Source organism: Laribacter hongkongensis DSM 14985 (assembly GCF_000423285.1).
GTDB lineage: Bacteria > Pseudomonadota > Gammaproteobacteria > Burkholderiales > Aquaspirillaceae > Laribacter > Laribacter hongkongensis.
The window spans coordinates 1-56,255 of sequence record NZ_AUHR01000006.1 but is presented as its reverse complement, the minus strand read 5'-3'; the positions used below and the strand labels follow the sequence as shown (position 1 = coordinate 56,255).

Below are 56,255 nucleotides of genomic sequence, written 5' to 3'. Positions count from 1 at the left end.
GGGTAGGCCGGTGCCGGGTTGGCCAGATAATCGGCAGTAAAAGAAGGCGGTGCTTCATGTGCGCTGCCGTCAGTAGTGCCACGCTGGCTGCCCGGTGCTGCCGGTGCGGAAGAGGTGGCCGGCGCGGATGTGTGGGGGCTGCTGCTGCTTTCGGCCGGTACCGGTGAAGCTGCGGTGTCTTGTGCCGCATGGCTGCGTGGACGGTTTTCCGGACGGGATGGGGTGGCCGCTGCCTGCGTGCGGCTGGTAGCCGGTTTTTGCGGTGTGGCAGGTGCCGGAGCCGGCACACTCGCTGCGGGTGCCGGCTCCGGCGTATCCAGGGACAGCAGTTCGACCTGGGTTGCCTGCGGCATGGCCGGTGCTGCCGTGATGCGGCTGGTGGCGGTTTGCCACAGGGCCAACAACAGCGCGCCGTGCAAAAGCAGGGTGCCGGCGGTGGCGGCAGGGGATGACTTGATATCCATTCTCAAATGCTATCAAGAATGAATGTCATCTGCAACAAGTCAAGTTTGCCGGAATCCGGGCTTGACGAACAAAAAAAGCCGCACGACAGGGCGTGCGGCGCGTGTGCGGAAGGCGCGGAGGGTCAGACGTCCTGGCCTTCGGCAATGCCGTCATGGTGTTTGCCTTGCGGCAGGATCCAGTTGAGCACGATGGCGAGGATCGAGCACAGGCCGACCCCCACGAGGGTGAACGAACCGAGCTTGAGTTCCAGCGCGCCGATGCCGGCAGTCAGCACCACCGACACGATGACCAGGTTTTTCGGTGCCATCAGGTCGGTCTTGGCTTCGATCAGGGTCTTGAGGCCGATCGAGGCGATGGTACCGAACAGCAGCACCATGATGCCGCCCATCACCGGCATCGGGATCGACTGCAACAGGGCGTTGAACTTGCCGAAGAACGCCATGCAGATGGCGAAGACGGCAGCCCAGGTCATCACCACCGGGTTGAAGTTGCGGGTGATCATCACCGCGCCGGTTACTTCGGCATAGGTGGTTACCGGCGGGCCGCCGATCAGGCCGGCCACGCAGACGCCCAGGCCGTCACCGGCCAGCGTGCGGTGCAGGCCCGGCGTCTTGGTGTAGTCCTTGCCGGTCACGCCGGAAATCGCCATCACGCCGCCGATGTGCTCGATGGCCGGGGCAATCGCCACCGGCAGCATGAACAGGGCAGCAGCCCAGTTCACTTCCGGCGTCACGAAATGCGGCACGGCAAACCACGGTGCGTTGGCGATCTTGCCGAAATCCACCAGTCCCATGAAGGCGGCCACGACATAGCCCACGATCACGCCGGCCAGGATCGGCACCAGGCGGAACATGCCGCGGGCGAAGATCGACACCATCACCGTGGTGGCCAGCGAAACGGCTGCCAGCAGGAGGGCGTCAGTGTACGGAATCACCTGTTCGCCACCAGCGCGGCCCATGGCCATGCTGCTGGCCACCGTGGCGACCGACAGGCCGATGATCATGATGACCGGGCCGATCACCACCGGCGGCAGCAGCTTGTTGACGGCATCCATCCCGCGCCAGCGCACCAGCGCGGCAAACACGAAGTACATGAAGCCGGCGGCAAACAGGCCGAACATGGTCGACGGCAGGCCCCAGGTCTGGGTGGCATAGATGATCGGCGCGATGAAGGCGAACGAAGAGCCAAGGAAGATCGGGACCTTGCGGCCGGTGCACAGCTGGAACAGCAGGGTGCCGATGCCGGCTCCCAGAAGTGCCATGGCCGGATTCAGGCCGGTCAGCAGCGGCACCAGCACCAGTGCGCCAAAGGCGACAAACAGGATCTGGGCGCCCGCGACCGCCTGCTTGAGGTGGTTGAGCATGGATATTTCCCCTTTGATGAAAATCTGGATTCAGGTTTTTTCGCAAAAAAGGACGATCCGTTCCGGATCGTCCTGTGTATTGGCCCGCATGGTCTTAGCTGTGCTTGGTGCCAAAAATCTTGTCGCCGGCATCACCCAGCCCCGGGATGATGTAGCCCTGCTCGTTCAGGTGGCTGTCGAGCGAAGCGGTAAACACCGGCACGTCCGGGTGGGCTTCGTTGACGACCTTGATGCCCTCGGGAGCCGCCACCATCACGATGGCCCGGATCGACTTGCAGCCCTTGCGCTTCAGGAGGTCGATGGTGGCCACCATCGAGCCGCCGGTGGCGAGCATCGGGTCGATGATGAGGGCGATGCGCTCGTCAAGAGAGTCAACGAATTTGTCGAAGTACGGTACCGGTTCCAGCGTTTCTTCGTTGCGGTAGAGGCCGACCACGCTGATCTTGGCTGACGGCACGAGGTCGAGCACGCCGTCGAGCATGCCCAGACCGGCGCGCAGGATCGGCACGACCGTGACTTTCTTGCCCTTGATCTGCTGGACTTCGATCTTGCCGCACCAGCCGTCGATGGTGATCGGCTCCAGTTCGAAGTCGCGGGTGGCTTCATAAGCCAGCAGGCGGGCGAGTTCGTGGGTGATGGTACGGAACTTGTTGGTGCTGATGTCGCCTTCGCGCAGCAGACCCAGCTTGTGCTGCACCAACGGATGATTGACGACGGTGAGATTCATTTTCCTTGCCCCGGATGTGACGACGGCAGCGTTAGCGCTGCCGGGTCGGAGTAATCATGTTTCAGGCTCGGGGGCGAATTGTAGTCACAAAAAGTTATGCCGAGCGAATATTGTGACGGACGTTTTAATGCCCGGCCAGTGCCTCGGCCACCAGTGGCTGCAGTTCGCCCGACTGGAACATCTCGGTCATGATGTCCGAGCCGCCGATGAATTCACCCTTGATGTACAGCTGCGGAATGGTCGGCCAGCCGGAAAAGTCCTTGATGCCCTGGCGGATCTCCGGATCTTCCAGCACGTTGAAGGTCACCGGGCGGTCAACGCCACAGGCCTTGAGGATCTGCACCGCCCGGGCCGAGAAGCCGCATTGCGGAAACTGGGCCGAGCCCTTCATGTAAAGCACAACCGGATTGTCGGTGATCTGCTGGCGGATTTCGGCGGTGACGTCGCGCATGACGGCTCTCTCGCGATAAAGTTGACTGAAACGGTCGGATTCTAGGTCGGCATGCCTGATGGGTCAATTGTCCTTGCGCGTTGCCGGGGGTGGCACCAGTGCCGACAGCAGCAGCTGCGCCTGCGCCTCGTACAGGCTCTTGCGGTTGAACTGGCGCGACACGCCGCTGGCGATCAGTGCCGTCACCATCAGTGGCACGATCATCGACGGCGACTCGGTCATTTCCATCACCACCACCAGTCCGGTCAGCGGCGAACGCGAAAAACCGGCAAAGAAACCCACCATGCCCAAGAGCGCCATCGCCTGCGGATGCACCTCCGGCAGCAGGCGGCCGATGTCGTAGCCAAAGCCGGCACCGATGGCGAGCGACGGCGCCAGCACCCCCCCGGTCACGCCGGAAATCTGCGATACCAGCATGGTGAAAAGCTTGACGATGCCGAACCACTCCAGCCCTTGCGCATTGCCGGTCACGATCCGGTGCGCCTCGTTGTAGCCGGTGCCGAAGGACTCGCCGTGCGTGGCAATGCCGATCAGGGCGATCAGCACGCCGCAGACCGCGGCGAACAGCATCGGCTGGCGGCCGCGCCAGGCCAGCAGGCGGCTGCGGCTGCCGGTCGACACCGCCAGCATCGCCCGCGCCGCCAGGGCACCGAACGCACCGCAGATCACGCCGGTCAGCAGCACGGCCGCCAGCTGCGAGCCGCCCAGTGCCCGGAAATGGATGGCCGTGGTACCGAAATAATCGTAATTGCCGAATGCCGCCATGGTGATCAGGCCGGCAAGGATTACCGCGGTCAGGATGATGCCGCTGGCCCGCGGCTCGAAGCTGCGGCCCATCTCCTCGATGGCAAACACGATACCGGCCAGTGGCGTGTTGAATGCCGCTGCCACACTGGCCGCTCCCCCGGCCAGAATGGTGGTGCGGATGGCGTTTTCGCTGTGGATGCCGAGCCTGCGCCCGAGCGAGTGCGTCAGGGCCGCCCCGATCTGGATGATCGGTCCCTCGTAGCCGAAGGTGCCACCGGCACTGATGCCGGTCAGGGTGGCCAGCACCTTGACCACCGCCACCCTGAAGGTCAAAAAGCGCTCGCGCAAGAAGGCGCCGCGCCGCTCCAGCGTGGCAATGGTCTGGGCGATGCCGCCGCCAGCCGCACCGGGAGCGCAGACCTGCACGATCAGCAGCGACAGCATGAACATCAGCGGCGTCCACACCAGCATCCACCACGGCGACAGCGCGTAGGCCGCCTGCGTCCCCAGACTGGCGAGTTTGCTGCCCCAGGTCAGCACGACACCGGCCAGCCCCACCAGCAGGGCACCTCCCCACAGGGCCAGCCGCTGGCGCGTCAGCGCCCGCGACAGGTAGAACGCCCGTACACGGCGGTTGACCCGCCGGGCACGACGCTTGGTCGGGTGCGTAAACCAGTCGGGGAGGAAATTGCGCTGCATCAGGAGGCTTCAGTCGGTCTAATTGGTATGAAATTTAGACCTATTGAATCCGCCAATGCAAATGCGTGTCGCATTTTGGCAATCACTCGGATTCGTCGGTCGGACCAGCGGTTTCAAAGGCTTCGGCCGGTTCGTTTTCCTGTTCATCCACTTCCTGCTCATCCACCGGTGGCGTACGCGTCAGCACGGCCGCAAAAAAGCCGTCGGTGCTGTGCACGCCCGGCAGCAGCCGCAGGCGGCTGCCGGTGTCCAGCGCCACGCCGGCCTGTTCCAGCAGCGTGTTGACCGGCGTTTCGCTGAATTCCGGATGGGCCGCCAGGAAAGCATCGACGATGGCATCGTTTTCCGCCGGCAGGACCGAGCAGGTGGCGTAGACCAGACGGCCGCCCGGTTTCACCAGCTGGGCTGCCCGCGCCAGGATGCTGGCCTGGGTCTTGTTCAGCTCGGCGATGCTGGCCGGCGACTGGCGGAACTTGAGGTCCGGGTTGCGGCGCAGCGTGCCCAGTCCCGAGCACGGAGCGTCGACCAGTACGCGGTCCACCTTGCCGGCGAGGCGCTTGATCTTGCTGTCGTTTTCGTTCTGGATCAGCTGCGGCGTCACGTTGGACAGGCCCGAACGCGCCAGCCGCGGCTTGAGGTTGGCGAGGCGCTTTTCCGACACGTCAAAGGCGTACAGCCGGCCGCGCGAGGCCATCATTGCGCCCAGGTGCAGGGTCTTGCCGCCGGCACCGGCGCAGAAATCCACCACCATTTCCCCGCGGCGGGCTCCGACCAGCAGGCCCAGCAGCTGGCTGCCCTCGTCCTGCACTTCGACCGCGCCTTCGAGGAACAGCGGGTGGCGGTTGATCGGCGGTTTGCCCTTGACGCGCAGGCCCACCGGCGAAAACGGTGTCGGGGCCAGTTCCAGCCCGGCAGCGCGCAGTGCGGCCAGCACGTCTTCGCGGCGCATTTTCAGCGTGTTGGCGCGCAGGTCCAGCGGGGCGCTGTTCTGCATCGAGTGGCCGAGCGCGACGATGGCGTCGTCGTCCTGCCCGCCCGCCCGCAGCGCGTCCACCACCCATTCGGGCAGCTCGGCACGGCCGGCGAGGTCCAGTTCGGGATGGGCGGCCTTGAGTTCGACGACCCATTTCTTTTCTGCTTCGGTCAGGATGCCGTCGAGTTCGCGTACGTTAAGGCCGCGTACCTTGATCAGGCTGGCGATCACCAGCCGGCGCGGCGTGGCCGACGGGGCGGTGAGGGCGGTCAGGAAGGCGCGGCGGCGCAGGACGGCGAAGATGGTTTCGGCGATCAGGTGGCGATCCTGCGCGCCAAGCTTGCGCATGTCGCGGAAGTAGGCCGACAGCACGGCGTCAGCCGGGCGTTCGCACGGCAGTACGCGGCGCAGGGCGTCGACAACGGCGTCGAACTGGGCGGGATTAATGGCCATTTTGGTAAGGGTCCTTCGGTGGTTTCTCTAGTATGGTGTCAGCGCCGATCACCAGTTTGATCAGGCGCTGGTCAATGGTCTTGTCGTCGTCGCGAAAGCGGATGCGCAACGGCAGGTTGTGGTAGTCCGGCGCCAGCCAGAATTCAAGCGTGTCGCCGCGTGCCTGGCTTTTGACCAGAACGCTGTTGATCTCGCGGTCGCCCACACTGACCGGACTTTCGCCCACGGCTTCCAGCGGGTAGCGGTAGACCTTCTTGCCGGTGGTGACCTGGACCGGTTCGGCAAACGCCGCCGTGCCGCGCAGGGCAATCTGGAACGCCACGCTGACGATGTCCTGGGCACCGGCTTGCAGGGCGGTTTCCTGCAAGGGCAGGTCGCGCCCGTAACGCAGGATGCCGGCCTGGTAGTCGAATTCGGCCTGTTCGCGCAATTCTCCGCCTTTGCGCGCCTCGAAGCGATCCGGCGTCAGTCCGCCGGCGGTGATCCGTCCCTCCGACAGATAGCCCAGCCGTTTGCCGAACACCGGCCGCAGGCGCACCTCGAGCCGGTAACGGCCGTTGTCCTGCTGCCAGTCGAATTCGGCGAGGCCGGCCAGCAAGGCACCGTAATACACCTCGTAAGTCAGCCGGGCCGCAGGCGGGAACTGCCGGCTGAAGGCTTCGGCCTGTTGCCGGGCTTCCTGTTCCGGGTCGGGGGCAAACGGGCGTTCGCCGGGCGGCGGTACGGCCGTTTCCGGTGCCGGCGTGTCCTGCTCCGGAGCCTCTTCTGCTGGCGGTGTGGCCGCGGTGCCGGCGGGTGCCGGCTCTTCGGCTACGGGCGGCGTGTCCGCTGCCCGGGTGACGATGGCCGGTGGGCGCGGGCGTGGTGCAGCTTTGGGTGGCGGCGGGCTGGCCGGCAGTTTCAGTGCCTGCGCGTGCAGTTCGACGGTCAGCGGTTTGAGCGGCGACTCGTCGAGGCCCGGCGACCACTGCCAGCCATTGCCGAGCGCCAGCAAAAGGACGTGCACCAGCAGCGACAACCCCAGTGCCAGTCCCCAGCGCAGGCGCCGTGACATGCGGCAGGCTCAGTCTGCCCGCCCCAGGCGGGCACGGGCTGACGGGGCGGCGTCGCGTACGCGTACGGCCAGTCCGTCGATGGTCAGGCGGTCTTCCACGAACCAGCGCACGGCCTGCGGATACACCTGGTGTTCTTGCACCAGGATGCGCTCGGCCAGGGTGTCGGCCGTGTCGTCGGGCAGGACGGGTACGACGGCCTGGGCGACGATCGGACCGTGGTCCAGCTCGGCCGTGACGAAATGCACGGTACAGCCGGCGACGGCACAGCCGGCGTCAATGGCGCGCTGGTGGGTGTGCAGGCCGGGAAAGGCCGGCAGCAGCGAGGGGTGGATGTTCAGCAGGCGGCCGGCAAAGCGGTTGACGAAACCGGTGGTCAGGATGCGCATGAAGCCGGCGAGCACGACAAGGTCGGGGCTGAAGCGCTGGATGGTGGCTGCCAGAGCGTCATCGAACGCCGCACGGTCGTGGTAGTCGTGGTGGTTGAGGCCGATGGCTTCGATGCCGCGGGCGGCCGCCCACGCCAGTCCGCCGGCATCCGGCCGGTTGGAGATGACGGCAGCAATGGTGGCGCCGGGAATGGCAGCCTCGACGATGGCCTGCATGTTCGAGCCGCGGCCGGAAATCAGGATGACGATTTTTTTCATGGCGGTCCTCTGCTGCCGGCGCAAGCGGCAGGTTCTCCTGTGGACAGGCCGGCGGGCGCTTTCTCAAGCCTGGCACCGTCCGGCAAAAACGACAAAGCGCCGCGGCCCGGGCGCGCGGCGCTGGCAGGCGCGATGGCGGATCAGGCGATCTGCGTCTGGTGTTCGTCACCCTGGCGGGCACGCACCAGGCCGAGGCGATGGACGGTTTCGCCCTCTGCCGTCAGCAGGGCAGTGGCTGCGTCGGCCTGCTCCGGCGCGACGATGACGACCATGCCGATGCCGCAGTTGAAGGTGCGGTACATTTCCTGGGCGTCGACGTTGCCCTCTTGTTGCAGCCACTGGAACAGCTTGGGCAGCGTCCAGCTGGCGGCATCGATCTGCGCCACGCAGTTGTCCGGCAGCACGCGCGGAGTGTTTTCGGTGATGCCGCCGCCGGTGATGTGCGCCATGCCCTTGACCAGTACGCCGGCCATCAGCTTGAGCAGCGGTTTCACGTAGATGCGGGTCGGGGCGATGATGGCGTCACGCAGGGTCCGGTCGCCGTCGAACGGGGCGTCGAGGTCCGGGCCGGCGCGCTCGATGATCTTGCGCACGAGGCTGAAACCGTTGGAGTGCACGCCGTTGGAGCCCAGTCCCAGCACCACGTCACCCGGCCGGATGTCGCGGCCGGTGATGACCTGGCTCTTTTCGACCACGCCGACGGCAAAGCCGGCGAGGTCGTATTCTCCCACCGGATACATGCCGGGCATTTCGGCGGTTTCGCCGCCGATCAGGGCGCAACCGGCCTGTTCGCAGCCTTCGGCAATACCCTTGATCACGTCAGTGGCCTGTGCCACGTCGAGTTTGCCGCAGGCAAAGTAGTCGAGGAAGAACAGCGGCTCGGCGCCTTGCACCAGAATGTCGTTGACACTCATGGCCACGAGGTCGATACCGACGGTGTCGTGGCGGTTCCAGTCGAAGGCCAGCTTGAGCTTGGTGCCGACGCCGTCGGTGCCGGATACCAGCACCGGCTCGCGGTACTTCTTGCTGATCTCGACCAGTGCGCCGAAACCACCCAGGCCGCCCAGCACTTCCGGGCGCATGGTGCGCTTGGCAAACGGTTTGATGTTCTCGACGAGCTGATCGCCGGCGTCGATGTCGACACCCGCATCACGGTAGCTCAGGGATTGCGTCACGGAGGGCTCGCTTTCTTGCTCAAATGGGGGAAGCGCATCCGGCATGCCTTGGGGATGCCGGGAAATCCTGAATTTGGTATACGTTCACGCCGGCGCACGTCGCGTGCCGGGAAAACCTGCTACAGTCGCCGCATTTTACCCGAAATATGCCTCGCTACCGCCGCCGTCCTGCCGTTTTCCTCTGGAGCCGCCTGCTGCTTGCGCTGGCCGTGGTCTTTTGCCTGTGGCTGGTCTGGCATCTGGCCGATGTGCTGATGCCGTTTGCCGCCGCTTTTGCCCTGGCCTACATGGCCGTGCCGGTGGTCGACCGGCTGGGCCGGATGGGGGTCAACCGCACGCTGGCCACCAATCTCATGCTGCTGCTGGCCATTGCGCTGGTGGTGCTGGTCATGCTGCTGGTCATCCCGATGTTCGTCAGCCAGATCCAAGGGCTGGTGGACCGGCTGCCGGGGCTGGTCGACTGGCTGGAGCGCACCGTTTCGCCGCGCATCCACGAGTTTTTCGGCATTACCGTGCATTTCGACGTCAATTCGATCAAGACCGGACTGGCCGCTCATCTGGGATCGGTGCGCTCGGCGCTGGCCAACCTGTTGCCAGCGCTGACCAGCCAGGGCATTGCGCTACTGACTTTCCTGACCAATGTACTGCTGACGCCGCTGCTGGCGTTTTACCTGCTGCGCGACTGGCACACCCTGCTGGCATCGGTGGAGCGCCTGCTGCCGCCGCGCTGGCGTGCCGGTGTGACTTCGCTGTGCGGCCAGATCGACCACATGGTCGGCGAATACCTGCGCGGCCAGCTGGCGGTGATGCTGATCATGGCGGCGTTTTATGGTGGCGGCTGGCTGGCTGTCGGGCTGGATTCGGGATTTGCCATCGGGGTGGTGGCCGGCTTGCTGGTGGCGATTCCGTACGTGGGCGCCTTCATCGGCGTGCTGCTCGCCACGATGGCGGCCATCCTGCAATACGGTACGCTGCCGGAAATGCTGATGGTGTGGAGCGTCTACGCCGTGGGCCAGACGCTGGAAGGCTTCGTCATCACACCGCGGCTGGTGGGCGACCGCATCGGCCTGCACCCGGCGCTGGTGATCTTTGCCCTGATGGCTGCGGGCAGCCTGTTCGGCTTTGTCGGCGTGCTGCTGGCCCTGCCGGCATCGGCGGTGCTGATCGTGCTGTGGCGCGAGGCGCTGGCGCGCTACTACGCCTCGCGCTGGTATCGGCGTAGAATCGCCCGGTCATCCCGTCCATCCTGACCCTGTTGCCCCTTGGACCAACTCGTTCTCGACCTCACCCCGCCTCCGGCCCCGGCATTTGACCATTTCATCGCCGAGCACAACCGCCAGATCATTGCCGCCCTGACCGATGCGCAGGGCGAGCGCTTCATCTATCTGTGGGGGGCCGCCGGCGTCGGCAAGACCCATCTGCTGCAACAGTGGGTCGAGCATGCCAATGCCGTGGGGCGGGCTGCCATCTATCTGGATGCGCGGGCGGAAAAACTGCCGGACTTTGCGCGCGAGGCGCGCTGCGTGGCGGTCGACCATGTCGACGAACTGGAGCCGGACGACCAGATCACGCTGTTTTCCATCTTCAACTCCCTGCGGGACAGCGACGGCCAGTTGCTGACCGCCGGACGCGAGCCGCCTCAGCGCCTGAAGCTGCGTGACGACCTGCGCACGCGGCTGGGCTGGGGGCTGGTGTTCCAGGTGCAGGCCATGAGCGATGCCGACAAGCTCGCCGCCCTGCGCCGCCATGCGCAGATGCGCCTCGTGAACGTGCCCGAGGATGTGCTGCGCTGGCTGATTACCCACTGGCGGCGCGACATGGCTTCGCTGGTCAGCATGGTCGACGCGCTCGACCACTATTCGCTGGCGCTGCAAAAGCCGATTACCGTGCCGCTGGTCAAACACATCCTGCAAACCTCCAGACAACATCCATGAACCTTGCCCTGTTCGACCTCGACCATACCCTGCTGTCCGGCGATTCCGACGTGGAGTGGCCCGGCTTCCTGATCAAGAAGGGCATCGTGGATGCCGCATACTACTCGCGCGAAAGCGACCGCTTCTACGAGCAGTACAAGGACGGCACGCTCGACATTTACGCCTTTCTGGACTTCCAGCTCTCGCCGCTTGCCGGCCGCGACCGCGCCGAGCTGGACGCCTGGCATGCCGAATTCCTCGAAGACCACATCCGGCCGCTGATCACCGACAAGGCACGGGCGCAAGTGGCGGCCCACCAGGATGCGGGCGATCTGGTGGTGATCGTGACGGCCACCAACCGTTTCGTCACCGGCCCCATTGCGACCGAACTGGGCGTGGAACACCTGATCGCCACCGAACTGGAAGAAGGCCCGGACGGCCGCTTTACCGGCCGCCCCAGCGGCCTGCCGTCATTCCAGGACGGTAAGATCCACCGCCTGCACGACTGGCTCGCCAGCCGGGGCCAGCGACTGGAAGATTTTGACCGGAGCTGGTTCTACAGCGACTCGCGCAACGACATTCCGCTGATGAGCGTCGTGACGCATCCGGTGGCGGTCAACCCGGACGAGCTGTTGCGCGCGCATGCCGAAGCGCATGGCTGGCCGGTGATGTTCCTGCACGATTGATGGTGTTCCTGCCCGAGGCCTGACCATGCAGCGTCCGCAACTTGCCCTGATCAACCACCTGATTGCCCAGCAGCCGGAGTTGGCGGCCGAATTTTCCCGGCTGGCCGGCCGGCGCGTGCGGCTGGAAGGCGGCCCGCTGGCCGTGACCGGCGTGATTGACGGTCAAGGCCTGTGGGCACGCTGTGCCGGTGAACCGGAAGCCGTCGTGCGCATCGGCGCCGGCGTGCTGATCAGCCGCGTGACCGGGCGCGAGGTATCCAGTGCCGATGTCAGCGTCAGCGGCGACGCCGAGCTGGCGGGCGAGCTGGCCCGGCTGGCGGGCAAGCTGCGCTGGGACGGTGCGGAAGACCTGTCGCGGCTGGTGGGCGACATGGCCGCCGAGCGGCTGGCACGCAGTGCGCGGCTGGCGCTGGGGCTCAAGGGCGAGATCGCTGCCCGACTGGGCATGAGCCTGATCGAACACTGGCGTGAAGAAGCACCCTTGCTGGCGCGCCGTGCGGATGTCGAGCGTTTCTGCCACGAGGTGGACGAGCTGCGCGACGCTTCTGCCCGCCTGCAAAAGCGGCTGGAACGCCTGTCGTAAACCCTTTTGCCGGCCGGCATGACCGGCAGGCTGGTGTGCCGTATGTCTCTCACCCGTTTTTTCCGGATTGCCCTGACCTTTTACCGGTACGGGCTGGACGAGTTTTTTGCCGCCGTGCCGCGTCTGCGGCTGCTGCATTCGCTGTGCCGCCTGCTGCCGCTGCCGCGTGACCTGTCGCTGCCCTTGCCGGTGCGGGCGCGGCTGGCGCTGGAAAGCCTGGGACCGGTATTCGTCAAGTTCGGCCAGTTGTTGTCCACCCGGCGTGACCTGTTGCCGCCGGATTACGCCGACGAGTTTGCCCGCCTGCAGGACCGGGTGCCGCCGTTTGACGGTGCACTGGCTCAGCGCGAGGTCGAACGGAGCCTGGGGCGACCGGTGGCCGAGCTGTTTGCCGAATTCGACCCGGTGCCGGTGGCCAGTGCCTCGGTCGCGCAGGTGCACAAGGCGCGCCTGTTCGACGGAACGGTGGTGGCGGTAAAGGTGCTGCGTCCGGACATCCGGCCGGTGATCGAGGCCGATCTGGCGCTGATGTATGCGCTGGCGGGCTGGGTCGAGCGGCTGTCGAGCGACGGTCGCCGCCTGCGGCCGCGCGAGGTGGTGGACGAATTCGACGTCAACCTGCACGACGAACTGGACCTGACCCGCGAGGCTGCCAACGCCAGCGAGCTGCGACGCAATTTCGAGCAGTCCGACATGCTGGTGGTGCCGCAGGTGTACTGGGATTACACCTGCCGCAACGTGATGGTGCTGGAGTGGATGGACGGCATTCCGGTCGGCCAGATCGACCGGCTGGTGGCGGCCGGCATCGACCTCAAACAGCTGTCCCGCTTCGGGGTGGAGATTTTCTTTACCCAGGTGTTCCGTGACGGGTTTTTCCATGCCGACATGCATCCGGGCAATATCCTCGTGGCGCCGGACGGGCGTTACATTGCCCTGGATTTCGGTATCGTCGGCACGCTGACCGAAACCGACAAGCACTATCTGGCGGTCAATTTCCTGGCTTTCTTCAACCGCGACTATTACCGGGTGGCCACGGCGCACATCGAGTCCGGCTGGGTGCCGGCCGATACGCGGCCCGAGCAGCTAGCGGCCGCCGTGCGGGCGGTGTGCGAGCCGTTCTTTGGCCGGCCGCTGTCGGAGATTTCGTTCGGGCTGGTGCTGATGCGCCTCTTTGAAGCCAGCCGGCGTTTTCATGTGGAAATCCAGCCGCAGCTGGTGCTGTTGCAAAAGACCCTGCTCAATATCGAGGGGCTGGGGCGGCAGCTGGACCCGGACCTGAACCTGTGGGACACCGCCAAGCCGTTCCTGACCCGCTGGATGAACGAACAGATGGGCTGGCGCGGCCTGCTGCGCCAGCTGAAAAACGAGGTGCCACAGTGGGGCACCCTGCTGCCGCAGCTGCCGCGCAAGCTGGATGCTGCGCTGTCGGGCTCGTCGGACAAGCTGCTGACCGAAGGCTACATGGCGCTGATGCGCGAGCAGAAACGCCAGAATGCACTGCTGTCGGTGCTGGCGATTCTGGTGGCCGGCTTGCTGGTTCTGGTGTTAAACCGGTAACTGGCATTCCTGTATTTTCCGCCCGGAGCGGATAGGCAAAGAAGCCTTCCACGACATTTGCAACAACGAAAGGGCTTGCCGTTATACTCGCGGCAGTTTTTTCGTTTCCGAGCGCAAAATGTTCGCGCTGTTTCATTCGGAGAGAGGCCATGCTGCAAGACCGCTTCGGTCGCACCATCGAGTATGTCCGGCTGTCGGTGACCGACCGCTGCGACCTGCGTTGCAGCTATTGCCTGCCCAAGGGCTTCAAGGGTTTTGAAGAGCCGGCGCACTGGCTGACCTTTGATGAAACCGAACGGCTCATGCGGGTATTCGTGGCGCTGGGTACGCGCCGGGTACGCCTGACCGGGGGCGAGCCGTTGCTGCGCCGCGGTGTGGCTGAGCTGGCCTCGCGGCTGAAACGCATTGACGGTCTTGCCGACCTGTCGCTGTCGACCAATGCCACGCAACTGGCCCGGCATGCCGTAGCGCTGAAAGCTGCCGGGGTAGACCGCATCAATGTCAGCCTGGATTCGCTGCGGCGCGACTGCGTGACCGAACTCACCGGCCGTGACAGCCTGCCGGCCATCCTGGAGGGCCTGATGGCCGCCAAGGCTGCCGGCCTGGCGCCGATCAAGCTCAACATGGTGGCTCTGGCAGGTGTCAACGAGGCCGAGATCGAGGACATGGTTGCTTTTGCCATGCAGCACGGCTTCATCCTGCGGCTGATCGAGGCCATGCCGGTCGGAGATACCGGACGCGAAGCCAGCTACCTCGACTTGCAGCCGGTGCTGGCGCGCCTGACCGGACGCTTCGGCCTGCAACCGCAGGCGGTGGAACTGGGCGGCGGGCCGGCCCGCTACTGGGCAACGGCCGACGGGTGCTTTACCCTGGGCCTGATCACGCCGATTTCCCAGCATTTCTGCGCCACCTGCAACCGCGTGCGCCTGTCGGTGGACGGAACGCTCTACCTGTGTCTTGGCCAGGACGAAAAACTGGAATTGCGGCCGCTGCTGCGCGGTGGCGCCAGCGATGCCGAGCTGGCGGCGGCCATCCGCTCTGCCATTGAACTCAAGCCGGAACGCCACGAGTTCCGCGAACAATCCCGCAAGATCATGCGCTTCATGTCGATGACCGGCGGTTGAGGAGAAAATTGCATGCCCCATCAGATTTCTGCGGCCATCAAACGGTTTCTGGACGGTTTCCGTCGTTTCCAGACCAACTACTATCATCCCGAGAATTTCCGCTTCGAGGATTTGCAGCACGGCCAGCAACCGTCCACGATGGTGATCGGTTGTGCCGACAGCCGGGTTGATCCGGCCATGCTGATGGGCTGCGAGCCTGGCGAACTGTTTGTGGTGCGCAACATCGCCAACCTGGTTCCGCCGTGCGAAGACCATGCCCACGAAACCCATCACAGCGTGTCGGCGGCACTGGAATATGCCGTGACCTCACTGGAGGTCGAACGCATCATCGTGCTGGGGCACGGCTGCTGTGGCGGCATACGCGCCTTGATGGACGGCATCACCCGTCAACCGGAAGGAGGCTATCTGGCCAAGTGGCTGTCGATCGCCGAGCCGGTCTGCGATCATGTCCACCAGCACTACGCCGTGTGCGATGACGCCACCCAGCGTGCAATTGCCGAGCGGCAGTCGATCCTGATCTCGCTGGACAACCTGCTGACCTATCCGTGGATCCAGCAGCGTTTTGCTGCCGGTTCGCTGGAACTGCATGGCTGGTACTTCGACATTCGTGACGGTGCCCTGCACGGGTGCAATTTGCACACCCGGCAATTCATGCCGCTGGTCTGCCCGCTGGAGCATCGGGATATCGAGGCCGGTACGGCTTGATACTGTTTTTGTTCGTTTTTCCGGACCGGCAACTGCCGCCCTTTTGGGCGGCAGTCTGTTTTCCGGATGCCCCGCTCGTCAACATGGATATGTGTTTTACATTCGCGCAATTCTCATGGGTTAAAAATCGGTAGAATTACGGGTCAATTGAATAAACCATCACTTGCCCGGTACGGGGAAGTCAGGAGACCTGATCATGACGATGCGCAGCAAACTTCTCCTTCTGGTGGGGCTGGCGCTGTCCGGACTGCTGCTGCTCAGCGTACTGGGATTGCACAGCCTGCGGATCAGCATGCTGGACGACCGGATGCAGAAAATGCGCAGTCTGGTGGAAACCGCGCTGACAACGGTGACGTACTACGAAGGCGAAGCGGCTGCCGGCCGGCTGGAGCGCGAGGACGCCGAGCACCTGGCGCGCCAGGTGGTGTCCAAGATGCGGTATGACGGCAAGGATTATTTCTTCATCGTCGATCAGGACATGAAATTCGTGGCGCACGGCGCCAATGCCAGGCTGGTGGGCCAGAGTGCCAATACCGTCAAGACACCTGACGGCCACCTGTTCGGTGACCTGATCCGTTCGGCCATGCAGGGCAACGGCGAGCTGTACTACCGCTGGGACAAGCCGGGAGCCAGCGAACCGGTCGACAAGATTTCCTATGCGAAGCAGTCGGGTGACTGGAAATGGGTGGTGCTGACCGGTGCCTATGTTGACGATATCGAAGGGGCCTTCTGGCAGGCTGCCTATGTGCAGCTGGCCCTGATCGCCATCTTGGTGGTGGTGCTGATCGTCTCAAGCCTGATGATCGTGCGCGGGCTTCTGAAAGGACTGGGTGGCGAGCCGGCCTACGCCGTGCAGATCGTGCGCCAGATCGCCTCCGGGCAGCTGGGTACGCAGGTCCGGCTGGCGCCGGGGGACAACAGCAGCCTGCTGGCGGCCATTGCCGACATGCAGGGCAACCTGCGTGAGCTGATTGCCGGGATTATCCGCAGCGCCAACGAGCTGGGGCAGATGGCCGGCCGGATTGAAGAGCATGCCGAGGTCAACGCCAGCCATTCCGAGCAGCAAAGCCAGGCTGCCGCCGCCATGGCCGCTGCCATCGAACAGCTGACCACCAGCATCCAGCACATTGCCGACCACGCCAATGTGGCGCGGGACCAGTCGCAGGCTTCGGGAGAAATTTCCCGCCAGAGTGCCGACGTGATCCATCGCACGGTCAACGAAATCGAGCAGATCAGCAGTGAAGTGGGCGTGGCCAGCGAGTCGATCCGCGAGCTGGCCGACAAGACCGAGTCGATCAAGACCATCATGACCGTGATCCGCGACGTGGCCGAGCAGACCAACCTGCTGGCACTGAATGCGGCCATCGAGGCGGCCCGGGCCGGAGAAATGGGGCGCGGCTTTGCCGTGGTGGCCGACGAGGTGCGCAAGCTGGCAGAGCGGACCACCAGTGCGACCCAGGAAATCGCAGCGATGATCGGGGCCATCCAGACAACTTCGGATGTTTCGCGCAATACCATTGCCGATGCGGTCGGCCGGGCGAAAAGCGGTGTGGCTCTGGCCGCAGAAGGCGGAGCTGCCATTACCCGCATTCAGGACAGTGCCGGTGAGGTAGTCAGCGTCGTCAACGACATTTCGCACTCGCTGAGCGAGCAGAGCCTGGCCAGCAACGACATTGCCCAGCACGTCGAGCGGATCGCCCAGGGCGCGGCGGCCAACGCTGGCGTGGCGCATGAAACGGCTGCGGCAACGGTCGAGCTGCACAAGCTGACCCACAGCCTGCGCGAATCGGTGTCGCGCTTTACGGTCTGAGCCAGCGGCCGTCCGGCCGCTCATGTGACGGGTCGCAGCATGCGGCCCGTTTTCAATTCTGGTATGGAAAAACGGACAAACACGCCCGGCGCAGGGCCGGCTGCAATGACATCCCTTCAACTGACCGGGATGTGCAGGGCGCACGGTATTCAGGCGGCAGTCAGGCCGATGTCGGCCAGGGAACGACAGCTCAGGGTGGCCGGGCAGAGCAGGGACCAGAGGCTGCCGGCATCCAGCGTCAGGGCTGCCGGTTCGATGTCCTCAAGCGAAACATGCACCAGTGCATGATGGTCCGGCGTCGCAGTCCTGCCCGTCCGGGCCAGTTGCCGTACCGGAGACGTGCCTTCGGGCGCTTCGGCATCCAGCAGCAGGGCAGCGGCTGTCAGGCGCGCTTCGGCCGGCTGGAGTTGTGGCTGGCGGCTTCGCAGCAGATGGGTGGCAGCGTGCAGCAGGGGCAACTGGCTGGCGAGTACCGGAGTGAGCTGTGCGGCAGCAGGTTGCTGCACCAGCAACTGGGTAAGCAGGGTCAGTACGCGGCTGCGGGTTTCGGCCATGCGGGCGGGCATGGCATCGATGAAGGCCACGTCGTCAATCAGTACGGTGATGGCAGCATGCGGCAGGACATGCAGGCGCTCGCCGAGCGTCGAAGACAGGGAAGACAGCAGGCGGGTCAGTATGGGGTCAGTCATGATGCGGGCTCCGGTCGGGTCTGGCTGCGTTTTCCGGGGCTTGCCGCTCGTACTGCCTGAAACAAGAATGCCGCCGGAATTGCGGCGGCACTCTGTAGCTGGGTTTCCTTGCTCGTCACTCAAGCCTGGCGCCGCCCGTGGAGGTGCGGTACCAATAATAAGAGCAGGCGAGGAAGGATTGCGTATTCATGCCGTGCAGTCTGGTACGGGCCGTCCGGCTTGTCAAGCGTGTCTGCCGGCGGAAACGTACCGGCTTATCCCAATGGCTTTTGACCGGGCGGGTTTCACGAGGTAACGTAAAACCATGCCTTTTCTGCGATTTCCTGACGCCAGCATGCGCCGTCTGCTTTCTGTCACCTGCGGTCTGTTCCTGATGCTTCCGGCTGCTGTCCATGCAGGCTACCGGGTAGAGATCGACGCGCCCGGCAGCCTTGAGCCGCTGTTGGCCAGCTATCTGGAAATCATGAAATGGCGCGACTACCCGGAGATGACGACCGAGCAGCTTGAGCGGCTGTACCAGGGTATCCCGGCAGACGTGCAAAGCCTGACGGCCACCCAGGGATATTTCCGCCCCGAAGTGCTGACGCACTGGCAACACGGCGAATCCGGTGGTGAGGACGTCATCAGCATTACCGTGTCGGACGGCCCGCCGGTATTGGTCGGCAGCGTCGACCTGACGCTTGCCGGTGCGATCGAGGACGACCCCAATCTCGAGCGGCGCCGGCAGCGCCTCTACCGGGTGTGGTCGCTGAACGACGGTGACCGCTTTACCCAGTCCGGCTGGGACGACTCCAAAAAAGCGGCCTTGCTGACCCTGCTGGCCCGCCGCTATCCGACTGCGAGGCTGGTTTCCAGCGAAGCCCTGATCGACCCGGCCTCCGGCAATGCCCGGCTCAGTGCCCGCTGGGACAGCGGACCGGCATATTTCTTCGGCCCGCTCAAGGTGAAGGGGCTTTACAACTATCCGTCCGCCATCGTCGAGCGGCTGGCCGGGTTCCACGAAGGAGACGTATACAGCCAGCGGGCCTTGCTGGATTTCCAGTCAGCCCTGCAAAACACGCCGTATTTTTCCAGTGTGTTCGTCCGGCTTGATTCCGACCCGGACACTGCCGCCGCAGCTCCGGTCGAAGTCGACCTGACGGAAGGACCGCAACAGAAAGTCAGTTTCGGCCTGGGTTACAGCACCAATACCGGTGAACGCGGCGAAGTGTCATGGCGGAATGTCAACCTGTTCCAGCGCGGCTGGATCCTTGATGCTGGTGTCCGGCTCGAGAGCAAGGAGCAGCGGGCCGGAGCCGAGCTGACGCTGCCGCTGGACAGCAAGGGCTACGTCTGGAACGGCGTCGCGCGCTACGAGCGCAGCGACATCCAGGGACTGGACACGTCGCTGTACCGTTATGCCGTCAGCCGCAGCCGTAACCGCAACAACATCGAGATGTCCACTGGCCTGACTTATATCGGCGAACGTGCCCGCATCAGCGGCCAGCCGGACAGCAATACACAGGCGCTGATGCTGGGCTGGTCGTGGAGCCAGCGTGCCGTCGACAATCCGCTGAATCCGCGTCGTGGCTACACCTGGCGCAGCGAGCTGTCCGGTGCAGCCAAAGGCGTGCTGTCGGATACCAGTTTCGTGCGCGGCTACGCCAAGGGGGTGCTCTACATACCGTTCAGCCCACGCTGGGGCTGGAGCATCCTGCGCGGTGAAGTGGGCGAAGTGTTTGCCAGCGATGGCGACCAGGTGCCCAACGATGTCCTGTTCCGGACCGGGGGTGCCGGCAGCGTGCGCGGTTATGCCTATCAGAGCCTCGGGGTCGAAGAGGGCGGAGCCGTGCTCGGTGGCCGCGTGCTGGGCGTAGCCAGCGCCGAATACCTGTACCCGGTCACGCCCAAGTGGGCTGCCGCGGTATTTGTCGACGCCGGCAACGCTGCCCGCCGCTGGCAGGATTTCCGCTTTGCCGTGGGCTACGGTGTTGGTGCCCGCTGGGCCAGCCCGGTCGGTCCGCTGGGGCTTGACCTCGCTTATGGCGTGGATGCCCGGCAGGCACGGCTGCATTTCACGCTGGATGTGAGTTTCTGATGCACGACGAACCGCCGGTTTCCCTGTCTGACTCTGAAGAAACATCGCCAGCTCCCAAAGCCCGGCTCCGCTGGCTGTGGCGCACGCTGCTGGGCGTGACGCTGGCATTGCTGCTGGCCCTGGGCGCAGTGGCCGGGCTGCTGGCCAGCGCACGAGACAGCGCCGGCCTGACCCGGCTGGTGCAGGTGATCGAGTGGGGAAGCGGCGGCCGGCTGACCGTGGCGGCCGCCGGAGGCGACCTGTTTTCCCGCTGGCAGTTGCACGACATCCGTTTCGAATCCGCGACCACGCAACTCAGCCTGTCACGGCTGGAGCTGGCCTGGCAGCCCTCTGCCCTGTGGCAGCAGCACGCCGTGCGGGTCGACCTGCTGGCTTTGGGCGACCTGCGCGTGGTCAGCCAGCCTGATCCGGCCCCGTCAACGGCGCCGGATTCGCTGACCCTGCCGCTGGCGCTGGACATCCGCCAGTTCTCGCTGGCATCACTGGCGCTGGACGCCAGGGGCGAGCCGGTCTTGGGCCACGTGCAGGCGCGGGTCAGCAGCGACGGACGGCGCACGCACCTGACCCTGTCCCATGCCAGCACTCCATGGGCCGGGCTGGAGGGCGAAGCCACGCTGGACGGTGTGCGTCCGTTCGGAATATCTGCCCTCGTGGTCGCCAAGGGGCGGCTGGCGGGCGAGCGGCCCGAACCGGCCGAAATCCGGCTGGCGCTGTCCGGCTCGTTGCTTGACCTGCACGTGGGCGGCGGGCTGGCCTTTGCCGGTGCCAGCGGTGCCCTGGTCGCTACCCTGTCGCCGTTCGAGCCGGTCAGCTATCGACGCCTGCGGCAGGCGCAATTGCAGCTTGCACGGCTGGACCTGTCCCGCCTGGGGGCCGGCCTGCCGCGTACCGACATTCGTCTGGACCTGGACCTGGCGACGCAGGGCGACGGCAGCCGGCTGGCCGGCAACGGCCGGTTGCAGCTGGTCAATGCACTGGCCGGCATCTGGCCGGACGACCGTTTGCCGCTGGAACAGGCTACGGTGCGCGTGGACATTGACGGTGCCCGCTGGCAGGTCTCGGACAGTGAAATCCGTGCCTTGGGCGGCACGATCGGAGTGGCAGGAGAACTGCAAGGCGAGCGGCTGGGACTGACGGCTACGCTGGCCGGTGTCGATCTGGCGCAACTGGTGCCGGTGCTGCCGACCCGTATCGGCGGCAGGATCGGGCTGGGCGGACAGCTGCCGGAGCCCGTGGTGGAGCTGGCGCTGGACGATCGCGGGCGTACCCTGACCGGACGACTGGCGCTGAAAGGCGCTGCGGCTGCCCGCCAGCTTCAGCTGGCGCAGCTCAGGTTTGTGGACGGAGCGGCCCGCGTGACGGCAGAAGGCGATTTGGCCCTGCATGGCGAACAGCACTTTGCCCTTGCAGGCCAGGTGGCCCGGCTGGATCTGGCGCGCTACCTGCCGGCTGCGCCGGTATCCGACATCCAGGCCGACTGGCAGGCCAAAGGACAGCTGGCGCCGCTGGATGCCACACTCGACTGGCAGTTCGGACCCAGCCGGCTGGCCGGAGAGCCCTTGTCCGGGCATGCCCGCATTGCCGCAGCGGCTGACGGCATCCGCAAGATGGACGTGCAGCTGGCCGTGGCCGGTAACCGTGTGCAGGCCAGCGGTGCCTGGGGAAAACCGGGGCAGACGCTGGCGTTCGTGCTGGATGCCCCGCGGCTGGCGGCCCTGGGGGGTGGCTTTGCCGGTACGGTCAGCGGACAGGGCAGCCTGTCCGGTTCCTTGCAGTCACCCGTGGTGGACGCCCGGTTGCGGGCAGCCGGGCTGGCACTGCCGTTTGCCGTCCGCATTGATCGTGCCGAGCTGGATGCCCGGCTGCCGGCCGCGGCCACGGCACCACTGGCCATCCGCCTGGATGCCAGCGGTGTACGCCTGCCGGACGTGGAGCTGAAGCGGACAACCCTGTCACTGGATGGCAGCCGTGCGCGCCACCGGATGCAGCTGGCGCTGGACGGCTCACTGGCCGGGCAGGTGCTCAGCCTGCAACTGGCAGCGCAGGGTGGTGTGCAAGAGGCGCCGTGGGGCTGGCGCGGGTGGATCGACACGCTGGAAAACCGCGGGCGCTGGCCGGTGCGCCTGCTGGCGCCGGTCGAGCTGGATGCCGGTGCCGGCCGAGTGGGCGTGCGCGGTTTGCAGATGGAAGCACTGGCTGCACGCATCAGCGTGCCGGTGCTGGACTGGCGTCCGGGTGCGCTGGTCAGTCGCGGCCAGGTCGACAATGTCGTGCTGGCCGACTGGCTGGCGAAATTTCCGCAGGCCGATTTGCCGGTGCAGAGCAACCTGCAACTGGCTGCCGACTGGGACGTGCGGGCGACCGACCGGCTGGCCGGACGCTTTGCCGTCCGGCGGCAAGCCGGTGACCTGTCGGTTACCCAGCGTGACCTGCCGCGTCCGGTAACGCTGAAGCTGACGGCCATGAGCCTGGAGGGATCGCTGGAAGGTGACCGGGTGCTGTCGACCCTGTCATTGCAGTCAGCCACTTTCGGCTCTGCCACCCTGAGCAGTACCAGCCGCATTCCGCGGGTCGGCGGTGACTGGCGCTGGGCCGAGGCTGTCTGGCAACAACTGCGCGCGCAGGCCGACATGCCGTCCCTGGCGTGGGCCAGTGTGTATGCCGGGCCGACGGCCAGTCTGGCCGGGCGGCTGGAAATGGATGTCAGCATCAGCGGATCGGCAGGCCAGCGCAGCTTTGCCGGATATCTGCGCGGGCGCGGGCTGGCCTACCAGGATGCCGACCTCGGCGTATCGGCCAAGGAGGGGGAATTTGACATCCAGCTGCAAAAGCAGCGTCTGCTGCTGACGTCGCTGCGCTTTGCCGGCGGTCGCGGCAGCCTGAGCGGCTCGGGCTGGCTGGGGCTGGAATCGGACGAGCCGACAGGGCTGGTGTCGCTGGACCTGCGTGACTTCCAGGCACTGAACCGGCCGGACCGCAACCTGACGGTCAACGGTCAGTTGCAGGCAACGCTGGAAGCCAAGGGCGTGGTGGTTGATGGCCGCGTCGACGTGCTGCGCGGGCGGATCGACATTCCCAAGGGCGACCGGCCCAGGCTCAGTGACGATGTGGTGGTGGTAGGCATGCCGCGACCGGCGGCACGCGAAGGGCGGACCAAGCCTTTCTGGCTGAACGTGACCGTGGGGCTGGGCGACAACCTGAAACTGATGGGGCATGGCGTCGATGCCCTGCTGAAAGGAGCATTGCGCATCACGGCCAGCCCGACGCAGCCGCTGTCGGCTACCGGGCAGGTCGATGTGGTCGATGGCCGCTACCGGGCCTATGGCCAGGACCTGACCATAGAACATGGGGTGGTCACGTTCCAGGGGCCGATCGACAATCCGGGGCTGGATATCCTCGCGGTGCGGACCGGCTTGCCGGTCGAGGCCGGGGTGCAGGTCAGCGGAACGGTCAACCGCCTGCAGGTCAAGCTGGTGTCGACCCCCAACGTGCCGGACAACGAAAAGCTGTCGTGGCTGATCCTGGGGCGGGCCGGGCTGAGCGGTGGTGCGGAGGATGCCGGCCTGCTGCTGACGGCTGCCAGCGTGTTGCTGTCGGATGCCGATGCCGTGCCGTTGCAGCAGCAGATTGCCAATACCTTCGGGCTGGACGAGATCGGCCTGTCGACCCGTACGTCAGCGCTGGATGACGGCACGGGCAGCAGTGACCTGACCACGCAGGTGCTGACACTGGGCAAGAGGCTGTCAGAGCGGCTGTACCTGAGTTACGAGCAGGGGATCGAGGATGCCAGCCAGATCGTTAAGCTGACCTACCAGCTGTCCCGGCGCTGGTCGGTGGTGGCGCGGGCCGGCACCGACAATGCGGTGGATCTGTTCTATACCCTGTATTTTGATACGCCGGCGCCCCCGCCGGAACGGAACCCGGCGCGGCACTGACCGGTCTTACAGGAATTGGATGCCGGTACGGCAAGGAAGGAATGACATGCCATTTTTCTGGCGAGTGCTGCCGTGGGTGCTGCTGGCACTGGGGCAGCGGTTTCAGGGGCGGCTGGCCCGCAGGGGGCCGTGGATGCTGATCGTCTGGCAGACGCTGTCGACCCTGCTGGCGAACGTGGCCCGGCAGAAGCAGCAAGATGCCCGCACGGCAAAACGCCCGTCCGGCAGGAACGGGCGTTCGGGCAGCACACGGGGCTGAGGGAGAGGAGTCAGCCGAACTTGCCGGTGATGTAATCCTCAGTCGCCTTCTGCTTCGGCGTGGTGAAAATGGTGTCGGTCTGGTCGAATTCGATCAGCTCGCCCAGGTACATGTAGGCGGTGTAGTCCGATACGCGGGCAGCCTGCTGCATGTTGTGGGTGACGATGGCGATGGTGTAGTTCTCCTTGAGCTCGTGCACCAGCTCCTCGATCTGTGCCGTCGAGATCGGGTCCAGTGCCGAAGTCGGCTCGTCCAGCAGCAGCACCTCGGGCTTGGAGGCCACGGCGCGGGCGATGCACAGGCGCTGTTGCTGGCCGCCGGACAGCGAGTTGCCGGACTGGTTGAGCTTGTTTTTCACCTCGTCCCAGATGGCGGCCTTGCGCAGGGCCCATTCCACCCGTTCTTCCAGTTCGCTCTTGCTGAGCTTTTCGTAGAGGCGCACGCCGAAGGCCACGTTGTCGAAAATCGACATCGGGAACGGGGTCGGCTTCTGGAACACCATGCCGACCTTGGCGCGCAGCAGGTTCACGTCCACGTCACGGCCGAGGATGTTCTTGCCGTCCAGCAGCAGTTCGCCTTCGGCACGCAGGCCCGGATACAGCTCGTACATGCGGTTGAAAATCCGCAGCAGTGTCGATTTGCCGCATCCCGACGGGCCGATGAAGGCGGTGACCTTGCCGGTCGGGATCTGCATGTTGATGCTCTTGAGGGCGTGGAAATTGCCGTAGTAGAAGTTGAGGTCCTTGACCTCGAGCTTGATGTTTTCGTTGGTCATCATGGTCGCAGTATCCGGTAAGGCTTATTTGTGGGCGTTTTTGCTGCCCAGCACGCGGGCGAGGATGTTGAGGGCAAGGACGCTGAAGGTGATCAGCAACGAGCCGGCCCAGGCCAGCGTGTGCCAGTCGTCGTACGGGCTCATGGCGAACTGGAAGATCACGATCGGCAGGTTGGCCATCGGCGCGTTCATGTCCGAATTCCAGAACTGGTTGTTGAGCGCGGTGAACAGCAGCGGAGCGGTTTCGCCGGAAATGCGGGCCACGGCCAGCAGGATGCCAGTCAGCACCCCGGCCTTGGAGGCACGCAGGGTGACACCGAGGATCACCTTCCACTGCGGAGCACCCAGTGCTGCCGCGGCTTCACGCAGGCTGTTGGGCACGAGGCGCAGCATGTTTTCCGTCGTGCGCACCACCACCGGAATCACGATCAGGGCCAGCGCCATCGAGCCGGCCCAGCCGGAAAAGTGGCCGACCGACACGACGTAGACTTCGTAGATGAACAGGCCGATCACGATTGACGGCGCCGACAGCAGGATGTCGTTGATGAAGCGCGTGGCCGGAGCCAGCCAGCCGCGGTTGCCGAACTCGGCCAGGTACACGCCGGCCAGGATGCCGATCGGCGTGCCGATCAGGGTGCCGAAGAACGTCATCAGCAGGCTGCCGTAGATGGCGTTGGCCAGACCGCCCTGGCTGCCTGGCGGCGGGGTGATCTTGGTGAAGATGTCCGGAGAAATGCCCGACAGGCCGTTGGCCAGCAGGGTGTAGAGGATCCAGGCCAGCCAGAACAGGCCGAACGCCACCGTGGCCATCGACATGGTCAGGTTGAAGGCATTGGTGAAACGGCGGCGCTGATAGAGGGATTTGTTCATGATGAATGTCTCGCTTAGCTCTGCTTGCCTTCGTTTTTCTTCAGGCGCAACAGCAGCAGCTTGGAGCAGGCGAGCACCACAAAGGTGATGAAGAACAGGATCAGGCCGAGTTCGATCAGGGACGACAGGTAGAGCGTGCCGTCGGCTTCGGCAAATTCGTTGGCCAGGGCCGAGGCAATCGAGTTGCCCGGTTCGAACAGGGCGGCGGAAATCTGGTAGGCGTTGCCGATCACGAAGGTGACGGCCATGGTTTCACCGAGGGCGCGGCCGAGTCCGAGCATGATGCCGCCGACCACGCCGGTCTTGGTATAGGGCAGGACGACGTAGCGCACGACTTCCCAGGTAGTGGCGCCAAGGCCGTAGGCCGATTCCTTGAACATCGGCGGCACGACTTCAAAGACGTCACGCATGACCGAGGCGATGAACGGGATGATCATGATGCCGAGGATCAGGCCGGCGGTGAAAATGCCGATGCCGATCGGGAATCCCTGGAACAGGGCGCCGAGTACTGGCAGTTCGCCCAGGTGCTCGATCATCCACGGCTGGATGTGTTCGGAGAAAAATGGTGCGAAAACGAACAGGCCCCACATGCCGTAGATGATCGACGGGATGCCGGCCAGCAGTTCGATGGCAATGCCCAGAGGACGGCGCAGCCATGCCGGACAGAGTTCGGTCAGGAAGACGGCGATGCCGAATGACACCGGAACGCCAACCAGCAGGGCAATGGCGGAGGTGATGAGGGTGCCGTAGATCGGTGCCAGTGCGCCGAAGTTTTCCTGCACCGGATCCCACGCATCAGTAAACAGGAAGCCAAAACCGAACTTGCTGATGGACGGCATGGCACCGATGACCAGCGAGCCCAGGATGCCCAGAAGCAGGGCCAGCACGAAAAAGGCAAAGAACCGCGTCGCCATCCGGAACAGCATGTCGAGCTGTTTCTGCCGGGCAAGCTGGCGTTCAAGAGGGCTGAGTTCCATGGAGTGTGTACTCTGGCTGACAGTGGAAAAAGCCGGGGAGGATACTTCCCCGGCTCGGAGTGTCAATCTCCCCCGAGCCGAGTGGTCGGGAGAAACTGCCGATTTTATGTTTATTTCCAGACGGATTTGCCGTTGGCATCAAGAATATTTTGTTTCCAGCTGTCGCGGATCATCTTCTGGACATTGTCCGGCAGCGGGATGTAGTCGAGGTCCAGTGCCATCTTGCTGCCGTCGGTATAGGCCCAGTTGAAGAACTTGAGGGCTTCGAGCGCCTGGGCGGTGTTGTCCGGCTTTTTCGGCATCAGGATGAAGGTGGCGCTGGTGATCGGCCACGAATCCTTGCCCGGCTGGTTGGTCAGGATTTCATAGAAATCGTTCTTGATGCTCCACTTGGCGTTGGCTGCCGCGGCCTTGAAGGTGGCTTCGTCCGGCTGCACGAATACTCCGGCCTCGTTTTTCAGGGCTGCATGCGGGATCTTGTTCTGCTTGGCGTAGGCGTATTCCACGTAGCCGATCGAGCCCTTGAGCTTGGTCACGTAGTTGGCGACCCCTTCGTTACCCTTGCCGCCGACGGTCTTGCCGGGCCAGTTGACTGCGGCATCGGCTCCGACATCCTTGGCCCAGGACGGGGAGACCTTGGACAGGTAGTTGGTGAACACGAAGGTGGTGCCTGAGCCGTCAGAGCGGCGGACCGGATAGATGCCGGTGGCCGGCAGGTTGACGCCCGGATTGATCTGGCGGATGGCCGGGTCGTTCCATTTGGTGATCTTGCCCATGTAGATGTCGGCCAGCAGCGGACCGGTCAGCTTGAGCTGGCCCGGCTGGATGCCGGGGATGTTGACGACCGGTACCACGCCGCCAACGACGGTCGGGAACTGGGTCAGGCCGGCTTCCTGGAGTTCTTCCGGCTTGAGAGGCTTGTCGGAGGCTCCGAAGTCCACCGTGCGCGACTTGATCTGCTTGATGCCGCCACCGGAACCGATCGACTGGTAATTCATGGCGTTGCCGGTCTTGACCTTGTAGGCTTCGGCCCATTTGGCGTACAGCGGATAAGGAAAGGTGGCGCCGGCACCGGTGATGTTGGCCGCATGGGCGACGGCGAAACTTCCGGCGAGAGTGGCTGCGGCAGCGATACGGACGGACAGGTTCATCAGGGTGCTCCGTGGTGGGGCCTAGTGAAGGGATGGCGCTGATGGTAGAGCGGTCGTTTTTCAGAATTATTACAAGTCGTGTAACGATGCACCGGCTGGACAGCTCAACGGGTGTGCTCATATATAATGCGCGCTTTGCAAGATTCGGCTGGTGGTGTACGCAATGGCAAAACGGGTAATCGGCAACTGGAAGATGTTTGGTCGGCAGGCACGCAATGCCGAGCTGGTGGCGGCGTTGCTGGCTGATCCGGCATGTGATGCCAGGCATGTGTCACTGGGTGTGCCGACGGTGTATCTGGGACAGGTTGCCAGTCTGTTGTCCGGGCGCCGGACGGGGTTGGCAGCGCAGGATGTCAGCCGTTTTTCTGCTGATGGTGCCTATACAGGTGAGGTTTCTGCTGCCATGCTGGCCGACTGCGGTTGCCGGGAGGTGTTGCTCGGGCATTCCGAACGTCGTCAGTATTTTGGCGAGGGCGATGCCTCGTTGCGGTTGAAGGTCAACGCCGTCTACGCTGCTGGTCTGTTGCCGGTCGTGTGCGTCGGGGAAAGCCTGTCCGAGCGCGCGGCAGGCAATCATCTGGCGTTTGTGGCTGCACAAATTGAAGGGGTGCGGGATGTGCTTTCCGGGCGTGCGCAGGTCTGCATCGCTTATGAGCCTGTCTGGGCGATTGGCACGGGGCAGGTGGCCGGTCTCGACCAGATTGCCGAGATGCATGATGCCATCCGTGAAAAAGTTTTTGACTGTTCCGGAAAGTCCTGTAATATCTCCGTCCTCTACGGCGGATCGGTCAAGGCTGATAATGTCGATGAGATTATGACGCTGCCGCAAGTTGATGGTGCGCTGGTTGGTGGGGCTTCTCTCGACGCGGCGCAGTTTAGAAAAATTTGCGAAACAGCAGCGAAATAGATAAAGTATGGAAATTCTAAAAACCCTAGTATGGATCGTTAACATTGTCTCCGCAATTGCGGTGATTGTGTTGGTGCTCATGCAGCATGGCAAAGGTGCTGATATGGGGGCCGCTTTTGGTAGCGGATCTTCCGGGAGCTTATTTGGCGCTAGTGGTTCGGCAAATTTTTTGAGTCGGACAACTGCGGTTTGTTCGACAGTGTTCTTTGCGACCTGTCTGGCAATGGCTCTAATGTTTGGTGTGCCCAAGAAAGAAAATGCACTGGGCGTCATGAGTGGTCAGGCTGTTCCTCAAAAGGTTCAGCAGAATGCAGGTGACAATTTAGCAAATCAGAATTCCAATCCTTTCGGAAACAAGATTCCGGACTGATTAAGATTGACTGATGCCGACATGGTGGAATTGGTAGACACGCTATCTTGAGGGGGTAGTGACTGCGGTCGTGTGAGTTCGAGTCTCACTGTCGGCACCAAAAAAATTAAAACCGGATAAACGGTTGTCAATAAAGGGAGCGATGCTCCCTTTTTTTTGGGGGTAAATCGGGATATGCTGGAGAACTATTTCCCTGTCCTCATGTTTGTCATTATTGGCATCATGGTGGGTGTCGTTCCAATTTTGCTGGGCAAGCTGATTTCTCCCAATCGGCCAGACCCGGAAAAAAACTCTCCCTATGAGTGCGGCTTCGAGGCATTTGAAGATGCCCGGATGAAGTTCGATGTCCGCTACTATCTCGTTGCCATCCTTTTCATTCTGTTCGACCTCGAAATTGCATTCCTGTTCCCGTGGGCCATCGTGCTGCGGGAAATCGGCATGTTCGGCTTTGGCGCCATGCTGGTATTCCTCGCGATTCTCGTGGTCGGCTTTATCTACGAGTGGAAAAAAGGAGCGCTGGAATGGGAATAGAAGGCGTACTCGAAAAGGGCTTCATCACCACTTCTGCTGACAAGGTCCTGAACTGGACGCGCACAGGCTCGCTGTGGCCCATGACGTTCGGTCTTGCCTGCTGTGCGGTGGAGATGATGCATGCTGGTGCTTCGCGCTATGACCTTGACCGGTTCGGTATCGTGTTCCGTCCCAGTCCGCGCCAGTCCGACCTGATGATCGTGGCAGGCACGCTGTGCAACAAGATGGCTCCGGCCCTGCGCAAGGTTTACGACCAGATGGCCGAGCCGCGCTGGGTGTTGTCCATGGGCTCGTGTGCCAATGGCGGGGGGTATTACCACTATTCGTATTCCGTGGTGCGCGGTTGCGACCGCATCGTCCCGGTAGACGTGTATGTGCCAGGATGCCCGCCGACAGCCGAAGCACTGCTGTACGGCATCATCCAGCTCCAGAATAAAATCAAACGTACCTGTACCATCGCCCGATAAAAGGATACGCACATGGCATCAAGCCTTGACGCGTTGAAGGCCCGGGTGGAGTCGCTTTTGGGCGACCACCTGGAGTCGGCGACCATCGACCGTGGCGAGCTGACAATCGTCTGTTCCGCTTCCTCTATTGCCGTTAGCTGCCAGTTGCTGCGTGATCAGGCCGGTTTCGACCAGTGCATTGATCTGTGCGGCATGGATTACAGCACCTACCGGGACGGCCTGCATGACAGGCCGCGTTTTGCCGTGGTGCTGCATCTGATGTCCGTGCAGAACAACCAGCGGTTGCGCGTGCGCTTCTTTGCTCCGGATGACGACTTTCCGGTTGTGCCGTCCCTGATTGATGTATGGGCATCGGTCAACTGGTACGAGCGCGAAGCATTCGACATGTACGGCATCGTGTTCGAAGGTCACCCGGACCTGAGGCGCATCCTGACCGACTACGGTTTTGTCGGCCACCCCTTCCGCAAGGACTTCCCGGTTTCCGGTCATGTCGAGATGCGGTATGACCCGACCGAAGGCCGCGTCATTTACCAGCCGGTGACCATTGAGCCGCGCGAGATTACTCCGCGCATCATCCGCGAGGAGAATTACGGTGGCTGAAATCCGCAATTACACGCTGAACTTCGGTCCGCAGCACCCGGCGGCCCACGGTGTGCTGCGTCTGGTGCTTGAACTCGATGGCGAGGTGGTCGAGCGTGCCGACCCGCACATCGGCCTGCTGCACCGGGGTACGGAAAAACTGGCAGAAACCAAGACATTCCTGCAAAACGTGCCGTACATGGACCGTCTTGACTACATGTCGATGATGGCCAACGAGCACGCTTACGTCATGGCAATAGAAAAGCTGCTTGGCGTTGACGTGCCGTTGCGGGCCCAGTACATCCGCGTGATGTTTGACGAAATCACCCGGATTCTCAACCACCTGCTGTGGGTGGGGGCGCACGGTCTTGATATCGGGGCCATGACCGTCTTCCTGTACGCATTCCGCGAGCGCGAAGACCTGATGGACTGTTATGAGGCCGTATCCGGTGCGCGCATGCATGCCGCTTATTACCGTCCGGGCGGAGTCTATCGCGACCTGCCGGACAGCATGCCGCAATACGAATTCTCCAAGATCAAGAACGACCGTGAACTGGCCCGCCTCAACGAAAATCGCCAGGGCAGCCTGCTTGATTTCATTGACGATTTCACCAGCCGCTTCCCGAAGTGTGTTGACGAATATGAAACCCTGCTGACGGATAACCGGATCTGGAAGCAGCGTACGGTCGGCATTGGTGTCGTCTCGCCCGAGCGCGCCCTGCAACTGGGCTTTACCGGCGCCATGTTGCGCGGTTCCGGTATCGAGTGGGACGTCCGCAAGAAGCAGCCTTACGAAGTATATGACCGTCTGGATTTCGACATTCCGGTCGGAGTCAACGGCGACTGCTACGACCGTTATCTGGTCCGTATCGAGGAGCTGCGCCAGTCGAACCGCATCATCAAGCAGTGTGTCGACTGGCTGCGCAAGAATCCGGGGCCGGTCATTACCGACAACCACAAGGTTGCGCCTCCCTGCCGTGCCGACATGAAGAGCAACATGGAAGAGCTGATCCATCACTTCAAGCTCTTCTCCGAAGGCATGCACGTGCCGGAAGGCGAGGCCTATGTCGGCATCGAGCATCCGAAGGGCGAGTTCGGCATCTACCTCGTGTCCGATGGCGCCAACAAGCCGTACCGCCTGAAGATCCGGGCACCGGGCTATGCCCACCTGTCGTCGATGGATGAAATGAGCCGTGGCCACATGCTGGCCGACGTGGTCTCCATCATCGGCACCCAGGATATCGTTTTCGGGGAGATTGACCGCTGATGTTGTCGCCAGAAGCACTGCAACTGATCGATCGTGAAGTTGCCAAATACCCGGCAGACCAGGCTCGTTCAGCCGTGATGGGCGCACTGCGCATTGCACTGACCGAGCGTCGCGAACAAGGCCGGACACCGGAAGAGCGTTGCCTGACCACCGAACTGGTCGAGTTCGTGGCCGATTATCTGGGCATTCCACCTGTGGCGGTCTACGAGGTTGCCACCTTTTACAACATGTACGACATGAAGCCGGTCGGCAAGTACAAGCTGACGGTTTGCACCAACCTGCCCTGTGCCCTGCGCGGCGGAGTGGATACGGCAGACTACCTGCAGAAAAAACTCGGGATTGCACTGGGCGAAACTACCGCTGACGGCAAGTTCACCCTGCTGGAAGGGGAGTGCATGGGCGCCTGCGGTGATGCTCCAGTCCTGCTGGTGAACAACCACAAGATGTGCAGTTTCATGACCCCCGAAGCGATCGACCAGAAACTTGCGGAGTTCGAATAATGGCTGTGTACGTATCCGGCGTCATTTTCGACGGTGTCGATACTTCGGACGCCAACTGCTGGAAGCTGGACGCCTACGTCAAGCGCGGCGGTTACCAGGCACTGAAAAAGATCATCGGCAACAAGATTCCGCAAGAAGACGTGATTGCCGAAGTCAAGGGCTCCAACCTGCGTGGCCGAGGCGGCGCAGGTTTCCCGACCGGACTGAAGTGGTCGTTCATGCCGCGCTCGTTCCCGGGTGACAAATATCTCGTTTGCAATACCGACGAAGGCGAACCCGGTACTTTCAAGGACCGCGACATCCACCGCTTCAACCCGCACGCCCTGATTGAAGGCATGATCATTGCGGCTTACGCCATGGGCGTGAAGCGTGGCTACAACTATATCCACGGCGAAATCTTCGAGGAATACCAGCGCTTTGAAGAAGCACTGGACGAAGCCCGTCGTGCCGGCCTGCTGGGCAACAACATCTTGGACAGCGAGTTCAGTTTCGACCTCTTCGCCCACCACGGCTACGGCGCGTACATCTGCGGTGAAGAAACGGCACTCCTCGAGTCCCTGGAGGGCAAGAAAGGCCAGCCGCGCTTCAAGCCGCCGTTCCCGGCTTCGTTCGGCCTTTACGGCAAGCCCACCACCATCAACAACACCGAATCGTTTGCTTCGGTGCCGTTCATCATCCGCGACGGCGGGCAGAGCTTCCTCGAGAAGGGCAAGCCCAACAACGGCGGTACCAAGCTGTTCTCGGTATCCGGGCACGTCAATCGTCCGGGCAACTTCGAAGTACCGCTGGGTACGCCGTTTGCCGAGCTGCTGGAAATGGCCGGTGGCATGAAGGACGGCAAGAAGCTCAAGGCCGTGATCCCGGGCGGTTCTTCCGCACCGGTGTTGCCCGCCGACATCATGATGGACTGCACCATGGACTACGACAGCATCGCCAAGGCCGGTTCGATGCTCGGCTCCGGTGCGGTGATCGTCATGAACGAGGACGTGTGCATGGTCAAGGCCCTGGAGCGTCTGGCGTACTTCTACCACGAAGAGTCCTGTGGCCAGTGCACGCCGTGCCGTGAGGGAACCGGCTGGCTTTACCGCATCATCCATCGCATCGAGCACGGCGAGGGCCGTCCGGAAGACCTGGATCTCCTCGCTTCGGTCGGCAACAACATGGCCGGCCGCACGATCTGTGCCCTGGCTGATGCCGCCGTGTTCCCGGTCCGCAGCTTCACCAAACACTTCCGCAACGAGTTCGAGTACCACATCGAGCACAAGAAGTGTCTGGTCAACCACAAATGGTGTTAACCGGCGCAGCCGGTTGAAGAAAAGAGCGCAACGATGGCACTCGAAATCGAAATCGACGGTAAAAAGCTGACCGTTCCCGACGGCAGCACGGTGATGGAGGCGGCCAAATCGGCCGGTACCTACATCCCGCATTTCTGCTACCACAAGAAACTCTCGATCGCCGCCAACTGCCGCATGTGTCTGGTCGAGGTGGAAAAGGCGCCCAAGCCCCTGCCGGCCTGCGCCACTCCGGTCACTGACGGCATGAAGGTATTCACCCATTCTGATCTGGCCCTGAAGGCCCAGAAGGGTGTGATGGAGTTCCTGCTGATCAATCACCCGCTTGACTGCCCGATCTGTGACCAGGGCGGCGAATGCCAGTTGCAGGATCTGGCGGTGGGTTACGGCAATACCCGGAGTCGTTACCAGGAAGACAAGCGTTCGGTCGTGGGCAAGGAAATGGGCCCCCTGGTCTCTGCAGAGGAAATGTCCCGCTGCATCCACTGCACCCGCTGCGTGCGCTTTACCGAGGAAATCGGCGGCTTCCAGGAAATCGGCATGGCCAACCGGGGCGAGCTCTCGGAAATCCTGCCTTTCCTCGGCAAGACCGTGGACTCGGAAATTTCCGGTAACGTGATCGACCTCTGCCCGGTCGGTGCGCTGACCAGCAAGCCGTTCCGCTACAGTGCCCGGCCGTGGGAACTGTCGCGCCGCAAGTCAGTGGCGCCGCATGACGGTCTGGGCAGCAATCTGGTGGTGCAGGTCAAGAATCATCGCGTGCTGCGCGTGCTGCCGCTGGAAAACGAGCAGCTCAACGAATGCTGGCTCTCCGACCGTGACCGCTTCTCTTATGAAGGGCTCAACAGCGAGAACCGCCTGACCCGGCCGATGGTCAAGCAGGACGGCAAATGGATTGAAACCGACTGGGCTGCTGCGCTCGATTATGTCTCGCATGCCCTGAAGGACGTGCAGGGCCGAGAAGGCGCGGAGCAGATCGGCTTTATCGGCTCGTCGCATGCCACGCTGGAAGAACTGTTCCTGTTCAAGCGTCTGGCCTCTGCCCTGGGCGTCAGACATGTCGATGCCCGTACGCGCCGCAGTGATTTCCGCGCAGACGGCAAGCAGGGCGGTGCCCTGTGGCTGGGGCGTACGGTGGCCAGCCTGTCTGACCTGTCGGCGGCCCTGGTGGTGGGCAGCCAGCTGCGCAAGGAGCAGCCGCTGGTGGCGTCCCGCCTGCGTCAGGCAGTCAAAAAAGGCCTGAAGCTTTCCGTGGTCGGTCTGGCCGATGACGACCTGCGTTGCGCTGTCAGCAGCAAGAGCATCGTCAAGCCGTCCGGACTGGTGCCGGCACTGGCCCGGGTGCTGCGTGCAGTGGCCGAGGCCCGTGATACTTCGCCGTCCATTGACGTACGTGCAGTCGAGGTGGATGACGCTGCCCGTCGCATGGCGGCCGACCTGATCGCCGCAGAAGGCAATGCAGCCATCATGCTGGGGGCGCAGGCCGAGCAGCATCCGCGTTTTGCCGAACTTCTGGTGCTGGCCAACGACATTGCCCGTTTGACCGGTGCCACGGCAGGTGTGCTGACTGCAGCCGCCAACAGCGTAGGCGCCGAACTGGTTTGCCGTCCGGAGGCCGGTTGCGACATGCAGGCCATGCTGACTGCGCCGCGGGCTGCCTACGTGTTGCTGAACGTAGAGCCGGATGCGGACCTGGCCTTGGCCGAGGCTGCCCGTGTTGCCCTGGCCCAGGCCAAGACTGTTGCCGCGCTGACCGCATTCAAGACACCGGCCTTGCTGGAAATGGCTGATGTGCTGCTGCCGGTTGCACCGTTTACCGAAACCGCGGGTGCCTTCGTCAACATGGAAGGCCGCCTGCAATCGTTCAACGGAGTGGTCAAGCCGCTGGGGGATACCCGTCCGGCCTGGAAGGTCCTGCGCGTGCTGGGCAACCTGGTTGGCGCGGCCGGTTTTGATTACGAAACGGTTGAAGCCGTGCGTGCCGAATGTCTGGGCAACGGCGATATCGCCGGGCTGCTGGACAACGGGTTGACCGGCCTGAGCGTGTCGGTTGCTGCGACACCGGTCGCAGGGCTGGAGCGTCTGGCCGAGGTGCCGCTGTATGCACTGGACCCGCTGGTGCGGCAGGCTCCGAGCCTGCAGGCTACGCGCGATGCCCGGGAGGCCGGTGTGGCCCGCGTGCATCCGGACACGCTTGCCGCGCTGGGCCTGTCGGAAGGGACTGCCGTGGCGGTGGTGAATGGCCGTGACGTGCCGGTGACGCTGGCTGCCTGCCGTGCGGTACCCGAAGGTGTGGTACGCCTGGCGGTTAGCGCTGCGGCCGGTCTGTCGTCCGACTCCATTGAACTGAAGCGAGGGTAAGCCATGGAACTCCTGCAATCCCTGCTGGGGGCCGAACTGGGCATGACTGCCTGGACCCTGATCAAGATTGTCGCCATCGTGCTGCCGCTGATGGGCTGCGTGGCGTACCTGACGCTGGCCGAGCGCAAGGTGATCGGCTACATGCAGGTCCGGATAGGACCGAACCGCGTGGGTCCGAAAGGGCTGCTGCAACCGATCGCTGACGCGCTCAAGCTCCTGAGCAAGGAAATCATTTTCCCGACCAAGGCCAACAAAAGCCTGTTCGTGCTGGGCCCGGTGCTGTCCATTGCTCCGGCACTGGCCGCATGGGCGGTGATTCCGTTCACTCCGGATCTGGTGCTGGCCAACATCGATGCGTCGCTGCTCTACATCATGGCCATCACTTCGATGGGTGTGTATGGCGTCATCATTGCTGGTTGGGCCGCCAACTCCAAGTACTCCTTCCTTGGCGCCATGCGTTCGGCGGCACAAATCGTGTCGTACGAAATCGCCATGGGTTTTGCCTTGGTCGGAGTGCTGATGGCATCGGGTTCGCTCAACCTGGTCGAGATCGTCGAGCAGCAGGGCCACGGCATGATGGGTGGCTCGGTGTTGTCGTGGAACTGGCTGCCGCTCTTCCCGTTTTTTATCGTGTACCTGATTTCCGGCGTGGCCGAAACCAACCGTGCGCCTTTTGACGTAGCTGAAGGTGAATCGGAAATTGTGGCGGGTTTCCACGTTGAATATTCGGGCATGGCCTTCGCGGTGTTCTTCCTCGCCGAATACGCCAACATGATCCTGATTTCGCTCATGGTCTCGCTGATGTTCCTCGGCGGCTGGCTGTCGCCGCTGCCGGCATCGGTTCCGGTGCTGGGGGCTCCGGGTTTCGTGTGGCTGGCTGCCAAGACCGCTTTTGTGCTGTTCCTCTTCCTGTGGTTCCGTGCCACTTTCCCGCGCTATCGTTATGACCAGATCATGCGCTTGGGCTGGAAGGTGTTTATCCCGGTGACGCTCGTCTGGCTTGTGGTGGTTGGAGCCTGGATGATGAGCCCGTTGTCGATCTGGCAGTAAGGGGCGGTGGAGACATCATGATCAAGCAATTCTTCAAGACCTTCCTGCTCGCGGAGCTGGTCAAGGGCATGACAGTGACCGGGCGTCACCTGTTCAGCCGCAAGATCACCGTGCAGTACCCGGAAGAACGTACACCGGTATCGCCGCGTTTCCGCGGGCTGCATGCCCAGCGCCGTTATCCCAACGGCGAAGAGCGCTGCATTGCCTGCAAGCTGTGCGAAGCGGTCTGTCCGGCCATGGCCATCACCATCGATTCCGAGCAGCGCGCTGACGGTACCCGCCGTACCACGCGCTACGAGATCGATTACCAGAAGTGCATTTTCTGCGGCTTCTGCGAAGAGGCCTGTCCGACTGATGCCATCGTCGAGACCCACATCTTCGAATTCCACGGGGAAAAGAAGGGCGATCTCTACTACACGAAGCCGATGCTGCTGGCGATTGGTGACCAGTACGAGGCCGAGATCGCGAAAAACCGTGAACTCGACGCCAAATACCGCTAGGGGGTGACATGTCGTTCCAGCTGATCCTGTTCTATGCGCTGTCGGTCCTGCTGGTGTATGCCGGGCTGCGCGTGATTACTGCCAAGAACCCGGTGCATGCCGTGCTGCACCTGGTGCTGGCCTTCTTTGTGTCCGCCGGACACTGGCTCCTGATCGAGGCAGAGTTCCTCGCCATTGCGCTGGTGCTGGTGTACGTCGGTGCCGTGATGGTGCTGTTCCTCTTCGTGGTGATGATGCTTGACATCAACTTCGAGAAACTGCGGGAAGGTTTCTGGAAGCACCTGCCGTTTGCCGGGCTGGTAGCGGTCGTGCTCATTGCCGAACTGGCCTACGTGCTGACCTCACCGGCGGCCGGGCTGTCCGACATGCCGTCTCCGGCGGCGCTGGCGGCAGACTATTCGAACGTCAAGGATCTCGGACGGCAGATCTACACCGTCTATCTGTATCCGTTCGAACTGGCTGCGGTACTGCTGCTGCTGGCCATTGTGGCCGCGATCGCGCTGACCCAGCGCAACCGCAAGGATACCAAGTGGGTGGATCCGGCAGTGCAGGTCATGGCTCGTCGCGAAGACCGCGTACGCATCGTCAAGATGCAGGCGGTCAAGCGCGAGGAAGAGCAGGCCACCGAAGACTCGGCCGCCTGAGCGCCGCAACAAGGGGAAAACACTCATGCTCACACTGACGCATTATCTGGTGCTCGCGGCCGTGATGTTCGCCATCAGCGTGCTCGGGATCTTCCTGAACCGCAAGAATGTCATCGTGCTGCTGATGGCAATCGAGCTGATGCTGCTGGCGGTGAACTTCAACTTCATTGCTTTTGCACACTACTTCGGTGACACGGCAGGACAGATTTTCGTGTTCTTCGTGCTGACCGTGGCAGCGGCAGAATCGGCCATCGGTCTGGCGATCCTGGTCGTACTGTTCCGTAACCTCGCCACGATCAACGTCGAGGATCTCGGTCAACTCAAGGGCTAAGCCGGGAAATAGAGAGAGAACATGGACAAGCAAAGCCTCTATCTGCTGATTGCGCTGAGCCCGCTGGTGGGCTCGGCCATTGCCGGCCTGTTTGGCTGGGCAATCGGCCGTCGCCCGGCGCACGTGATTACCATCCTCGGGGTGGCCGTTTCGTGTGCGGGTTCCTTCATGGTGCTGAACGATCTTCTGAACGGCGCTGCACCGTTTAACGGTGACGTCTACACCTGGCTGACCGTCGGAGGACAGACGTACTCGGTCGGCTTCCTGGTCGACAGCCTGACCGCCATGATGATGGTGGTGGTCACCAGCGTGTCGCTGATGGTGCACATCTACACCATCGGCTACATGCACGACGATCCCGGTTACCAGCGTTTCTTCAGCTACATCTCGCTGTTTACCTTCTCGATGCTGATGCTGGTGATGAGCAACAACTTCATCCAGCTGTTCTTCGGTTGGGAAGCCGTGGGTCTGGTGTCCTACCTGCTGATCGGTTTCTGGTTCAAGCGCCAGACGGCCATCTTCGCCAACCTGAAGGCCTTCTTGGTCAACCGCGTCGGTGACTTCGGCTTTGCGCTGGGTATCGGCATGGTGCTGTACCACTTCGGCGGTTCGCTCAATTACGCTGACGTGTTCGCCAATGCGCCGGCCCTCAAGGGTGCAACCGTATCGCTGTTCCCGGGTGTCGAGTGGTCGCTGATGACGGTGACCTGCATCCTGCTGTTCATCGGTGCCATGGGCAAATCGGCGCAATTCCCGCTGCACGTGTGGCTGCCGGACTCCATGGAAGGCCCGACGCCGATTTCCGCACTGATCCACGCCGCTACCATGGTGACGGCCGGCATCTTCATGGTGTCGCGCATGAGCCCGCTGTTCGAGCTGTCGGATACGGCCCTGTCGTTCGTGCTGGTGATCGGCTCGATCACGGCGCTGTTCATGGGCTTTCTCGGCATCGTGCAGAACGACATCAAGCGTGTGGTGGCTTATTCCACCCTGTCGCAGCTCGGTTACATGACGGTGGCTTTGGGTGTGTCGGCCTACAACGTGGCCGTGTTCCACCTGATGACCCACGCCTTCTTCAAGGCGCTGCTGTTCCTTGCTGCCGGTTCGGTGATCATGGGCATGCATCATGATCAGGACATGCGCAACATGGGTGGCCTGCGCAAGTACATGCCGATTACCTGGCTGACCAGCCTGCTGGGAACGCTGGCGCTGATCGGTACGCCGTTCTTCTCCGGCTTCTACTCCAAGGACTCGATCATCGAGGCCGTGCATGCATCGAACCTGCCGGGAGCCGGCTTTGCCTATCTGGCGGTCAACATCGGTGTGTTCGTGACGGCCTTCTACAGCTTCCGGCTGTACTTCCTGGTGTTCCATGGCAAGGAGCGCTGGATGCAGAAGGGGCATCATGCACATCATGGACACGACGATGGTGAACATCATGGCCTGGGGCCGAACGACAAGCCGCACGAGTCTCCATGGGTGGTGACGCTGCCGCTGGTCCTGCTGGCAATTCCGTCGGTGCTCGTGGGTTATTTCACGATCGATCCGATGCTGTACGGCAGCTTCTTCAAGGGTGTGATTTTCGTCAATACCGAAGCCCACCCGGCCATGGAAGTGCTGCGCGAGGAATTCCACGGACCGCTGGCCATGGGGCTGCATGCCTTGCAGACCTGGCCGTTCTGGCTGGCTCTGGCCGGTGTGGCAACATCCTTCCTGTTCTACATGGTGGCACCGCAGATTCCTGCGGCCATCCAGAGGGCTGTCAATCCGCTCTACCGTCTGCTCGAGAACAAGTACTACCTCGACGAGCTGTATTTCGCGGTGTTTGCCAAGGGTTCCCGCCTGTTGGGAACCGGTTTCTGGAAAGCCGGTGACCAGACGCTGATCGATGGTCTGGTGGTGAACGGTTCGGCCAAGGCGGTCGGTGCGCTGGCTGCGGTGACCCGCAAGCTGCAAACGGGCTTTATCTACAGCTATGCCACGGCGATGGTTATCGGGGTGCTTGTGCTGCTGACGGTTTTTGTGGTCGGCGTGTAAGCGGCGGAATGAATCAAAAGGAAAAGCTAGGTTCGAAAAATGAGTGAGAATCTGCTCAGTCTGGTGATCTGGGTGCCGATTGCGGCCGGGTTGCTGACCTTGGCGACAGGGGGAGAGAAAAATGCCGGACTTGCGCGCATGATTGCGCTGGCAGGGTCCTTGGCAGGTTTCTTGGTCTCGTTGCCGTTGTATTTCAACTTCCAGCCGTTGCACGGAGGCATGCAGTTTGTCGAGCTGGCACCCTGGATTGCCAGCCTCAACATCAATTACGCCCTCGGCGTTGACGGCATCTCGGTCTGGTTCATCATCCTCAACAGCTTTACCACCCTGCTGGTAGTGCTGGCGGGCTGGCAGGTGATCCAGACCCGGGTGGCGCAGTACTTTGCCGCCTTCCTGATCATGTCCGGCCTGATCAACGGTGCGTTTGCCGCGCTGGATGCCGTGCTGTTCTACGTGTTCTTTGAAGCGATGCTGATCCCGATGTACCTGGTGATCGGCGTATGGGGCGGGCCGCGTCGCGTGTATGCGTCGATCAAGTTCTTCCTCTACACCCTGCTGGGTTCGCTCCTGATGCTGGTTTCGTTCATCTACCTGTACTTCCAGGTCGGTGGCAGCTTCGAGATCACCCGGTTCCAGGCCGTTCCGCTGGGGCTGACTGCACAGATCCTGCTGTTCGTGGCCTTCTTCATGTCGTTCGCAGTCAAGGTGCCGATGTTCCCGGTGCATACCTGGCTGCCGGACGCCCACGTTGAAGCGCCGACCGGCGGTTCGATGGTGCTGGCCGCCATCACCCTCAAGCTGGGTGCGTACGGTTTCCTGCGCTTCCTGCTGCCGATCGTGCCGGATGCTGCCCGCGAGCTGTCGAGCCTGATGATCGTGCTGTCGCTGGTTGCCGTGGTGTACATCGGTCTGGTGGCACTGGTGCAGACCGACATGAAGAAACTGGTGGCGTACTCGTCGATTGCCCACATGGGCTTCGTGACGCTGGGCTTCTTCATGTTCACCGATGCCGGTGAGCTGAACCAGTGGGCCGTAGAAGGGGCGCTGGTTCAGATGATTTCGCACGGCTTCGTGTCGGCGGCCATGTTCATGTGCATCGGTGTGCTGTATGACCGCATGCACAGCCGCAACATTGCCGACTATGGCGGTGTGGTGAACAAGATGCCGGTTTACGCAGCCTTTGCCCTGTTCTTTGCCATGGCCAATGCCGGCCTGCCGGCAACCTCGGGCTTCGTGGGTGAATTCATGGTCATCATGGGTGCCGTGCAGGTGAACTTCTGGTATGCCTTCTTTGCTGCGACCACGCTGATTTTTGGTGCGGCCTACACGCTGTGGATGTACAAGCGTGTGGTGTTTGGCGAAACCGGCAATGCACATGTAGACGAGTTGCAGGATGTCAACGGCCGGGAATTCCTGATCCTGGGCATTCTGGCTGTTGCCGTGCTGGGCATGGGCCTGTACCCGCAGATGTTCGTCGACATCATGCACACCAGCGTCAATGACCTCTTGAGCCATGTGGCGCAGAGCAAGCTGCTGTAAGGCGCGACCTGCAGGAAGGAAATCCATCAAATGAGTTGGGCTGATTTGAACCTGATGCCGGCCATGCCGGAGATCGTGCTGCTCATCGCGGTGTCGGCGATCCTGATCATCGACCTGTTCGTCAAGGGCGAACGCCGCGGTGTGACCTATCTGCTGTCGATGCTGGCCCTGGTGGCAACCGGTGCAGCCACGCTGGCTGCATGGCTGCCGTACCCGGTGCTGACTTTCAGCGGCATGTACGTGGCTGACCCGATTGCCAGCGTAGCCAAGCTGGGGCTGGTGGTGGCGACGGGTGTCGCGATGATTTATGCCCGCCAGTACGCTTTTGACCGCGGCTTTCTCAAGGGCGAGCTGTTTACCCTGATGCTGTTTGCCCTCCTGGGCATGTGCGTCATGGTGTCGGCCAGCCACATGCTGACGCTGTATATCGGTCTGGAACTGTTGTCGCTGGCCCTGTATGCACTGATTGCGCTGTCGCGTGAATCGGTGCCGGCCACCGAGGCGGCAATGAAGTACTTCGTGCTGGGTGCGCTGGCCTCTGGCCTGCTGCTCTACGGTGTTTCGATGGTGTACGGTGGTACCCAGTCGCTGCACATCGTGGCCGTGGCCCAGTCGATTGCTTCCGGCAATGCCAACGTGACCTTGGTCAGCCTGGGGCTGGTCTTCATCGTGGCCGGTCTGGCGTTCAAGCTGGGCGCGGTACCGTTCCACATGTGGGTGCCTGACGTATACCAGGGTGCTCCGACGGCCGTGACTCTGTTTGTCGGTTCGGCCCCGAAGCTGGCAGCATTCGTGTTTGTGATCCGCTTCCTGGCGCAGGCGCTGGAACCGGCGGCCGTGGCATGGCAACCGATGCTGATCCTGCTGGCAATTGCCTCGCTGGTGGTGGGCAATCTGGCGGCCATCATGCAGACCAACATCAAGCGCATGCTGGCGTATTCGACCATTTCGCACATGGGCTTCATGCTGATCGGCATTCTGGCTGCGACGCCGGCCGGTTACAGTGCCGCAATGTTCTACGCCATTACCTACATGCTGATGGCACTGGCTGGTTTCGGTGTGCTGCTGGCCCTGTCGCGTGCCGGGTTTGACTGTGAAACGCTGGATGACCTGAAGGGGCTGAACCGCAAGAATGCCTGGTATGCCTTGCTGGTGCTGCTGGTGATGTTCTCGATGGCCGGCATCCCGCCGCTGGTAGGGTTCTATGCCAAGTTCGCCGTGCTGGAAGCCGCCGTGAACGTTGGCCTGACCTGGCTGGCCGTGGTTGGCGTGGTGATGTCGCTGATCGGTGCCTTCTATTACCTGCGTGTGGTCAAGGCGGTGTACTTTGATGAGGCAACCGGCAGTGCGGGCGATGCACTGACGGTCGGCGGGGACATGAAACTGGTGCTGGGCGTGAACGGTCTCGTGCTGCTGGGTCTGGGGATCCTGCCCAACGGGTTGTACACCCTGTGCCTAGAAGCCGTACGCCAGTCGCTGGGCACGCTGTAATCCTGTCGCCGCAACTCAGGGCCCCCGCTGTGGCGGGGGCCTTTGTTTGTCATTTGCATATGCCTTTCACCTGCTTGCCTGCATGCAGGGCTTGCGGCACAGTTGGGACAATCTAATTGAATGACGGAGTTTCCGGATGAGTGCCACGCCTACGATCAGTTTTGAATTTTTTCCGCCCAAGACCGATGAGGGACGGGCCAAGCTGGCGACGGCACGCAAGCAGCTGGCCCGCTTCAAGCCGGGTTTTTTTTCCGTGACCTTTGGCGCCGGAGGCACGACGCGTGAGGGAACGTTGCGGACGGTGCTGGATATCCGGGCCGAAGGCCATGCTGCGGCTCCGCACCTGTCTTGCATCGGCTCTACGCGAGACAACATCCGCGCCATCCTGGACGAGTATCGTGCCCATGGCATTCGTCATGTGGTGGCGCTGCGCGGGGACATTCCTTCGGGCATGGGGGGGGTGGGAGAGTTCCGTTACGCCAATGAACTGGTGTCGTTCATCCGCGAGCACTACGGCGACCATTTCCATATCGAGGTGGCGGCCTACCCGGAGTACCACCCGCAGGCCGGCAGTGCGCAGGCCGATCTGGATGCCTTTGCACGCAAGGTCAAGGCAGGAGCCAATTCGGCGATCACGCAGTATTTTTTCAATGCCGATGCCTATTTCCGTTTCGTGGACGAGGCAGAAGCTCGCGGAGTGGGCATTCCGATCGTGCCGGGCATCATGCCGATCTACAACTTCAGTCAGCTGGCACGTTTTTCCGATCTGTGCGGAGCCGAGATTCCACGCTGGTTGCGGCTGAAACTCGCGGGCTATGGCGATGACGTGCATTCGATCCGGGCGCTGGGGCTGGATGTGGTAACGGACCTTTGTGATCGCCTGATGTCGGGCGGTGCACCCGGGCTGCACTTCTACACCCTGAATGCTGCCGGATCGATTTCGACGCTGTGCCAGCGTCTGGGTTTGTGATTTTCCTTCAACATCAATGGTTTTATGAGCGATCGACTGCCTTCTGTTGCGACCTTGCCGGCCACTCCGGTTCCAGCCTCCCGGCTGGGCAAGGTCATTTTCTGGAGCCGCTGGCTACAGCTTCCCATTTATCTGGGACTGATTGTGGTGCAGGGCGTGTATGCATGGAAGTTTCTCAGCCAGCTGTGGGAGCTGCTGACGCAGTTGTCACGGCTGACTGAAATCGAGATCATGCTGACAGTGCTGGGACTTATCGACGTAGTGATGATTGCCAACCTGCTGTTGATGGTGACGGTGGGCGGTTACGAAACATTTGTGTCACGCCTGAGGCTGGATAATCACCCGGACCAGCCGGAGTGGCTGGATCATGTCAATGCTTCGGTGCTGAAGGTCAAGCTGTCGATGGCCATCATTTCCATTTCCTCGATCCACCTGTTGCAGACATTCATTAATGCCGGGCAGTTGCCGGAGCACACGATCAAATGGCAACTGGCGCTGCATCTGGCTTTCTTGGTTTCGGCTGCTGCCATTGCCTATACCGACAAGCTGTTGCATTCGACCATGCAGTCAACTCATTAAGAAGCAGGCGAACAAAAAAACCGGCGCATGCACCGGTTTTTTCATGTTGTTTTTACGCAAAACAAAACCGCCCGGCATTGGCCTGGACGGTTTTGGCGACAAGGAGAAAGCCCGGTTACTTGAGCTTGGTTTCCTTGTAGATGACATGCTTGCGTACAACCGGATCAAATTTCTTGATTTCCATCTTTTCCGGCATGGTGCGCTTGTTTTTGGTGGTGGTGTAGAAGTGACCGGTACCAGCGGTCGACTCCAGCTTGATCTTGTCACGCATGGTGGCGTTCCTTCTTGGTGAATAGGGTCGTCAGCAGCTGCTTCGGCTGAGAATTAGATCTCGCCGCGGGCACGCAGATCGGCAAGAACGGCGTCGATACCAACTTTGTCGATGGTACGCAGGGCAGCGTTCGACACGCGCATGCGGACCCAGCGGTTTTCGCTCTCGACCCAGAAGCGGCGATACTGCAGGTTCGGCAGGAAGCGGCGCTTGGTCTTGTTGTTGGCGTGGGATACGTTGTTACCCACCATCGGACGCTTGCCGGTGACTTTGCAAACTCGCGCCATGATGTGAAATCTCCAGAATCCAGTAAAAGCCGGCTTTATACCATAAAAACAGAAGCCTACTCAAGCCGGGAACCGCTCGGGAATCAGTTTGACGGAAGGTGCGCCATTGCGCGCGGACAGCTGCTGTTTGTCGTCTAAAGTCAAGGTGTTGCCGGGGGCGTGAATTGAAGCCGCCTGCCTTTGCGGCTACAATCCCGGATTCCGTAGAGTCTCACATCCCATGACCAAGTTTATCTTCGTTACCGGCGGCGTTGTCTCCTCACTGGGCAAAGGCATCGCCGCCGCGTCCATTGCAGCGATCCTCGAGTCGCGCGGTCTCAAGGTCACCATGCTCAAGCTCGATCCGTACATCAACGTCGATCCGGGCACAATGAGTCCGTTCCAGCATGGTGAAGTGTTCGTCACCGAGGACGGCGCCGAAACCGACCTTGATCTAGGACACTACGAGCGCTTCATCCACGCCAAGATGAAGAAGAGCAACAACTTCACAACCGGCCAGGTGTACGAATCGGTCATCGCCAAGGAACGCCGTGGTGACTACCTTGGTGGTACCGTGCAGGTGATCCCGCACATCACGGACGAAATCAAGCACAAGGTACGCGAAGGCGCCGGCGACGTGGACGTGGCCATCGTCGAGGTCGGCGGTACGGTCGGCGACATCGAATCGTTGCCGTTCCTTGAGGCTATCCGCCAGATGCGCAGCAATTTCGGGCGCAAGAACACCCTCTACGTGCATTTGTCCTACGTGCCCTACATTGCCGCGGCCGGCGAGATCAAGACCAAGCCGACCCAGCATTCGGTCAAGGAACTGCGTGAAATCGGCATCCAGCCGGACATCCTGATCTGCCGCATGGACCGCGAGCTGCCACAGGATGAAAAGCGCAAGATCGCGCTCTTCTGCAACGTCGAGGAAAACGCCGTCATCGGCTGTTACGACGCCGACAGCATCTACAAGGTGCCGGGCATGCTGCACGCCCAGGGCATCGACGACATCATCTGCGAACATCTCGACCTGTCGCTGCCGCCGGCCGACCTGTCGGTGTGGAACGGCATCATCGATGCCATCGAGCACCCGGCCCGCAGTGTCAACATCGCCATGGTCGGCAAATACGTTGACCTGACCGAATCGTACAAATCACTGTCCGAAGCCCTCAAGCACGCCGGCATTCACACCCGCAGCGAAGTCAACATCCATTACATCGACTCCGAAGAAGTCGAGCGTGACGGGTGTGCCGCACTCAAGGGCATGGACGCCATCCTCGTGCCGGGCGGCTTTGGCAAGCGCGGTGTCGAAGGCAAGATCAAGGCCGTCCGCTACGCACGCGAGCACAACATTCCTTACCTGGGCATCTGCCTTGGCATGCAGATGGCGCTGATCGAATACGCACGGGACATGGCCGGCATGCCGGGCGCCAACTCGACCGAGTTTGATGTCGAGACCGACTTCCCGGTCGTGGCGCTGATTGACGAGTGGGTCAACCACGACGGCAAGATCGAAACCCGTGACGAAAACTCCAACCTCGGCGGCACCATGCGCCTTGGCGGACAGGAGTGCGTGCTCGAATCCGGCTCACTGGCTGCCCGCATTTATGGAGCCGAGCATATCGTCGAGCGTCACCGTCACCGCTACGAAGTCAACAACCACTATATCGACCGCCTTGAGGCTGCCGGACTGAAAATCAGCGGGCGTTCGGCCGGAGCCGAAAAACTGGTCGAGACCATCGAGCTGCCCAACCACCGCTGGTTCTTCGCCTGCCAGTTCCATCCGGAATTCACCTCGACCCCGCGTGACGGCCACCCGCTGTTCAAGGCCTATGTCGAGGCAGCGCTGGCTTACCAGGCTGACAACAAGTAATGCTGTGCCGGGCAGGCCGTTGAGCCTTGTCCGGACAACAGGAGTCATGCATGAAACTGTGTGGATTCGACGCGGGGCTCGACCAGCCCCTCTTCCTGATTGCCGGTCCCTGCGTCATCGAAGGTGAACAGTTCGCCATCGATACCGCCGGCCAGCTCAAGGAAATGGCCGGCCGCCTTGGCCTGCCGTTCATCTACAAGTCGAGCTACGACAAGGCCAACCGCAGCTCCGACCAGAGCTTTCGCGGTTTCGGCATTGATGCCGGCCTGACCATCCTCGACAAGGTCAAAAAACAGGTTGGCGTACCGGTACTGACCGACGTGCATACCGCCGAAGAAGCTCCGTTGGCGGCTTCGGTGGTCGACGTCCTGCAAACTCCGGCATTCCTGTGCCGGCAGACCGACTTTATCCGCGCCGTGGCGGCTACCGGCAAGCCGGTCAACATCAAGAAGGGCCAGTTCCTCGCGCCGGGTGACATGCTCAACGTGGTGGCCAAGGCCCGCCACGGTGCCCGTGAGGCCGGTTTCGACGGTGACACCATCATGGTGTGCGAGCGCGGCGCCTCGTTCGGCTACAACAACCTGGTATCCGATATGCGCAGCCTTGCCATCATGCGCGGGACCGGATGCCCGGTGGTTTACGATGCCACCCACTCGGTGCAGCTGCCCGGCGGGCAGGGCACCAGCTCGGGTGGCCAGCGCGAATTCGTGCCGGTACTGGCCCGCGCAGCCGTGGCAACCGGCATTGCCGGCATCTTCATGGAAACCCATCCGGACCCGTGCAAGGCACTGTCCGACGGGCCCAATGCATGGCCGCTACCCAGGCTCTACGACCTGCTGGCCACGCTGGTCGAACTGGATCGCCTGGTCAAATCGCGTCCCCTGGCCGAGCAGGCCTTGTGACACCAGTCGTTTCCGGACGGGGCGTGCATGAACGCCCCGTTCTTTTGCTTCCGTAACATTCCGTTTGAATACAAGGGGGAATTTTGATGAGCTCGATCGTGGATGTGATCGCCCGCGAGATACTGGATTCGCGCGGCAATCCGACTGTCGAATGCGACGTGTGGCTCGACAGTGGCGTGATGGGCCGCGCGGCGGTGCCGTCGGGCGCCTCGACCGGCGAAAAGGAAGCGCTGGAACTGCGCGACGGTGATGCCCGCCGCTATCTGGGCAAGGGCGTGCTCAAGGCCGTCGAGCACGTCAACAATGAAATCTGCGAAGCCCTGATCGGACTGGACCCGACCGACCAGGCCTATATCGACCAGACCCTGCTGGAACTCGACGGTACCGACAACAAGGGCAGCCTCGGCGCCAATGCCATCCTCGCCGTATCGGTGGCCGTGGCCAAGGCCGCCGCACTCGAAGTCGGCCTGCCGCTTTACCGCTATCTGGGCGGTTCCGGCCCGATGAGCCTGCCGGTGCCGATGATGAACGTCATCAACGGCGGCGCGCACGCCAACAACACCTTGGACATCCAGGAATTCATGATCATGCCGGTGGGCGCCAGGAGCTTCCGCGAAGCGCTGCGCTGCGGGGCGGAAATCTTCCATACGCTGAAGAAGATCTGCGCCGACAAGGGCTACTCGACCGCAGTGGGCGACGAAGGCGGTTTTGCCCCGAACCTCGCCCGCAACGAAGATGCCATCAAGCTGATCCTCGAAGCCACCGACAAGGCCGGTTACGTGCCGGGTGAAGACGTGCTGATTGCGCTTGACTGCGCCAGCTCGGAATTCTACAAGGACGGCAAATACCATCTGGCCGGCGAAAACTTGGCGCTGAGCAGCGAAGAGTTCACCAACTATCTGGCGACCCTGTGCGACAACTACCCGATCATGTCGATCGAGGACGGCATGAGCGAGCACGACTGGGCCGGTTGGAAGCTGCTGACCGACAAGCTGGGCGACAAGGTGCAGCTGGTGGGCGACGACGTGTTCGTCACCAATCCGGCCATCCTGGCCGAAGGCATCAAGCAAGGCATCTGCAACAGCCTGCTGGTCAAGATCAACCAGATCGGCAGCCTGTCCGAAACGCTCAAGGCCGTTGATCTGGCCAAGCGTTCGGGCTACACCAGCGTGATGAGTCACCGCTCCGGCGAAACCGAGGACAGCACCATTGCCGACCTCGCCGTGGCCACCAACTGCATGCAGATCAAGACCGGCTCGCTGTCGCGTTCTGACCGCATGGCCAAGTACAACCAGCTCCTGCGCATTGAAGAGGAACTGGGCAGTGCTGCCTCGTATCCGGGTCGTGCTGCGTTCTATCATCTGAAGTAACTTACTGTCCGGGCCGCCGGTTACTGCCGGCGGCTTTTTCTCCCTATGCGTATTGTTCCTGTAGTCCTGCTGACCGGTATTGCCTTGCTCCAGTGGCCCCTGTGGTTTGGCAAGGGCAGCTGGGTGCGCTCGTTGCAGCTTGAGTCGCAGCTGACCGAGCAGCGTGCCCTCAACGAAAAACTGCTGTCCCGCAACATGGTGCTGGCAGCCGATGTGCAGGATCTGAAAACCGGTCATGCTGCCGTTGAAGAACGCGCCCGCAACGAACTGGGCATGGTGCGGCAGGGAGAAGTGTTTTTCCAGGTTCTCGGACCTGTTGCACGCTGATACATGATGTTTGACTAACCTGGTAGGCGTGTTGCCGGGCCGATCGTATAATCGTCCGGTCGAATCTCTCCAAAGCCCTCCGTGCCGATGACACCCGCTGAAATCGCCCGAGAAGCGCTGCTCAAGCTCGCGGCCGATAAGCTTCCGCCTACGCCCGAACATTACCGGCGGGCATTCTGTGAAATCGCGCACCAGCCCGACGAAACCAACGTCTTTGCCCGTGAACTGCTGGAGTACATCGAGCAGCAGCCGGGTATTTCCGGGCTGTCTCCGCGTCTGGGCCGGCTGAGGCAGGCCCTTGAAGGAGAGCGCTGGCACGATGGCGCCGAACTGTCATTCTCCGTCATGCAGGCGCTGGCCGAGCAGCAGACCGCCGGGCAGGACTGGGCGCGCATCCTGCGCGAGCTGGTGCGCCTGTGGGACATGCCGCTGTCCATCAGCCAGTCGCACAAGCGCGAAACCCTCGAACGGGTCCTGTCCGTAGCGGGGGCACAGCCGCTGTTGCTCTACGGCAAGCTCGGAAACCTGCTGGACAACTGGAAAACCAGCGCTGCTTCCATGCGTCCGGCTGACAGTCTGCTGACATTTGACGAGTTGCCGGGTGTGGCTGACGAATCTTCCGGGATGGCAGGCTCTTTCCTGGGCAGTTCGGGTTCAGGGCCGGCCTGTCCTGATGACGGTGCCGGCATGTCGTGGCGCACCATCCTGCGGGGCACGCTGGTCAATGGTGTCTCACCGCGCCTGAAAGGCTATCCGGAGCTGGCGCAGGAGCTGATGAACCTTGTTTCGCTCCTGGATGAAACAGTCAGCGGGCATGATCTGGAAATGCTCGGCCGGCGGCTCAAGCGCTTCTGGATCCGGCTCGAACTGGTACTGGAGCAGGAGGACCGTCTGGCCAATGCGCTGGCCGGACTGCTGGGCGTGCTGCTTGACAACATTTCCGAGCTGGTCGGGACGGATTCCCGCGTGGGGGGGCAGGTCGAGGCCATGCGTGACATCCTGAGCCAGGCGCCGCTCTCCATGCGCAAGATCTACCAGCTCGAAGCCAGTCTCAAGGAGGCGGTGTACCAGCAGGGCCTGATCAAGCACAGTCTGGATGAAGCGACCGACTCGATGCGGTCGATGCTCGACAGCTTCATCAGCCGGGTCGGCATGCTGGCCAACCAGACCGATACCTATCGCGAACGGTTTTCCCGCTACGGCGAAGAAGTGGCCCTGACGCACGATGTGGTCGGGCTACACGGCATCCTTGGCCGGCTGATGCAGGATACCCGTGCCATCCATACCGATCTGGCGTCGGCGCATGATGAACTGCAAGGTGCCCGGCATCAGGTCGAGGCTGTCAATGCCCGGATCGAATTGCTGGAAGCCGAGCTGGTCGAGGCCAGTACCAAGATCAAGGAGGACCAGCTGACCGGGGCGCTGAACCGGCGCGGGCTGGACGAGCAGTTCATGCGTGAAGCCAGCCGGGCCGAGCGAAGTGGCCAGCCGCTGGCGCTGGCGCTGATCGACATCGACAACTTCAAGCAACTGAATGATCGCTACGGTCACCGCACGGGCGACAATGCCTTGCGCTATGTGGTTGATCTGGTCAGCGAGCGGGTGCGTCCCAGCGATGCCGTGGCCCGTTTCGGGGGCGAGGAGTTTGTCGTCCTGATGCCGGATACCTCGCAGGAACAGGCACTGGAACTGATCGAGCGCCTGCAGCGGGACCTGACCAAAACCTTCTTCCTCGCCAATGAAGACCGTCTGGTCATCACCTTTTCGGCCGGCATTGCCGTCTGGAGTGCCGGAGAGTCCGAACTTGACCTGATCGAACGGGCCGATCACGCCATGTATCGTGCCAAGCTGGCCGGCAAGAACCGGGTACTGGCGGCTACTGACGAGATGTAGTCTCTTGGCCAGTCGTCGTCAGGTCATGACGACTGGCCGGGTACCTGCGTGTCCAGTTCGCGGCGGATCCGGCACAGGTCCTGCCAGGCGCGGGCCTTGTCCGGCAAGTTGCGCAGCAGGTAGGCCGGGTGATAGGTGACGACCAGCGGATAGCCGGCATACTGGTGCGTCTGGCCTCTCAGCCGGGCGACCGAGAGTTCGGTCGCCAGCAATGACTGGGCTGCCACCCGCCCGAGTGCAACGATCAGGCGCGGACGCACCAGCCTGATTTGCGTTTGCAGGTAGGCCTGACAGGCTGCCATTTCATCCGGTTGCGGATTGCGGTTGCCTGGCGGACGACATTTCACCACATTGCAGACATACATATCCTGCTCCGGCGACCAGCCTGTGGCTGTCAGCATGGCATCCAGCAGTTTGCCTGCTGGCCCGACAAAGGGACGACCTTGCAGGTCTTCCTGTTCGCCCGGTCCTTCGCCGATCAGCATCAGGGGAGCCTGGCGGTTGCCGCGTTCCAGCACGGTCCGGGTCCGGGTTTCACACAGACGGCAGCTGCGGCAGCCGGAGACTTGCCGGGACAGGTTGTCCCAGTCATCGGTTGCTGTCACTTGCTCCATGACGGCGGTCGGGGGTGCAAGTACCACGGCCGGAGCTGGTTCGGTGCCGGTAGCGGGAGGGAGCACCTCAGGTTGCGGCAACGTCATGACTTCGCTCGCCCTTGCGGGCAGGCCGGATTCCGGTTGGCGCAAGCACCAGCCGGTCAGTTGCAGGGCATCAAGTACCTGGTTGCGACGGCTCATATCCGCATGTCCATCAGGATGGCGTCTTCGCGGCCGCCGGCAGCAGGGTAGTAACCACGGCGGCGGCCGAATTCGGTCAGTCCGTATTGCCGGTAAAGCGAGAGTGCAGGGAGATTACCCTCCCGCACCTCCAGCAACAGCCGGTTGACACCTTGCTGGTGTAATTGCCGTTGCAGGTGATCTAGCAGACAGCGCGCCCAGCCGTGGCGCTGGTGCGGGCGGTCTATCACGATTTCCAGCAGTTCTGCCTCGTCCAGCACAACCTGGACGACGGCGAAACCGATGGGGTATCCATCCTGCTCCAGTACCGTAATGGCGTGCCCGGCCTTGAGCGAATCCAGTAGCTGTCCGGCACTCCAGGGGCCAGTCTGGCTACGGGCTGCCATGCCGGCCAGTGTGTCTATGTCTGCTGCCCGGGCCTGTCGCAGGTGATGATTCATTGGCGGGCCCGTTCGGCGGTGGTCAGTGCGACCTTGTTGCGCAGGTAAACGAGTTCGGCCTGTTCCGGTGCAATACGGGAGTAGCGCTGGCTGCGGGCCAGTTCGATCATTGCACTGGCAGAAGGGACCAGAGAGCTGTCAGCGTCTGTCAAGCTGGCACCCAGCCGTTCGGCAAGGCTGTCGCCGAATACGGCAAAGCCGTTGCCGGCACCTTGCCACTGGCCGTCCGGAACGGGGAGCTCCTGGGGTTTCCAGACACCCATGGCGAGGGGCAAGCTGCCGGTTTCCTTGTCGTATGCTGCGGCATAGACTTCGCCCATGCGGGCATCAAGGCAGGCCAGTACGCGCGGGCCGGGGTGCTGGTGGGCCAGTACGTCCAGAGTGGGTATGCCGATCAGCGGGAGGCCGGCTGCCAGGGCCAGGCCTTGAGCGATGCCGCAGCCGATGCGCAATCCCGTGAAGGCACCCGGGCCCTGGCTGTAGACGATGGCGTCAAAATCTTGCAGGACATGCTGGCTGTCGGCCAGCAGCGAGCGCAGGAGCGGCAGGGTCAGTTCGGCATGGCGCTGGCCGACATGCTGGTGTTCGTTCAGGAGCGTGCCGTCAATGGCGATGGCCAGTGACAGGAATTCGGTCGAGGTATCGAGCGCGATCAGGTTCATGTAAGGCTCGGAAAATGCAGGCAGAAAGACAACGCCCCGCTGGCGGAGCGAGGCGTAGGGTAGCACAGTGACCCGGACGGTACACAGGTCAAATCCGTAGCTCCTCCACCCAGGAAAGGGCGGAAACATGGGCGGCGTTCAGGATGTCGGGGGACAGTTCCAGTGCATGCGAGAGGAGTCCGGTGTCCGCCAGCTGGGGATCTTCGCACGACTCGACCAGTCTTAGCATGACGCCCAGCACACCGGTCCGGTCAAGCAGTGCCGTACGGATGTCGTCAGGCAGGAGTAGGTTGTCGAGCGCGTTGGTCATCGGCATGTCCAGCAGTACGTCCAGCAGTGAAAACATGCCGGTGACGAACGCGTTGTCCGGCTCCAGGCGCCGCCCGACCTGACGGGCCAGCAGTTCCATGAAGCGTGCACGGGTCACTGCGGTCTTGAGCAGGGCCGGCGGTACGCCGACATCCTCGCTGGCCGTAACCAGCAGCAGGGTGAGCCAGCGATACAGTTTCTGGTAGCCCAACAGGGTCACGGCCTGCCGGAAATTGGTGATTTCGTTGACGAGGGCAAATCCGGCCGAGTTGATGTAGCGGAAGAGCTTGTAGCTCATGGCGACATCCTGCTTGAATCCCAGCTCGATTTCAGTGGGCTCGGCGTTGCTGCGTAATTTGTTGAGCAGCTGGATGATGTTCCCGAGTTGCGGGTGCAGCGTTTGTGCCGACAGTGTTTCGGGGCGGGCGAAGTAGCGACCCTGAAAACCGTCCATGCCGATTTCATGGCAATAGGCGAAGTCCTGTTGGCTTTCGACCTGTTCGGCTATCTGGATCAGCGGGAAATGGCGCAGCTCCTGGCTTAGTTCGTCCAGTGGCTCACGTCCGAGGCGCTGGAGGCTCAGTTTGACGTAGTTGGCAACGTGCAGCAGGCCATGGCGTTTGTCGGCGGGCTGGTAATCATCCAGTGCAAGGCCAAAACCGTGGTGGCGCAATTGCTCGGTACGCTTGATGATGGCCGGATCGGAATCCAGGGAGGAGGACAGCTCAAGGATGACCCGCTGGGGATTCAGCAGGTCCAGAAAGTCGCTCATCAGCAGGCTGGGGCCAACCTTGATGAAGGCGTATTTGTTGCCGATCAGGGCGCTGGCGTCCATATTCGACAACGTATTGACAATGATGTGGCTGCCAATATGCCGTTCAGCATCTTCCATGCCGTGGTCTTGCTGGTGTTTTGCCGGCCGGAACAGGATCTGGTAGCCGATAATCTGCTGATTACGGTTCAAAACGGGTTGACGGCCGATATAAGCGGAAGGTTGCTTCATATGGTTTCGCTTGAGGCCCACCGGCCAGCAGACTGGTCTGCCGGCCGGTTTCTTTGTCAGGTCACTGACCGGAGGCTGGGGATATTGCTCAGACAGCAGCGGCTTCTAGCATGGGCATATTGCCCGCCCGGGCCAGCTTGTGGTCGCCGCGATCATTGCTCAGCAGATCTTCCATGTCGAGCACCAGCACCACGGCACCGTCACCCGAAAGCGTGGCACCCGCCACGCCTTTGGGGCGGATGTTTTGCAGCGGTTTGATGACGACATCGTCACGACCGATAAAGGAGTCGATGGCGAGGATGAAGGTTTTCTCTGCCGACTGCATCAGTACGCCAAAGCACGGCTCCTGGGTTGCTTTCCAGCCCAGCAGTTCGGTCAGGCGGCGCACCGGCAGGATTTCGTCCCGCACCACGATGGTCGGGCGGCCCGAAACTTCCTGGATCGAATCAGACGAGAACGGGATGATTTCCCGGACCATCGCCAGCGGTACGGCAAATGGCTGGTTGCAGACCTTGACCACCAGTACAGGCAGGATGGCCAGTGTCAGCGGCAGCGAAATGCTGATCTTGGTGCCTTCGTTCGGGGCCGAGCTGATGTCGATGCGGCCGTTGAGCTTCTGGATGTTGGTCCGCACCACATCCATGCCGACACCCCGGCCGGATACGCTGGAAATCTGGTCCTTGGTTGAAAAACCTGGCAAAAAGATCAGGTGCAGTGCCTGTTTGTCGTCAAGGCTGTTGGCCTGCTCGAGGTCGATCAGGCCTTTTTCCAGCGCTTTCTTGCGCAGCATGCCGGCATTCATGCCGCGTCCGTCGTCGGCTACTTCGATGACGATATGGTCACCGACCTGCTGGGCCGACA

General features: G+C 62.4%; 55 protein-coding genes and 1 tRNA gene (1 of these 56 running past the window's edge). 35 read left to right on the top strand and 21 right to left on the bottom strand.

The genetic code is table 11. The features are described from left to right. The 9 genes from G542_RS0107280 to purM form a co-directional block, all read right to left on the bottom strand. Positions 1-464, bottom strand: the 5' portion of a protein-coding gene (locus G542_RS0107280; protein ID WP_027823777.1) for an energy transducer TonB. Its footprint begins 238 nt before the window's first position; only the first 464 of its 702 coding nucleotides appear in the window; the start codon lies at positions 462-464; its stop codon lies off the left edge, out of view. A 122-nt stretch (positions 465-586) separates the two neighbouring features. Then, the gene (locus G542_RS0107275; protein ID WP_012695986.1) at positions 587-1,828 is read right to left on the bottom strand and encodes a uracil-xanthine permease family protein; all 1,242 of its coding nucleotides are present in this window, start codon (positions 1,826-1,828) and stop codon (positions 587-589) included. Positions 1,829-1,922: 94 nt separating this feature from the next. Next, complete coding sequence (upp, locus tag G542_RS0107270; protein WP_012695987.1) at positions 1,923-2,555, bottom strand: uracil phosphoribosyltransferase; 633 nt, start codon at positions 2,553-2,555, stop codon at positions 1,923-1,925. A gap of 124 nt (positions 2,556-2,679) precedes the next feature. Beyond that, positions 2,680-3,006, bottom strand: coding sequence for a Grx4 family monothiol glutaredoxin (grxD, locus tag G542_RS0107265; RefSeq protein ID WP_012695988.1), 327 nt, complete (start codon positions 3,004-3,006; stop codon positions 2,680-2,682). 63 nt (positions 3,007-3,069) lie between these two features. Continuing rightward, positions 3,070-4,452 carry a chloride channel protein gene (locus G542_RS0107260; RefSeq protein WP_012695989.1) on the bottom strand — a complete coding sequence of 461 codons (1,383 nt, stop codon included), beginning with the start codon at positions 4,450-4,452 and terminating at the stop codon, positions 3,070-3,072. Between the two features lie 82 nt (positions 4,453-4,534). Then, positions 4,535-5,872 (bottom strand): RsmB/NOP family class I SAM-dependent RNA methyltransferase, encoded by a 1,338-nt coding sequence (locus G542_RS16255; protein WP_373279780.1) that lies wholly within the window; start codon positions 5,870-5,872, stop codon positions 4,535-4,537. After that, on the bottom strand, positions 5,868-6,932 hold the full coding sequence (locus tag G542_RS0107250) for a DUF3108 domain-containing protein (protein WP_027823776.1): 1,065 nt from the start codon (positions 6,930-6,932) through the stop codon (positions 5,868-5,870). The genes G542_RS16255 and G542_RS0107250 overlap by 5 nt, the downstream gene beginning before the upstream one ends. A gap of 9 nt (positions 6,933-6,941) precedes the next feature. Continuing rightward, entirely contained in the window at positions 6,942-7,577 is a 636-nt protein-coding gene (gene purN, locus G542_RS0107245) for a phosphoribosylglycinamide formyltransferase (RefSeq protein ID WP_027823775.1), read from the bottom strand. 140 nt (positions 7,578-7,717) lie between these two features. Further along, positions 7,718-8,752 carry a phosphoribosylformylglycinamidine cyclo-ligase gene (gene purM, locus G542_RS0107240; protein ID WP_027823774.1) on the bottom strand — a complete coding sequence of 345 codons (1,035 nt, stop codon included), beginning with the start codon at positions 8,750-8,752 and terminating at the stop codon, positions 7,718-7,720. A gap of 146 nt (positions 8,753-8,898) precedes the next feature. Here purM and G542_RS0107235 point away from each other — a divergent pair, with 146 nt between their 5' ends. The 8 genes from G542_RS0107235 (at position 8,899) to G542_RS0107200 (ending at position 17,130) form a co-directional block, all read left to right on the top strand. After that, a complete protein-coding gene (locus G542_RS0107235) occupies positions 8,899-10,002 on the top strand; it encodes an AI-2E family transporter (protein ID WP_012695994.1) in 1,104 nt (367 codons plus the stop codon). 12 nt (positions 10,003-10,014) lie between these two features. After that, entirely contained in the window at positions 10,015-10,686 is a 672-nt protein-coding gene (gene hda / locus G542_RS0107230) for a DnaA regulatory inactivator Hda (RefSeq protein WP_012695995.1), read from the top strand. After that, positions 10,683-11,351, top strand: a complete 669-nt coding sequence (locus tag G542_RS0107225; RefSeq protein ID WP_027823773.1) for a histidinol-phosphatase — start codon at positions 10,683-10,685, stop codon at positions 11,349-11,351. Before hda ends, G542_RS0107225 begins: the two co-directional genes overlap by 4 nt. 25 nt (positions 11,352-11,376) lie before the next feature. Beyond that, a complete protein-coding gene (locus G542_RS0107220) occupies positions 11,377-11,934 on the top strand; it encodes a ubiquinone biosynthesis accessory factor UbiJ (protein ID WP_027823772.1) in 558 nt (185 codons plus the stop codon). A gap of 42 nt (positions 11,935-11,976) precedes the next feature. Continuing rightward, the gene (gene ubiB / locus G542_RS0107215) at positions 11,977-13,491 is read left to right on the top strand and encodes a ubiquinone biosynthesis regulatory protein kinase UbiB (protein ID WP_027823771.1); all 1,515 of its coding nucleotides are present in this window, start codon (positions 11,977-11,979) and stop codon (positions 13,489-13,491) included. A gap of 149 nt (positions 13,492-13,640) precedes the next feature. Then, the gene (moaA, locus tag G542_RS0107210) at positions 13,641-14,615 is read left to right on the top strand and encodes a GTP 3',8-cyclase MoaA (protein WP_027823770.1); all 975 of its coding nucleotides are present in this window, start codon (positions 13,641-13,643) and stop codon (positions 14,613-14,615) included. A 12-nt stretch (positions 14,616-14,627) separates the two neighbouring features. After that, the gene (locus G542_RS0107205; RefSeq protein WP_012696000.1) at positions 14,628-15,320 is read left to right on the top strand and encodes a carbonic anhydrase; all 693 of its coding nucleotides are present in this window, start codon (positions 14,628-14,630) and stop codon (positions 15,318-15,320) included. 196 nt (positions 15,321-15,516) lie between these two features. Next, on the top strand, positions 15,517-17,130 hold the full coding sequence (locus G542_RS0107200) for a methyl-accepting chemotaxis protein (RefSeq protein WP_027823769.1): 1,614 nt from the start codon (positions 15,517-15,519) through the stop codon (positions 17,128-17,130). Positions 17,131-17,279: 149 nt separating this feature from the next. On the opposite strand, the gene G542_RS0107195 is transcribed toward G542_RS0107200, so the two are convergent. Next, a complete protein-coding gene (locus tag G542_RS0107195; RefSeq protein ID WP_027823768.1) occupies positions 17,280-17,819 on the bottom strand; it encodes a hypothetical protein in 540 nt (179 codons plus the stop codon). A gap of 334 nt (positions 17,820-18,153) precedes the next feature. On the opposite strand from G542_RS0107195, the gene G542_RS0107190 reads away from it, so the two are divergent. From G542_RS0107190 to G542_RS0107180, 3 genes are read left to right on the top strand one after another with little or no spacing between them, the layout of a single operon-like run. Further along, complete coding sequence (locus tag G542_RS0107190; RefSeq protein ID WP_034985270.1) at positions 18,154-19,896, top strand: autotransporter assembly complex protein TamA; 1,743 nt, start codon at positions 18,154-18,156, stop codon at positions 19,894-19,896. Further along, on the top strand, positions 19,896-23,831 hold the full coding sequence (locus tag G542_RS0107185; RefSeq protein WP_027823766.1) for a translocation/assembly module TamB domain-containing protein: 3,936 nt from the start codon (positions 19,896-19,898) through the stop codon (positions 23,829-23,831). The genes G542_RS0107190 and G542_RS0107185 overlap by 1 nt, the downstream gene beginning before the upstream one ends. Before the next feature lie 46 nt (positions 23,832-23,877). Continuing rightward, positions 23,878-24,090 (top strand): hypothetical protein, encoded by a 213-nt coding sequence (locus tag G542_RS0107180; RefSeq protein ID WP_012696005.1) that lies wholly within the window; start codon positions 23,878-23,880, stop codon positions 24,088-24,090. Positions 24,091-24,100: 10 nt separating this feature from the next. On the opposite strand, the gene pstB is transcribed toward G542_RS0107180, so the two are convergent. The 4 genes from pstB to pstS form a co-directional block, all read right to left on the bottom strand. Further along, positions 24,101-24,865 (bottom strand): phosphate ABC transporter ATP-binding protein PstB, encoded by a 765-nt coding sequence (gene pstB / locus G542_RS0107175; RefSeq protein WP_027823764.1) that lies wholly within the window; start codon positions 24,863-24,865, stop codon positions 24,101-24,103. 24 nt (positions 24,866-24,889) lie between these two features. Next, complete coding sequence (pstA, locus tag G542_RS16250) at positions 24,890-25,735, bottom strand: phosphate ABC transporter permease PstA (protein WP_012696007.1); 846 nt, start codon at positions 25,733-25,735, stop codon at positions 24,890-24,892. Between the two features lie 14 nt (positions 25,736-25,749). Further along, positions 25,750-26,712, bottom strand: coding sequence for a phosphate ABC transporter permease subunit PstC (pstC, locus tag G542_RS0107165; protein WP_012696008.1), 963 nt, complete (start codon positions 26,710-26,712; stop codon positions 25,750-25,752). 110 nt (positions 26,713-26,822) lie between these two features. Next, positions 26,823-27,863 carry a phosphate ABC transporter substrate-binding protein PstS gene (gene pstS, locus G542_RS0107160; protein WP_012696009.1) on the bottom strand — a complete coding sequence of 347 codons (1,041 nt, stop codon included), beginning with the start codon at positions 27,861-27,863 and terminating at the stop codon, positions 26,823-26,825. 163 nt (positions 27,864-28,026) lie between these two features. Between pstS and tpiA the strand changes: the two genes are divergently transcribed. From tpiA to G542_RS0107065, 19 genes are all read left to right on the top strand, one after another. Next, positions 28,027-28,770 (top strand): triose-phosphate isomerase, encoded by a 744-nt coding sequence (gene tpiA / locus G542_RS0107155; protein ID WP_027823763.1) that lies wholly within the window; start codon positions 28,027-28,029, stop codon positions 28,768-28,770. Between the two features lie 7 nt (positions 28,771-28,777). After that, positions 28,778-29,140 carry a preprotein translocase subunit SecG gene (gene secG / locus G542_RS0107150; RefSeq protein ID WP_027823762.1) on the top strand — a complete coding sequence of 121 codons (363 nt, stop codon included), beginning with the start codon at positions 28,778-28,780 and terminating at the stop codon, positions 29,138-29,140. A 15-nt stretch (positions 29,141-29,155) separates the two neighbouring features. After that, positions 29,156-29,240: transfer RNA gene (locus G542_RS0107145), tRNA-Leu, on the top strand. Between the two features lie 74 nt (positions 29,241-29,314). Continuing rightward, on the top strand, positions 29,315-29,671 hold the full coding sequence (locus tag G542_RS0107140; protein WP_012696012.1) for an NADH-quinone oxidoreductase subunit A: 357 nt from the start codon (positions 29,315-29,317) through the stop codon (positions 29,669-29,671). Continuing rightward, positions 29,662-30,138, top strand: coding sequence for a NuoB/complex I 20 kDa subunit family protein (locus G542_RS0107135; RefSeq protein ID WP_012696013.1), 477 nt, complete (start codon positions 29,662-29,664; stop codon positions 30,136-30,138). Before G542_RS0107140 ends, G542_RS0107135 begins: the two co-directional genes overlap by 10 nt. 12 nt (positions 30,139-30,150) lie before the next feature. Next, entirely contained in the window at positions 30,151-30,738 is a 588-nt protein-coding gene (locus tag G542_RS0107130; RefSeq protein ID WP_012696014.1) for an NADH-quinone oxidoreductase subunit C, read from the top strand. Further along, complete coding sequence (locus G542_RS0107125) at positions 30,731-31,984, top strand: NADH-quinone oxidoreductase subunit D (protein ID WP_012696015.1); 1,254 nt, start codon at positions 30,731-30,733, stop codon at positions 31,982-31,984. Before G542_RS0107130 ends, G542_RS0107125 begins: the two co-directional genes overlap by 8 nt. Then, positions 31,984-32,484, top strand: a complete 501-nt coding sequence (gene nuoE / locus G542_RS0107120; RefSeq protein WP_027823761.1) for an NADH-quinone oxidoreductase subunit NuoE — start codon at positions 31,984-31,986, stop codon at positions 32,482-32,484. Before G542_RS0107125 ends, nuoE begins: the two co-directional genes overlap by 1 nt. Then, positions 32,484-33,779, top strand: coding sequence for an NADH-quinone oxidoreductase subunit NuoF (gene nuoF / locus G542_RS0107115; RefSeq protein WP_027823760.1), 1,296 nt, complete (start codon positions 32,484-32,486; stop codon positions 33,777-33,779). The genes nuoE and nuoF overlap by 1 nt, the downstream gene beginning before the upstream one ends. A 33-nt stretch (positions 33,780-33,812) precedes the next feature. Then, positions 33,813-36,137 carry an NADH-quinone oxidoreductase subunit NuoG gene (nuoG, locus tag G542_RS0107110; protein ID WP_027823759.1) on the top strand — a complete coding sequence of 775 codons (2,325 nt, stop codon included), beginning with the start codon at positions 33,813-33,815 and terminating at the stop codon, positions 36,135-36,137. 3 nt (positions 36,138-36,140) lie between these two features. After that, positions 36,141-37,187 carry an NADH-quinone oxidoreductase subunit NuoH gene (gene nuoH, locus G542_RS0107105; RefSeq protein WP_012696019.1) on the top strand — a complete coding sequence of 349 codons (1,047 nt, stop codon included), beginning with the start codon at positions 36,141-36,143 and terminating at the stop codon, positions 37,185-37,187. A gap of 20 nt (positions 37,188-37,207) precedes the next feature. Further along, entirely contained in the window at positions 37,208-37,687 is a 480-nt protein-coding gene (gene nuoI, locus G542_RS0107100) for an NADH-quinone oxidoreductase subunit NuoI (protein ID WP_373276926.1), read from the top strand. A gap of 8 nt (positions 37,688-37,695) precedes the next feature. Continuing rightward, positions 37,696-38,331, top strand: a complete 636-nt coding sequence (locus G542_RS0107095) for an NADH-quinone oxidoreductase subunit J (RefSeq protein ID WP_012696021.1) — start codon at positions 37,696-37,698, stop codon at positions 38,329-38,331. A 25-nt stretch (positions 38,332-38,356) separates the two neighbouring features. After that, entirely contained in the window at positions 38,357-38,662 is a 306-nt protein-coding gene (gene nuoK, locus G542_RS0107090) for an NADH-quinone oxidoreductase subunit NuoK (protein ID WP_012696022.1), read from the top strand. A 21-nt stretch (positions 38,663-38,683) separates the two neighbouring features. Next, positions 38,684-40,699, top strand: a complete 2,016-nt coding sequence (nuoL, locus tag G542_RS0107085) for an NADH-quinone oxidoreductase subunit L (RefSeq protein ID WP_027823758.1) — start codon at positions 38,684-38,686, stop codon at positions 40,697-40,699. 39 nt (positions 40,700-40,738) lie between these two features. Continuing rightward, on the top strand, positions 40,739-42,238 hold the full coding sequence (locus tag G542_RS0107080; RefSeq protein WP_027823757.1) for an NADH-quinone oxidoreductase subunit M: 1,500 nt from the start codon (positions 40,739-40,741) through the stop codon (positions 42,236-42,238). A gap of 30 nt (positions 42,239-42,268) precedes the next feature. Beyond that, positions 42,269-43,729 carry an NADH-quinone oxidoreductase subunit NuoN gene (gene nuoN, locus G542_RS0107075; RefSeq protein WP_027823756.1) on the top strand — a complete coding sequence of 487 codons (1,461 nt, stop codon included), beginning with the start codon at positions 42,269-42,271 and terminating at the stop codon, positions 43,727-43,729. A gap of 136 nt (positions 43,730-43,865) precedes the next feature. Continuing rightward, a complete protein-coding gene (metF, locus tag G542_RS0107070) occupies positions 43,866-44,699 on the top strand; it encodes a methylenetetrahydrofolate reductase [NAD(P)H] (RefSeq protein WP_012696026.1) in 834 nt (277 codons plus the stop codon). Between the two features lie 24 nt (positions 44,700-44,723). Further along, positions 44,724-45,278, top strand: coding sequence for a TIGR00645 family protein (locus tag G542_RS0107065; protein ID WP_012696027.1), 555 nt, complete (start codon positions 44,724-44,726; stop codon positions 45,276-45,278). Positions 45,279-45,393: 115 nt separating this feature from the next. Here the strand turns inward: G542_RS0107065 and rpmG are convergent, their stop codons facing one another. Both rpmG and rpmB read right to left on the bottom strand, forming a co-directional pair. Then, positions 45,394-45,549: a 50S ribosomal protein L33 gene (rpmG, locus tag G542_RS0107060; protein ID WP_012696028.1), complete on the bottom strand. Its 156-nt coding sequence runs from the start codon at positions 45,547-45,549 to the stop codon at positions 45,394-45,396. Between the two features lie 53 nt (positions 45,550-45,602). Further along, on the bottom strand, positions 45,603-45,836 hold the full coding sequence (gene rpmB, locus G542_RS0107055) for a 50S ribosomal protein L28 (RefSeq protein ID WP_012696029.1): 234 nt from the start codon (positions 45,834-45,836) through the stop codon (positions 45,603-45,605). Positions 45,837-46,056: 220 nt separating this feature from the next. Between rpmB and pyrG the strand changes: the two genes are divergently transcribed. From pyrG to G542_RS0107030, 5 genes are all read left to right on the top strand, one after another. Next, the gene (pyrG, locus tag G542_RS0107050) at positions 46,057-47,691 is read left to right on the top strand and encodes a CTP synthase (RefSeq protein ID WP_027823754.1); all 1,635 of its coding nucleotides are present in this window, start codon (positions 46,057-46,059) and stop codon (positions 47,689-47,691) included. A 50-nt stretch (positions 47,692-47,741) separates the two neighbouring features. Continuing rightward, positions 47,742-48,593, top strand: coding sequence for a 3-deoxy-8-phosphooctulonate synthase (gene kdsA, locus G542_RS0107045; protein WP_012696031.1), 852 nt, complete (start codon positions 47,742-47,744; stop codon positions 48,591-48,593). A gap of 86 nt (positions 48,594-48,679) precedes the next feature. Then, positions 48,680-49,963: a phosphopyruvate hydratase gene (eno, locus tag G542_RS0107040; RefSeq protein ID WP_027823753.1), complete on the top strand. Its 1,284-nt coding sequence runs from the start codon at positions 48,680-48,682 to the stop codon at positions 49,961-49,963. Positions 49,964-50,008: 45 nt separating this feature from the next. Beyond that, on the top strand, positions 50,009-50,290 hold the full coding sequence (ftsB, locus tag G542_RS0107035; protein WP_012696033.1) for a cell division protein FtsB: 282 nt from the start codon (positions 50,009-50,011) through the stop codon (positions 50,288-50,290). An 87-nt stretch (positions 50,291-50,377) separates the two neighbouring features. Further along, positions 50,378-52,183, top strand: a complete 1,806-nt coding sequence (locus G542_RS0107030; RefSeq protein WP_012696034.1) for a GGDEF domain-containing protein — start codon at positions 50,378-50,380, stop codon at positions 52,181-52,183. A 23-nt stretch (positions 52,184-52,206) separates the two neighbouring features. Here G542_RS0107030 and G542_RS0107025 read toward each other — a convergent pair whose 3' ends face one another. From G542_RS0107025 to G542_RS16245, 5 genes are all read right to left on the bottom strand, one after another. Continuing rightward, on the bottom strand, positions 52,207-52,980 hold the full coding sequence (locus G542_RS0107025) for a uracil-DNA glycosylase (RefSeq protein WP_027823752.1): 774 nt from the start codon (positions 52,978-52,980) through the stop codon (positions 52,207-52,209). Beyond that, the gene (gene rimI / locus G542_RS0107020) at positions 52,977-53,420 is read right to left on the bottom strand and encodes a ribosomal protein S18-alanine N-acetyltransferase (RefSeq protein ID WP_012696036.1); all 444 of its coding nucleotides are present in this window, start codon (positions 53,418-53,420) and stop codon (positions 52,977-52,979) included. The genes G542_RS0107025 and rimI overlap by 4 nt, the downstream gene beginning before the upstream one ends. Then, entirely contained in the window at positions 53,417-54,082 is a 666-nt protein-coding gene (tsaB, locus tag G542_RS0107015) for a tRNA (adenosine(37)-N6)-threonylcarbamoyltransferase complex dimerization subunit type 1 TsaB (protein ID WP_012696037.1), read from the bottom strand. Before tsaB ends, rimI begins: the two co-directional genes overlap by 4 nt. Positions 54,083-54,170: 88 nt before the next feature. Continuing rightward, a complete protein-coding gene (locus tag G542_RS0107010; RefSeq protein WP_012696038.1) occupies positions 54,171-55,394 on the bottom strand; it encodes an EAL and HDOD domain-containing protein in 1,224 nt (407 codons plus the stop codon). A gap of 88 nt (positions 55,395-55,482) precedes the next feature. Further along, positions 55,483-56,255, bottom strand: a 773-nt coding sequence (locus tag G542_RS16245; protein WP_034985264.1) for a chemotaxis protein CheA, incomplete at its 5' end; no start/stop codon positions are given.

Bases quoted from the DNA above. Each gene is read 5' to 3' on its own strand.
- rpmB (WP_012696029.1), bottom strand. From the start codon at position 45,836: ATGGCGCGAGTTTGCAAAGTCACCGGCAAGCGTCCGATGGTGGGTAAC.
- nuoL (WP_027823758.1), top strand. From the start codon at position 38,684: ATGGACAAGCAAAGCCTCTATCTGCTGATTGCGCTGAGCCCGCTGGTG.
- nuoF (WP_027823760.1), top strand. From the start codon at position 32,484: ATGGCTGTGTACGTATCCGGCGTCATTTTCGACGGTGTCGATACTTCG.
- nuoG (WP_027823759.1), top strand. From the start codon at position 33,813: ATGGCACTCGAAATCGAAATCGACGGTAAAAAGCTGACCGTTCCCGAC.
- G542_RS0107080 (WP_027823757.1), top strand. From the start codon at position 40,739: ATGAGTGAGAATCTGCTCAGTCTGGTGATCTGGGTGCCGATTGCGGCC.
- G542_RS0107220 (WP_027823772.1), top strand. From the start codon at position 11,377: ATGCAGCGTCCGCAACTTGCCCTGATCAACCACCTGATTGCCCAGCAG.
- nuoN (WP_027823756.1), top strand. From the start codon at position 42,269: ATGAGTTGGGCTGATTTGAACCTGATGCCGGCCATGCCGGAGATCGTG.
- tsaB (WP_012696037.1), bottom strand. From the start codon at position 54,082: ATGAACCTGATCGCGCTCGATACCTCGACCGAATTCCTGTCACTGGCC.
- G542_RS0107030 (WP_012696034.1), top strand. From the start codon at position 50,378: ATGACACCCGCTGAAATCGCCCGAGAAGCGCTGCTCAAGCTCGCGGCC.
- upp (WP_012695987.1), bottom strand. From the start codon at position 2,555: ATGAATCTCACCGTCGTCAATCATCCGTTGGTGCAGCACAAGCTGGGT.
- rpmG (WP_012696028.1), bottom strand. From the start codon at position 45,549: ATGCGTGACAAGATCAAGCTGGAGTCGACCGCTGGTACCGGTCACTTC.
- G542_RS0107200 (WP_027823769.1), top strand. From the start codon at position 15,517: ATGACGATGCGCAGCAAACTTCTCCTTCTGGTGGGGCTGGCGCTGTCC.
- secG (WP_027823762.1), top strand. From the start codon at position 28,778: ATGGAAATTCTAAAAACCCTAGTATGGATCGTTAACATTGTCTCCGCA.
- pstA (WP_012696007.1), bottom strand. From the start codon at position 25,735: ATGAACAAATCCCTCTATCAGCGCCGCCGTTTCACCAATGCCTTCAAC.
- ftsB (WP_012696033.1), top strand. From the start codon at position 50,009: ATGCGTATTGTTCCTGTAGTCCTGCTGACCGGTATTGCCTTGCTCCAG.
- tpiA (WP_027823763.1), top strand. From the start codon at position 28,027: ATGGCAAAACGGGTAATCGGCAACTGGAAGATGTTTGGTCGGCAGGCA.
- G542_RS0107225 (WP_027823773.1), top strand. From the start codon at position 10,683: ATGAACCTTGCCCTGTTCGACCTCGACCATACCCTGCTGTCCGGCGAT.
- pstB (WP_027823764.1), bottom strand. From the start codon at position 24,865: ATGACCAACGAAAACATCAAGCTCGAGGTCAAGGACCTCAACTTCTAC.
- nuoE (WP_027823761.1), top strand. From the start codon at position 31,984: ATGTTGTCGCCAGAAGCACTGCAACTGATCGATCGTGAAGTTGCCAAA.
- pyrG (WP_027823754.1), top strand. From the start codon at position 46,057: ATGACCAAGTTTATCTTCGTTACCGGCGGCGTTGTCTCCTCACTGGGC.
- metF (WP_012696026.1), top strand. From the start codon at position 43,866: ATGAGTGCCACGCCTACGATCAGTTTTGAATTTTTTCCGCCCAAGACC.
- rimI (WP_012696036.1), bottom strand. From the start codon at position 53,420: ATGAATCATCACCTGCGACAGGCCCGGGCAGCAGACATAGACACACTG.
- nuoK (WP_012696022.1), top strand. From the start codon at position 38,357: ATGCTCACACTGACGCATTATCTGGTGCTCGCGGCCGTGATGTTCGCC.
- G542_RS0107235 (WP_012695994.1), top strand. From the start codon at position 8,899: ATGCCTCGCTACCGCCGCCGTCCTGCCGTTTTCCTCTGGAGCCGCCTG.
- G542_RS0107095 (WP_012696021.1), top strand. From the start codon at position 37,696: ATGTCGTTCCAGCTGATCCTGTTCTATGCGCTGTCGGTCCTGCTGGTG.
- ubiB (WP_027823771.1), top strand. From the start codon at position 11,977: ATGTCTCTCACCCGTTTTTTCCGGATTGCCCTGACCTTTTACCGGTAC.
- G542_RS0107140 (WP_012696012.1), top strand. From the start codon at position 29,315: ATGCTGGAGAACTATTTCCCTGTCCTCATGTTTGTCATTATTGGCATC.
- pstS (WP_012696009.1), bottom strand. From the start codon at position 27,863: ATGAACCTGTCCGTCCGTATCGCTGCCGCAGCCACTCTCGCCGGAAGT.
- G542_RS0107065 (WP_012696027.1), top strand. From the start codon at position 44,724: ATGAGCGATCGACTGCCTTCTGTTGCGACCTTGCCGGCCACTCCGGTT.
- G542_RS0107010 (WP_012696038.1), bottom strand. From the start codon at position 55,394: ATGAAGCAACCTTCCGCTTATATCGGCCGTCAACCCGTTTTGAACCGT.
- eno (WP_027823753.1), top strand. From the start codon at position 48,680: ATGAGCTCGATCGTGGATGTGATCGCCCGCGAGATACTGGATTCGCGC.
- purN (WP_027823775.1), bottom strand. From the start codon at position 7,577: ATGAAAAAAATCGTCATCCTGATTTCCGGCCGCGGCTCGAACATGCAG.
- G542_RS0107250 (WP_027823776.1), bottom strand. From the start codon at position 6,932: ATGTCACGGCGCCTGCGCTGGGGACTGGCACTGGGGTTGTCGCTGCTG.
- G542_RS0107135 (WP_012696013.1), top strand. From the start codon at position 29,662: ATGGGAATAGAAGGCGTACTCGAAAAGGGCTTCATCACCACTTCTGCT.
- G542_RS0107185 (WP_027823766.1), top strand. From the start codon at position 19,896: ATGCACGACGAACCGCCGGTTTCCCTGTCTGACTCTGAAGAAACATCG.
- nuoH (WP_012696019.1), top strand. From the start codon at position 36,141: ATGGAACTCCTGCAATCCCTGCTGGGGGCCGAACTGGGCATGACTGCC.
- G542_RS0107025 (WP_027823752.1), bottom strand. From the start codon at position 52,980: ATGAGCCGTCGCAACCAGGTACTTGATGCCCTGCAACTGACCGGCTGG.
- G542_RS0107190 (WP_034985270.1), top strand. From the start codon at position 18,154: ATGCGCCGTCTGCTTTCTGTCACCTGCGGTCTGTTCCTGATGCTTCCG.
- grxD (WP_012695988.1), bottom strand. From the start codon at position 3,006: ATGCGCGACGTCACCGCCGAAATCCGCCAGCAGATCACCGACAATCCG.
- G542_RS0107180 (WP_012696005.1), top strand. From the start codon at position 23,878: ATGCCATTTTTCTGGCGAGTGCTGCCGTGGGTGCTGCTGGCACTGGGG.
- G542_RS0107205 (WP_012696000.1), top strand. From the start codon at position 14,628: ATGCCCCATCAGATTTCTGCGGCCATCAAACGGTTTCTGGACGGTTTC.
- moaA (WP_027823770.1), top strand. From the start codon at position 13,641: ATGCTGCAAGACCGCTTCGGTCGCACCATCGAGTATGTCCGGCTGTCG.
- kdsA (WP_012696031.1), top strand. From the start codon at position 47,742: ATGAAACTGTGTGGATTCGACGCGGGGCTCGACCAGCCCCTCTTCCTG.
- pstC (WP_012696008.1), bottom strand. From the start codon at position 26,712: ATGGAACTCAGCCCTCTTGAACGCCAGCTTGCCCGGCAGAAACAGCTC.
- G542_RS0107195 (WP_027823768.1), bottom strand. From the start codon at position 17,819: ATGACTGACCCCATACTGACCCGCCTGCTGTCTTCCCTGTCTTCGACG.
- G542_RS0107275 (WP_012695986.1), bottom strand. From the start codon at position 1,828: ATGCTCAACCACCTCAAGCAGGCGGTCGCGGGCGCCCAGATCCTGTTT.
- G542_RS0107260 (WP_012695989.1), bottom strand. From the start codon at position 4,452: ATGCAGCGCAATTTCCTCCCCGACTGGTTTACGCACCCGACCAAGCGT.
- G542_RS0107130 (WP_012696014.1), top strand. From the start codon at position 30,151: ATGGCATCAAGCCTTGACGCGTTGAAGGCCCGGGTGGAGTCGCTTTTG.